This is a genomic window from Ruegeria sp. AL2 (genome assembly GCF_056540845.1).
Genome location: NZ_JBQFXM010000019.1, coordinates 1 through 44,957 on the forward strand (window position 1 = coordinate 1; position 44,957 = coordinate 44,957).

Here is a 44,957-nt window from a genome sequence, read left to right on the forward strand (position 1 = left end):
CCGAGCCAATGATCCCAAACGCATGCTCAATTCCATGCATCTGCAAAACCTTAACAAAGGCCTCTTCCGTCGTCATCTTCATAGGGGTGCTTCCTTATCTTCAGAACGCTAAAGCGTTGGTAAATTACAGTATTTCGTCTCTTAGGTAATAGCCGACATACGCCATGCGCTGACCCAGACGGCGGAAGGGTGTCAGGATGCCGTGACTCGGAAGCGGGGACGTGAAGATCGGCAGGGCAAAGGCCTTGTCTTTCTTGCCCGCGATCAGCTGTGCCATACGACGCCCGGCCTGAGCCGAGTACATCACGCCGTTGCCACCATATCCCATCGCGTAGAACACGCGCTGTTCCGGGTCCGGTTGAAAGATACGCGGCATCATATCGTGGCTGACATCGACCCAGCCCCACCACGAGTAATCGAGGTTGATATCCGTCAGCGCCGGAAACTTTCGGGCGAGGCCCTTTTTCAGAAGCTCCAAATGTTTTTCGTTCTCGGCGTCTCGTCCTGTTACCGCGCTGCGGCTGCCGATCTGCATCCGGTTGTCAGGCAATAAACGATAATAATGGCGCAGGGTGCGCGTGTCCGTCAGGGGCGATTTGGTCTGAATGCCACACTCATCCAGCTCGGCCTGGGTCAGCGGCCGTGTCACCATCGAGTTGGACAGGATAGGCATCAAGCGGTGCTTTGTGCGCGTGTTCAGACCCGGCGGGGTATAGCCCGCGGTTGCCAAGGCCACCGTTTTGGCGCGGACGATGCCGCCCGGTGTGCGCAGGTGATGCACGCCGTTCTTCGTCTGCCATCCCATGACCGGGCTGCCGGTGTGAATTTTCACCCCCAGACGACGCGCCATGTTGACATAACCGAACGCCAGTTTACCCGCATGGATACAGGTCCCGTCAGGTTCCCACATGGCGCCTGCGGCTTCCATATCGCGCACGTGTTTTTCATGCAGTTCTTCCCGGGAGAGGATGCGCGAACCATAGCCGAACACATCGTTGAGCAGCTTGCTCTCTTTCTTGAGGGACGGCATGACCTTGTCGCGATGCGCGATGTAGTAGTGGCCACCCGGCTGGGGGTCGCAATCGATATCGTCGGACGCAATCAGATCGTTGAACAGCTGAAACGCTTCAGTGACCTCGGCATGCATGCGCTTGGCCACGTCCGTTCCCCACCGTTCGATCCATTGCGACCGCTTGAGCCGCCCGGATGAAATCTGGGCCTGCCCGCCATTGCGGGTGGAGCAGCCCCATGAGACGGTATTTGCTTCTAAAACAACGGCTTGAATGCCGTGTTCCTTGGCAAGATGGATGGCGGTGGACAGGCCGGTATACCCCGATCCGATCACCACCACATCTGCATCCATATCGCTGGACACAGGTCCATCATCGGCCGGAGGTGTTCCGGCCGTTCCAATCCAATACGTGGGCGCGTGGTCGCGATTGTGACCCGGACCCGCATCAATGATCGGGTCATATTTGGGGTCATAACTGGCCTTGGGCCAGTGACGCGGGATGCTGTTATCCACCATTCTTGTTTTTCTCCGAGGCTGCGCGCAGGGCGGCGGATCAGGCTTTGAACATCGGGCGAGCTTTGCGAAGCGCCTGTTTTACAATGATTTTACCGTCACGAACGGTGAACAGATCCGCACCTTCGGCTTCGATCCGCATTCCGTTTGCGTCGGTTCCCGAGAAGGTCCACTCGGATACGGCACGATCACCGTGGACAAAGTGGCTGTGATGATCCCAATGGGCGTCTTTCATGCCTGCCCAGACGCCCGAAAACGCGGCGGCGATGGCTTCGGCACCTTCAACCTTGTTGCCGTATTTCTCGTCACCGGCCACGGTGTAGAACACGCAGTCGTCGGCGAAGTGGGTCATCACGCCGTCGATGTCGTGGCGGTTGAACGCGTCGAACGTGTCCGCCAGGTCCTGCGTGGTCAGGGTTTTGTTCATTTTGTACTTCCTTGTCAGTGGGGTTGTTACATTTCGTCCGGGTTCGGAACGATCAGTGTCGGGATCCTGGAGCGCCGCAAAACGCGTTTTGCGACCGTGCCCAGGAAGGTGTGCGAAAAGCCGTGATCATGCGCGCCCAATACGATCAGGTCGCAACCCAGTTCGACCGAGCGGCGCAGGATCACTTCTGCCGGATGGCCGTCAGTCACCTCGACCGAGGTGACCTGATCGCGAATTTTCCCGTCGTCGCCGTCGAACTGCGCCCAGAACTTGGCTTGCCGCTCGGCCAGAACCTTGCGCACCATCTCGTGACGACGCTCAATGGCGGTCTTGCGGGTCTCTTCGTTCATAATGAAGATTTCCATCGTGATCTTGGCGTCGTCCGACAGGGGTTCATTCACGTGCAACACGTGAATCTCCGCCCCGGTGGCCTGCGCGATGCTTGCGGCATGGCGCATGGCGTGACCCGAGTTTTCGGACAGGTCGGTGGCAAACAGGATGTTGGAGACCATCTGTTTCATGTCGTCATCCTTTCAGATCAGTAGCCAAACAGCCGTGGAAGCCACAGCGACAGTTCAGGGAAGAAGGCGATAATGAAGATCGCCACCGTGTTTGCCGCCGCAAAAGGCAGCGCGCGCAACGAGATCTGTTCGATCGAGATGTTCGAGATACCCGATGCGATGAACAGGTTCTCGCCCAGCGGCGGGGTCTGGAACCCGATGCCCAGCGTACAGACCATCACCACGCCAAAGTGGATCGGATCGATACCAACCGAATACGCTACCGGCAGCATTACCGGAACAAGGATCAGGATGGTGGCCAGTGTTTCCATGAACATGCCGACGAACAGCAGGAAGAAGATGATCAGCGCCCAGATCACATAGAGGTTGTCGGTGAAGCTGAGCATCGAATCTGCGATGATCGCCGGGATCTGGTTTTCCACCAAAAGACGTCCGAACACCGTAGCGGTGAACAGGATCAGCAGGACGCGACCGGTCAGCCATGTGGTGGCTTCAAGCGACTGGAACAGCGACTGCCAGGTCAGTTCGCGATAGATGACTACCCCCACGAACAGGGTATAGAAGATCGCGACGATTGCAGCCTCGGTCGGGGTGAAGAAGCCGGTATAGATACCGCCCAGGATCACCAGCGGCGCCATCAAAGACCAGAACCCGCGATACATTTCGCAGCCCACATGGCGGATCGACCAGCCTTCGGCGACGCCTTTGTAGCCGCGCTTTTTCGACATGAAGTAGTTCAGGATCAGAAGGCTGGTGGCGATCAGGAAGGCGGGTACAAACCCGGCAATGAACAGTTTCGAAATCGAAACCGACTGGAAGGTGCCGAATTTCTCGACCGCTTCGGGTGGCGGGGCCATACCGAGCGCGGCAATGCCGAAGATCACCATCGGGATGGAGGGAGGAATGATAATCCCGAGGCCGCCAGAGGACGCAGTGATCGCCGAGGCATAGCCGCGCTCATAGCCGCGGTCGATCATTGCCGGGATCATCAGCATCCCAACAGCCGCGGTTGTTGCCGGGCCCGAGCCCGAAATTGCACCAAAGAACAGACAGGCCATGACCGTTGCGGCCGAAATACCACCGGTGAAAGGACCGGCCAGACTTTCGGCAACGTTGATCAGGCGTTTTGAGATACCGGCAGCCTCCATCAGGGCCCCGGCGAGGATAAAGGCTGGCAGCGCCATCAGCGGGAACGAGCCCACGGATGTAAAGGCGATCTGCACGAATTTGATCGGGTTATCGCCCAGATAGAGAAACGAGATCAGCGACGCGACACCCAGCGCCACCGTGATCGGCGCGCCAATGAGCAGCAAGAACAGAAATGATCCAAACAGGACCGTGACGATTTCGGATTCCATGATTTAACCCCCTGCCCTTAGGATTTCTTTGCTGCTTCGGTCGCAGCTTTGATTTCGTCGAGGTCGATCTGATCGGGATCGTGAATGTCCTCGCCTTTGACAAGGCGGAGGTAATTCACCTGAATGATGCGGACGGTCATCAGCGCAAACGCGATGGGCAGCACCATGTAGATATACTTCATCTCGACACCCAGAGTCTGGGATTTCCAGAACTTGTTCATCTTGTTGAAGACAAAATCTGTCGCCAGATAGAGGAAGTAGACATTGAAGAAGAGCCAGAAGAGATCGGCGAAGGCTTCGATGTACTTGATCGCCCCCTCAGGCAGGAACTTGAACTGGAATGTCACGCGGTTATGCGCCCCTTTCAAGGCGGCGTAACTTGCGCCGAAATAGACGAACCATACGAACATGTAGACCGAGAGTTCTTCGATCCAGCTGACCGAAAAGCCGAAGACTTCGCGCGCGATGATCTGCACGAATAAAAGGCAGACAAAGCCGGATAAGAGTATCCGGCAGATGACACTTTCTATGTTGTCCAGAAATTTCCAGAACATGTGGTTTCACTCCTCCCTGAGATGAGAAGAGCGCCGTGGCGCTCTTCCCGGTATCGCTCTGCGGCGATTATTGCTGCACCGGCTCGCGGCCAATGGCTTCCAGAACGGTGTTCAGTTTTTCGACGCCACCGATGGAGTCGTAGAACTGGGGCCATACGGCACCTGTCGCCAGTTCGATGAACTCGGCTTCGTCGTTTTCGGGATCGATGATCTCCATACCTTTGGCGGTCAGCTCTTCCTTGATGGCGGCTTCGGAATCCCGCAGGAACTGTGCGGATGCCAGGGTGGCTTCCTGTCCCGCTTCAAGGATAATTGCCTGATCTTCTGCGGACAGGTCCTGGAAGACCGCTTCTGAAACGATGAGCGGTTCGATCGAGAAGATGTAACGCAGGTTGGTGACGTGGTCCTGAACCTCGTAGAACTTCATCGCGTTGATGGTCAGGTAAGGGTTGTCCTGCCCGTCGACCACCTTGGTTTGCAGTCCGGTGAAGGTTTCCGACCAGGCCATTGGCGTCGGGTTGATGCCCCACGCTTTGTAGGTTTCGATCATGATCTCGTTCTTGGGAACGCGGATGACCAGATCCTGAAGGTCGGCAACCGATTTGACCGGCTTTTTCGAGTTGGTCAGGCGGCGGAAACCGGTATAGGTCCAGCCGATGATACGCACGCCCGCATCACGGATGGTGTTTTCGACCAGTTCCTGACCGATTGGGCCCTGGGTCAGCTTTTCGGCATCTTCCAGGCTGAGGATCACGTAAGGCAGCGTGAAAACACCGACCGAAGGCGAGAAGGGCGTGATGTTGTTGATTGCCAGCAGCGACATATCCAGCGTGCCGATCGCCGCCTCGTTCACGGTGTCCTGTTCGGACCCCAGCTGACCGTTCAGGAACAGCGTTGCGGTGTGGGCACCGCCCGATTTCTCTTCCAGCGCCTTAACGAAGGCGATGCCCAGAGCTTCCTGTGCGCTTCCTGCGCTATCGCCCACCGCGATCTTGAAGTTCTTCGCATCAGCCGTGCCTGCAACCATCAGTGCAGCAACGGAAACGGCGGCGCTGATGGTGCCAAGCTTTTTGATAAATGACATGGATGTCCTCCCATTTGTCGTGTTTCGAGGTGCGCGATGGCCTGGGGAGAAGGTGGCCAGTCCGATTCTGCCTCGGCCACAAGAGGCTATCTTGCCAACATGGTTTCGTCGTTGTTAATATTTGCGCGAAAGGTTTCACAAATGTCGAACTTTTAATATGAGACAGAACCCACTGACCACCCGCATCGGGGACACGGACATCCGCCTTCTTCGGGTTTTCAAAACCGTTGCGGAAAGCGGAGGGTTTTCAGCGGCGGAAAATGAGCTCAACATCGGGAAATCAACAATCTCGAAACACATATCGGATCTGGAGCTTCGGCTGGATTTGAAGCTGTGCAACCGTGGCCCGGCGGGTTTTTCCCTGACTGAAGACGGCGAGAAAGTGCTGGCCGCGACAGAAGACCTGCTGATTTCGGTTTCGCAGTTCAGAACCGAAGTCAACGAGATCAAGCAGCAACTGGCAGGAAGTATCCGCGTGGCGCTGTTCGATCAATGCACCACGAACCCCGAAGCGCGCCTTGCCCGCGCCATTCACAGGTTCAACGAAGCCGCCCCTGCCATCCAGATCGAGTTGTCGATTGAACCGCCTAACGTCATTGAGACCATGGTTATCAGCGGGCAGCTGGATGTCGGGATCATCGCCCTGCACCGCCCCTCGGCAAGCCTGCATTATGCGCCGCTTTATGGGGAAAACATGTTTCTGTATTGCGGGCAGGCCAATCCGTTGTTCAGCCAGTCCGCTGACACGCTGAGCTTGCGGGACATTCAGGCGTTCAACTATGCGGGTCTGAACGTGAACTCGCCCAACCTGATCTACGGCCAGCAACTGGGGTTTCGACGCGCCGCCAAAGTGCAGAACGAACAAGCCCTTGCAATACTTATTCTGTCGGGCAGCTATCTGGGCTTTCTTCCGGACCATCTGGCGCAGGAATTTGTTGATAAGGGGCTTATGAGGCAGGTGATGCCGCAGGAAATCAAATACAGAACGCGCTTTGCGGCGGTGACGCGGAAACAGCCGGATCCGACACGCGCGGCCAAACTGTTTCTGGAAACCCTGCTGAGCGTCCATTCCGAAGTGCCCTGAGCCCGGCCTCGTCGCCTGTTTGCGCGAGGGCACCCCGTTTATTAACCGAAGACATGCGCCAGCCGGGGGCGCACGGCCGCGCTTGTCGTGTCCACTAGGGCGAAAGGCACGGGGAAAATTGGTCGAAAACGTCTGATTGAAAACAAATTTGACTTGGCAATTCCAGTTTGATTTCAATCGGCGAAGACCATCACCTCTTGCCCCCAGATAACCGGAGAGCTGCATGTCATCCGACCCTGTTGCCGCCTTGCGCAATCAAACTGATCACGAGGCGCAATCATGAGCCGCGATGCCTTGCTGCAACCTTATCAGCTAAAGCACCTGACGCTGAAAAACCGGATCATGACAACCAGTCATGAACCCGCCTATCCCGAAGGTGGGATGCCGACGGAACGCTATCGTGCCTATCACGAGGTGCGGGCCAAAGCGGGGGTTGCGATGACCATGACGGCGGGGTCGGCCGTTGTCAGCCGCGACAGCCCGCCTGCGTTCAACAATATCCTGGCATACAAGGACGAGGTGGTCCGCTGGATGGCGGAGCTGACGGATGCCTGCCATGCCCATGGCTGTGCGGTGATGATCCAGCTGACCCATTTGGGGCGGCGCACGGGCTGGAACAAGGGTGACTGGCTGCCGTCCCTGTCGCCGTCGCACGACCGGGAACCAGCGCACCGGGCCTTTGCCAAGAAGATGGAAGATTTCGACATCGCGCGGATCGTGACCGATTACGCCGATGCCGCCGAACGGATGCAGGCCGCCGGGCTGGATGGAATTGAATTGCAGGCCTACGGTCATCTGATCGATCAGTTCTGGTCGCCGATGACCAATCGGATGGAGGCGCCCTTTGGAGGCAATCTGGACAACCGGATGCGCTTTGGTTTCATGGTTCTGGACGCAATCCGCGACCGCGTCGGGAGCGATTTCATCATAGGGGTCCGTTACACCGCCGATGAGGTGGAAAAGGGCGGCATAACCGAAGCGGAAGGGCTGGAGATTGCCCGAAGGCTGCGCGACAGCGGTCAGGTCGATTTCCTGAACATCATTCGCGGGCGTATTCATACCGACCCGGCCATGACGGACGTGATCCCGGTTCAGGGCATGAAAAGCGCACGCCATCTGGATTTTGCCGGGCGGGTTCGGGCCGAGGTTGGGATGCCGACCTTTCACGCCGCGCGCATTCCCGATGTGGCGACGGCGCGGCATGCGGTGGCCTCGGGCCTGCTGGACATGGTCGGCATGACCCGCGCGCATATGGCAGATCCGATGATCGTTGCCAAAATCCGGGCTGGACGGGAAGAGGACATCCGGCCCTGTGTCGGTGCCACTTACTGTCTTGACCGCATTTATCAGGCGGGTGAGGCGCTGTGTGTCCACAACCCGGCCACCGGGCGCGAATTGTCGATGCCGCATCTGATCCCCGCCGCTGAAACGCGCCGCCGCGCGGTGATTGTGGGCGCAGGCCCCGGCGGGCTTGAGGCGGCGCGGGTCGCGGCCGAGCGCGGGCATGACGTCACCGTTATTGAGGCCGCCCCCGCACCCGGCGGTCAGGTGCGGCTGACCGCGCAGTCCCCGCGCCGGGCCGAGATGATCGGGATCATCGACTGGCGCATGGCCCAATGCGCCGCACGCGACGTGACATTTTGTTTCAACACCTTTGCGGACGCCGATGCTGTAACTGCGCTTGCGCCGGACATGGTGGTGATCGCAACCGGCGGATTGCCCGAGGTGACGGTTCTGGAGGCGGGTAACGATCTGGCGGTTACTGCCTGGGATATCCTGACCGGTGATGTGCGCCCCGGCGACAATGTCCTTATCTATGACGATGCAGGGGATCACCCGGCCCTGATGGCGGCTGAGGCTATCGCGCAAGCGGGGGGGCGGGTAGAAATCATGACCCGAGACCGCAGTTTTGCCCCCGAAATCATGGGGATGAACCTGGTGCCCTACATGCGCGCCCTGCAAAAGACCGGTGCCGAGTTCACAGTCGCCCGGACGCTGAAATCATTGGTGCGATCAGGCAATCAGCTGGAGGCAGCCATTGGTACGGATTACTCGGACCTGATAGAAAAGCGCCTGTATGATCAGGTGGTTGTCAATCAGGGTGTTTTGCCGCTGGATGATCTGTACTTCGATCTGAAACCGCTGTCGCGAAACTTGGGCGCCGTGGATTATGAAGCGCTGGTCGGCGGGTCCGGCCCCGTGTTTCCGCAATCGGTCCCAGAGGCGGGGTTTGATCTGTACCGGATCGGCGATGCCATTTCATCACGCAACACGCATGCCGCCATTTATGATGCGCTGCGCTTGGGGCTTCGATGGTGAGGCCATTGAAAAACCCCCCGGCCAAGCACGCCACAAACAGCTTTTCACCTGACAGTCAGTCAAAGGACCGGACATGAGCAACACAGAGGTCATCGAAACCGTTTGGATTCCCATGCCGGACGGCGCAAAACTTGCGGCACGGCTTTGGCTGCCCGGCTCGGCCCGAGCAACGCCCGTTCCCTGTGTTTTGGAATACATCCCCTATCGCCGCCGGGATCGCACCCGGATGCGGGATGAAAGCATGCATCCGCATTTCGCCGCTGCAGGCTATGCGTCGATCCGGGTGGACATCCGCGGCTATGGCGACAGCGACGGGATCCCCGAGGATGAGTATTCGCATCAGGAGATTCAGGACGGGCACGACATCATCCAGTGGATTGCCGATCAGGACTGGTGCGACGGAAATGTCGGAATGTTTGGCAAAAGCTGGGGGGCGTATAACGCCTTTCAGGTGGCCGCTACCCGCCCGCCTGCGCTGAAGGCGATTGTGCCGGTGATGGGAACGGATGACCGCTGGCGCGAGGATATTCACTTTTACGGCGGCTGTCTGGCCAATGACAATTTCTGGTGGGGCTCGATCATGCAGCTGTACAATGCCATGCCGCCCGACCCCGAGATTGTGGGCAAAGATCGCTGGATCGACATGTGGCGCGCACGGTTGGAGGGGGCTGAATTCTGGCCCTCCATGTGGCTGGAACATCAGACCCATGACGACATATGGCGGCGCGGTTCGATCTGCGAAAACTACGCGGATGTCGATGTGCCGGTGTATTTCTTTGGCGGATGGATGGACCTGTATCGCGACACTCCTTTCCGCATCGCGGAACACCTGAGCGGGCCGGTCAAGATCCTGATGGGCCCCTGGGCGCATCTGTACCCGCAAGAAGGGGTGCCGGGGCCCCGGGTCGATTTCGTCGGCGAGGTGATCCGGTTCTGGGACCATTGGCTGAAGGGGATCGACACGGGCCTGATGGACGAGCCGCCCTTGCGGTTTTTCCTGCAGGACAGTGCCGCCCCGTCCGGAACACATGTGCACCGCGACGGGCGGTGGATCGAGGAGCCAAGCTGGCCATCGCCACATGTCAAGGACCAGCCCTTGTGGGTGAATGACGGAACGCTGGACGCCTCCGCCGGGTCGGGCGGGGAAATGTCGATCTGTTCGCCGCAGAATTTCGGGGCCGCAGCGGGCGACATGTGTTCCTTTGCAATACCAGGAGATATGGCGGCAGATTGCCGGATCGAAGCCGCAGGGGCGCTGCAATTCAAAGCAGAGCCACTTGGAGAGCCGATCGATATTCTGGGCCAGCCCTCGGTAGACCTGACAGTTTCTGCCGATCGGGCGCAGGGTTTTGTTGCGGCCTTGCTGGTGGATGAGGCCCCGGATGGCGCGCAGACATTGATTGCACGCGGGTTCTGCAATCTGACCCACCGGATCAGCGACACTGAACCGACACCGATCACACCCGGCGAAGACATGCACGTGACTGTCCCGCTTTATGGAACCGGTTATCGGGTGTTGGCGGGTCATCGCATCGTTCTGCAAATCGCGTCCGCCTATTGGCCGGTCCTGTGGCCAGCGCCCGAGCCGGTTACGCTGACGATCCAACCCGGCACATCGCGGCTGATCCTGCCCGTGCGCAGCCAGCATGATGACGCGCCAGCCCCACGCCCCTTGCCCGAACCTCGGGGTCCCGACGTCGCCCCGCGGAAGACGAACGTTCGCTCCGGTTCGATGGAGCGTTCGGTCCACACCGATCTGACCAATGGCGAGGTGACACACAGGTATTTCCTTGACGGGGGTGTCTTTGGGCCGGTGGGCGATATTCGCCTCGACGATATCGGCACGGTGCTGAGCGATATGTCGGATCGACGCTATACCATCCAGCCGGATGATCCGTTGTCGGCAGTAGCCACAATGGAGCAAACCGCCGGTTTCGACCGCGAGGGGTGGTCCGCCAAGATCTGGACCTGTTCCGAACAAAGGGCGACTGCGACCGAGTTTCACCTGACCGCTCGCCTAAAGGCGTGGTCGGGTGACGACCTGATCTTTGAGGAAGAACAGTCTTTTGTCATCCCCCGCAACGGGATGTAGGCGCAGAATGGTTTACAGACCTGCCGTCTTGTGGTGCGTGGGTTGGTGGGCTGCTCGCGGGATCGAAATTGTTCAGGGCTCTCATCCGGGGGCAACGTGCATCAATCGGAACCTATCTTTGAGCGGGATTGCAAAACCCTGTAGCAAGGGCGCAAGAAAGCAGGACGAAGGAGAGTTGCCATGACGAGTTTTTCTGAGAACCTGAGCGCCCTGCGGCATGAGTTTCACCGCAACCCCGAGCTTGGCTTTCAGGAGGACTGGACCAAGGCCCGGATCGCCGATCACCTGAGAAGCCTTGGCATCGAAGTGCATGAAGGTGTCGGCGTTGTTGGTGTTCTGCGAGCGGGTCATGGCAACCGGTCCATAGGTCTGCGCGCGGATTTCGACGCCCTGCCCATTACCGAGGCCAACAGCTTTGCCTACAAGTCTCAGAACCCGGGCGTGATGCATGCCTGCGGCCATGACGGCCATACGACGATGCTGTTGGGCGCGGCCGAGCTTTTGGCCAGGGAACAGGGCTTTGACGGCACCGTTGTCTTCCTGTTCCAGCCCAATGAGGAGCACGGGCTGGGTGCGCGGGCGATGATTGAGGAAGGCGTCCTGCGGGATTTTCCGATTGACGAAGTCTATGGCGCGCACAATCTGCCGGGCGAACCCGTTGGGCGGGTTTCAACCCGCGCCGGTGTTGTTTGTTGCAGCGAAAGCCTATTCGAGATCACAATCACTGGTCAGGGCGGCCATGCCTCGATGCCCCATGTCGGGCGCGAGACACTTACGCCCGCAGCAGAGCTTGTTCTGGCCTTGCAAACCATCGTTTCGCGTAAGCTTGCCCCGTCGTCTGGCGCGGTCGTTTCCGTGACCGAGTTCATCACCGATGGGCAGCGCAACGTCCTGCCAAGCCGAACGGTGTTGAAAGGGGACGCACGGGCGATGTCCCCCGACGACCGCGCGCGGATTGAACACCACATGCGGCAGATTACGGCAGGCGTGGCTGAAAGCCACGGTGTCGCGGTGACGGTGGATTTCCTGACTGAATTTATCGAGGCGATCAACGATGCCGACGCCGCAACCCATGTGGTTTCAGCCGCAAAAACGCTGGGTTTGGAGGTTGACGGCGACCGGACCGCCATGTCGTTTTCCGAGGATTTCGCGGAATTTGCGGCAGCGGTTCCGGGGTGTTTTCTGCTGATCGGCAATGGAACCGAGGGGTCGAATGGCCGCCCCCTGCACGCGAATGACTATGATTTCAACGACGCGCTGCTGCCATTGGGAGCAAACCTGTGGGCCGAACTGGTGCGGCAACGCCTGCCTGTGACCACCTGACTGTGCAGGACGATCCATGGATTTTCCGGATCGCCCGCTCAGGTCGTGCTGAAAATTCGCTATCGGATGCCGGTCTTTTCCAGAATGATCAGCGTGCTGCTTCGGTGGGCGCGCATGCCGAACCCGACCATTCAGCGCCGGATGCGCCGGTCAGGAACCCGTCGCTTAGCCTTATACCGGGATCGTCCGCACGCAGCGCGTGTTCCAGATCGCCCCGGTCAAGTTGCCCATCCAGCCGCTGTCGGTAGAGCGCGCAGAGCCTTGGGAACCCCTGAGATTGCGGCGACAGGCGCAGAGCCGAGACGCCAGCACTTTGCAGCAACTCGATCTGATGATCCGTGCAGGCATAGCTGTCTGACAGGGTCTGCACACCGTTCATGGCCATGAACGGCTGTCCATCGCCGGTCAGCACATCCAACCCGTCGGGATCGTTTTCGCAGGCAAACTGGCAATTATCCTTGCTGCGCCCATGCAGACGCGCGTGGTAACACCGGCCGGAGATGGCCAGCGGCAGGCGACCGTGGCCCCAAACCTCGACCGCGACACCCAAACTGGCGGCGGCTTGTGCCAGAACCCTGACCGAGGCGATTGGCAGTTCCGGCGGCAGGCATATGCGACGCGCCCCGCGTGACGCCAGCCATGCCAATGTGCCTTCGTTATAGACATTGATCAGCGGTCCGACATCGAAATCGGTGTTTTCGGGCAGATGCGCTAGCGCAGTCAGATCGTTGATCTCGACCGTGACCCCCAGATCCGCCAGATCGGCGGTCAGCTTGCGTTCACGCTTGAGCGTCACCAGTGCAAGACTGGTCAGCGCAACCTGTTTGCCTGCTTCAACCAACCGGGCAATCGCGTCGGGAATCCGGTCCTGATAAAACGGCAGGCGCTTGGAACAAACCAGCTCGCCCAGCACGATGCGGTCGACGGGGGTTTGGGCCAAATCCTCATAAAAGGATGTCCAGCTATCGGCGGGCCAGAAAAACTGGTTGGGGCCAACGGTCAGCTCCATCGCGCTATCTCCAGGTCTTTTTGTATGCGCCGGTTGTCATGGCCTGCCCTTCGGACAAACGGGCCAGCATCCCCTCGGGCAGGGGGCGTCCGGCCTCAAGCGCGTCGACAGCGGCGCGGAAATTCCGAACCACCTGCGCAACGTAGGATTTCGAGCGCTGGCGCCCTTCGATTTTCAGCGCGGTAACGCCGGCCTTCTGCAATTGCGGGATCAGCCGTTCCGCATTCAGGCTGACGGGGTCTTCGAACAGGTGGCCCGTCTTTTCACCTGCGGAAAAGCACCCTTTGCACAATGTCGGATAGGGTGCCGGCTGATTTCGTTCGACCCGGTGGATCAGGTAACCGCCCAGACGGGTGTTCAACGCGCCCTGATCGTTCTGGTATTCAACATGGCTGGCGGGCGAACAGACGCCATTCATGTTCGGAGACAGCCCGGTGGCATAAGAGGACAGCGAACAGCGACCTTCGGCCATCACGCAGAGCCCGCCGAACACAAAAACCTCGGTCTCGACTTCTGTTTCGGCGTTGATGGCGGCGATTTCGGGAACCGACAGCACGCGCGGCAGGACCACACGTTTGACGCCGAAGGTTTCGGCATAGAAGTTGATCACATCGGCATTCGCCGCCGCGGCCTGCACGGACAGGTGCCTGCGCAGCCCCGGATGGTTGCGCGCGGCATAATCCAGCAGCCCGATATCGGCGAGGATCACGGCATCCGCGCCGCAGGTTTCCGCGTCGGCCACCGCGCGATGCCAGATTGCTTCGCTGCCGGCGCGGGGAAACGTGTTGATCGCAACCAGTACCTTGGCCCCGTGGTCATGGGCAAAGGCAACACCCGCGCGCATTTCGGCCCGGTCGAAGTTCAGGCCCGGAAAGTTGCGCGCGTTGGTTTCGTCATTGAAGCCGCAATAGACTGTATGCGCCCCGGCCTTGACGGCTGCGCGCAAGGCGGCGGGCGTTCCTGCCGGGCAGACGATTTCCATCACCATAGTACAGCATCTTCCGGTCGGGTCAGGTACAGGCCGGTTCGACGTTCCACCAACGCGATCAGCTGCTTCAGCGGGCGCGCAAGCGGGCCGGAGAGGGCTGCGGCCTCGTGCGCGAGGTCCAGTTCCGCGTCGTCTATTGCGTTGCGCAGGGCCAGCGCCGCGGCCGTATCGCCCTCGATCACCAGATCACGTGAGAAGAACAGTGCATCGCCGTCAAATGCACCGTGAACCAGCCCAAGAAGGGCCGCCAGAGGGCCGGAAATACGCGCAACCCCTGACCCGCTGCGCCGGGTCAGTGTCACCTTTGGGGCACCGCCATTCGGATCAAGCAGCAGGACAACAGGCAAATCCGTCGGATCAAGAACGAAAACTGATCTTCCGTATGCGCCAAGCCGTTGAAACATTTCCGGGTTTTTCTTTGCGACCCGGCGCGTGAAGACCGTCAGCGACAGCGACAAGGGGCCAAGCGGCACTATCCGAAGCATGGCCGCCAAAGCCGCCGGGCAGCGCGGTATCGTATTCTGAGGAACCGGCAATGAGACCTCCTGCTGTCTCAACATTATGACCTTGGATGCCTTCCTAGGGCGATCGCGGCTGGGGTGACTTGACGGTTGTCAATTCGACCCCTCGCTTTCGTTGCTAGAGGGTGGAAACCACCGTCGGAGCAGTCCCATTCGCACCCTGCCGCAATATCCCAGCCTTCGGCATTTTCTGAAATGGTGCGAGGACACCGGACAGTTCAGGCGCATCCCTGATCCGGTTTCCGTACGCCATCAGATGACCGCTGTTCACCGCGCCGTGCTTGAGGCGGGCGGCCCGGTTCTGCAATTTGACCACCCGACAGACGTGTCCACTGATCGGTTCGATACCCCCGTCGTCGTCAACCTGTTCGGAACAGCGGAACGGGTTGCTGCCGGGCTGGGTGTCACACCCGCCGGGCTTGACGATCTGGGGGCCTTTCTGGCCGCGCTGCGAGCCCCGACGCCGCCGGACGGAGTGCGGGACGCGCTGGCCAGATGGCCGATGCTGAAGGCGGCCCTGTCGACCCGACCGAAACTGGTCAGAACCGCCCCGGTGCAAAGCCTCTGCCACAGCGGAGCGGATGTGGATCTGACCGCGCTGCCAGTCCAGACCCACTGGCCCGGCGATGCGGGGCCGCTGATCACGTGGCCCGTGGTTCTTACCCGGCCCTACGGCAGCGATGCAAACGCGGCGCAAGGCTATAACGCGGGGGTTTACCGTGTTCAGGTGCTGGACCGGAACCGTGTCATCATGCGCTGGCTGCCTCATCGCGGCGGCGCGGCGCATCACAGGAGCTGGGCGAGGTGCGCCGAAAAGATGCCCGTCGCCATTGTGCTAGGCGCAAACCCCGCGACTTTGTTATCGGCGGCCTTGCCCTTGCCAGAAACGGTATCTGAGCTGACATTTGCCGGTGCCCTGAACCAGAAGCGCCCACATCTGATCCCGGCCAGAACCATCCCCATGTTGGTCCCTGCTGACGCCGAGATTGTTCTGGAAGGTTGGGTTGCACCAAGCGAGACCGCCCCCGAGGGGCCTTTTGGGGATCACACCGGCTATTACAACCCGGCTGAACCCTTTCCGGTGATGCAGGTCAGCGCTGTCACCCATCGGGACGCGCCGCTGTATCTTTCGACCTATACCGGGCGGCCACCGGACGAACCGTCAATCATTGGCGAGGTGTTCAACCGCCTGGCCCTGCCGACCATCCGCGCGCAGATCCCCGAAATCCACGATCTTTGGCTGCCGCCCGCCGCCTGTTCCTATCGAATGGCAATCGTTGCCATCGACAAACGGTATCCGGGGCAGGCCCGGCGCGTGATGATGGCCCTGTGGGGAATACTGCCGCAATTCAGCTATACGAAAATGATCATCGCGGTCGATGCCGATATCGATCCCCGAAACTGGGAGGATATTGCTTGGGCGCTTGCCACTCGCATGGACCCGGGCCGGGACGTGATGGTTCTGGACAGGACACCTATGGATTATCTGGATTTTGCATCACCCGAACCCGGTCTGGCCGGAAAAATCGGCATCGACGCCACGACGAAACTGGGCAGTGAAACGCTGCGGGAATGGGGGACGGTGATGCACACCGCGGATGGAGATCACGCCTTTGCGGAAGACCTTGTAAACCGATTGATGCCGGAGCTGAGAGCATGACAAACGCCCGTGTTGTTTTGGGGGTATCCGGTGCGTCAGGCGCGGTGTTGAGCCTTGCAGTGGCCCGGTGCCTGGCGTCATCGGATATCGAGGCCGATCTTGTGGTCAGCGCAGCCGGGATGCGGACACTTGCGCAGGAATGCGGCCCGGACGCTTTGCAAAACCTGCGGCAACTGGTGACGCGGCATCACCCGAGCGCCGATATCGGTGCCGGCATTGCGTCCGGGTCGGTTCCGGTATCCGGCATGATCGTTGCGCCCTGTTCCATGCGAACACTTGCCGCTATTGCACATGGGCTGGACGATAACCTGCTGACGCGCGCCGCCAGTGTTCAGCTCAAGGAACGCAGGCCGTTGGTTTTACTGACACGCGAAGCGCCGCTGACCCTGGCCCATTTGCGCAACATGACGGCGGCGGCAGAAATGGGGGCCATCATCCTGCCCCCGGTTCCTGCGTTTTATCTGAAGCCCGACACCCTGATGGATATCGTGTCCCAGATCGCTGCGCGCGCAGTGGACTGCCTGCGCATTTGTGACCCGGTGGCGCAGCAATGGCGCCCGCAATGCGCTGGTGGGTGAGTTCGGGCGCCTCCGGCGGGAGTATTTGGAAAAAGATGAAGTCGCCTGAAGTGCCGAGACGAGACATCTTTTGGAGCGTCTTAGTGGCCTTGCCTGCCTGTAAACGGGTTTTGAGCGTTAACACCGCAGTCTGGCGCCTGTCGGGTCAAACGGTGCCTCGGCCAGTACGCGCGCCTTGTGCGGTTTGCCGATGACCTGAATGACCACCTCATCGCCCGGCTGTGCCGTGTTTGGGTTGCGGAACCCCAGCGCCAGCGATTTCCCGACCGAATAGCCGTATGCCCCTGAAGTGACACGGCCCAGGGGCGTGCCATCGGGGGTAAAGATCGGCTCACCCCCGGTTGCGTCGGCATCTTCGGTCACATCCAGCTCGAAGACGGACAGCACCTCGCGCGCGGGGTTGTCCTTGACGGACAGATAGGCGTCTTTGTGCAGGAAATCCTTGTCCAGTTTGATCAGACCCGCCAGCCCGACCTCTTGCGGCCAGTATTCCTGAGAATACTCGCGCCCCCACGAGCCATAGCCCTTTTCGATCCGCAGCGCCCCCAGCGCGCGCGCGCCCACCGGACCGCCACCACAGTCTTTGGCGGCCTCAAGCAGGGCGGTGTAGAGCGCCACCTGATCCCCCTCGGCGCAGTGCAGTTCCCAGCCCAGATCGCCGGTAAAGCTGACCCGGATGGCCACGCATTCGACGCCAGCGACCGTGATTTTCTGCGACCGCATGAAGCGGAACGCCTCGTTCGACAGATCGGCATTGGTCAGGCGTGCCAACGCTTCGCGTGACCTGGGGCCTGCGATGTTGAACCCTGCGATGCGGTCGGTGGCGACCTCAAGCGTGGTGCCTTTGGGCATATCGACCATGTTGAAGAAGCGCTGATGATAGCGTTCGGCCATGCCGGACCCGATCATCATGTATTCATCCTTGGCCAGCTTGGTGATGGTGAAATCGCCCGCCACGCCACCGCGAACCGAGATCAGCGGCGTCAGGCAGCTGCGCCCCACTTCGGTGGGCACCCGATTGGCCACCAGACGGTCCAGCCAGTCATGGGCACCGGGGCCCTTGATCACGTAATTGGCGAAGTTCGAAATATCGATCACGCCCACGGTTTCGCGCAGCATCTGCACCTCACGGCCCACGGGCACCCACCAGTTCTGGCGGGTAAAGCCGGTGGTCTCTTCCACCTCGGGTTCATCGGCGAACCAGAGCGGATGTTCCCAGCCGCAATTGAGGCCAAAGACGCACCCCATCTGTTTCTGCATCTCATAGGCGGGGCGCGCACGGGCTGGGCGGCCCGCGCTGCGTTCCTCGTTGGGGAAATGGATCTTGAAGCGGTGGGTGTAGGCATCCTGAACGCGGGCCTTGGTGAATTTCTTGTCGGCCCAGTCGCCAAAGCGGGCCAGATCCCAGGCAAACATGTCATATTGCGGCTCGCCCTCGATCATCCATTGCGCCGCCAGCAGACCCAACCCACCGGATTGCGAGAAACCGGGGATCAAACCACCGCAGAGGAAATAGTTCTTCAGCTCGGGCACCGGCCCCCAGAGCATGTTGGCGTCGGGCGACCAGATCATCGGCCCGTTGATCACGCGTTTCACCCCGGCTGTGGCCGCGACCGGCACGCGTTCGGTGGCGCGGATCACGTTTTCCATGATCCGGTCCAGATCGTCGGGGAACAGATCATGGGCAAAATCCAGCGGCGTGCCGTCTTCGGCCCAGAATTTCATGTCTTTCTCATAAGCCCCGATCAGCAGGCCGTTGCCTTCCTGCCGGAAGTAGTATTCGCCGTCGCGGTCAGCGATCGAGGGCAGACGGCGCCCCAGGCTGGCGACCTCGTCGATGCTTTCGGTCACGAAATACTGATGCTCGGTCGGTTGCAGCGGCAGGGTCAGACCCGCCAGCGCCGCCACCTCGCGCCCCCAGAGACCGGCGGCGTTGACAACCCACTGGGTGTGAATATCGCCTTTGGGCGTGCGCACGATCCAGCTTCCGTCGGGCTGTTGTTCGGTTCCTGTCACCGGGCAGAACCGTTCGATGGTGGCCCCCCTGGCGCGGGCCCCGGCGGCATAGGCGTGCGGCACGCCCGACGGGTCGACATTGCCGCCATCGGGTTCGTACATGATGCAGCGGATGTCATCGAACTGCGCCAGCGGATGCAGTTCCTTGGCTTCTTCACGGCTGACTTCGTAGAAGTTCAGACCATAGAACCGGGCCTTGGCCTCTTGCAGGCGCAACTGTTGCTCACGCTCTTCGGTCTGGGCCAGATAGAGCGAGCCGGGCTGGAATACGCCGCAGCTTTGGCCGGTTTCCTGTTCCAGCTGTTTATACAGATTCATCGTATAGTGCTGGATGCGGGTGATGTTGTTGTTATCGTGCAGCCCGTGAATATTCGCCGCTGCGTGCCAGGTCGAACCGGAGGTCAACTCGTTCCGTTCCAGCAGGACAACGTCGGTCCAGCCAAGTTTGGCTAGATGGTACAGGATCGAACAGCCGGCAAGGCCCCCTCCGATCACGACAGCTTGTGCATGGGTTTTCATGAGTGCTTGTCCCTTGGTCCGCCGCAGCTCAGGCGGCGATTTCTTTCATGACAGCCAGAAATTTGGCGACTTCGCCGATTGAGTTGTAGTGGCACATCGAGACCCGGACGCAGGCGTCATAACCCAGCGGCGTCAATATGTTGCCAGAATAGTGGTCGGCCTTGCGCAAATGGGTGCGAATACCTTCATCGTTCAGCCGTTTGACGACATCCGCCGAGGCCACGCCCTGTACGCGCAGCGACACCAGCCCTTCGCGTGCGGGGTTGTCGGCACCGCCCAGAATGGTGACCTTCTCCATCTCGGCCAGACCGCTCAGGTTGCCGGTGCCGTGGATCATCGCGTCGGTCAGTGCCTTTTCCTGCGCGTGAATGGCGTCACCCGCTGCCAGAAATCTGGCACGCCGGTCGGTGGCGTCGCTGACCTGACTGCCAAGCCATTCGAAATAAGACACAACGTCGGACATGGTCGCATAAGCCCCGGTGTCGCGCGTGCCCATTTCCCAGTTATCTGCCGGGCCGTCCAACAGGGCATTGTGTTCAAGCCGCGTCAGCCGGTCGGAAATCCACGCCACGCCGTAGCCATGGCGCGAAAACACCTTGTAGGGCGAGATCACGTAGCCGTCGACGTCATACGCGCTGAGATCGATCCGGCCATGGGCGGCGTGCTGGATGCCATCGACAATTATGAAACAATCTGGCGCCACGGCGCGGATCGCTTGTGAAACTGCGGCCACATCAACGCCCATGCCCGTCACGGGTGAGGTGTGCAGGATTGTCGCCACTTTGGTGTCGGGTGTAACAGCTGCGGCATAGGCCCCGGCTGTCACGGTGCCGGTGTTGTCATCGTGGGGCACCAGCACATGGGTCTGCCCGGCAATACGGGCCCAGCGATCACAGGCTGAGCGTGTGGCGGGGTGTTCTAGTGTCGACCCCAGAACTTTCCCCGGACCGGTTCCGAGACAGGCGTTCATGATCAGCCGGAACAGAAGTTCTGTGCCGCTTTCACCCACAAAGAACTGACCACCGGGTGCATTCATGAAATCCCGCATATCGGCCTTGGCCGCGTTGATCGTTGCAACCAGAGCTTGAGACCCCGGATTGTCACGCCCCTGATTGTCGGGGATTGCGGCGTGACGCGCCGAGCTGTCCAGCACGGATTTCAGTGTCAAAGCCCCACCGGCGTTTTCGAAAAATATCCGCTCGCCCTGTTCGGGGCAGTGATCGATCTGGGCAAAACGGTTGCGGATCTGGTTCAGCAGGTTTTCCGAAATTTGACTCATGAAAAGCGGCACCTTTGTGTTTTGTGAACGTATGATGTTTCAGACAAGCCCAAGATGGTTTCCCCACAGGGCTGGCCAAATCTCCCGTAACCGTGCGGATGGTTCAACATGTGCTTCATTCCCGAGCGGCCCTTATTCCGACTATGGCGTCGAGGGCGCGGTATCTTGTTCTTTTGCGACGTAAATACAGTCACATCTGCGACACGGCGCGTTGAGTGGGCCAGAATACCCGCCCCATGTGTCGGGGCGAACCTGCCTTTGAGGCAGGCAGCCATCCGACGTGGGTTCCATGCTTTTGCCTGATCCGCGGCTATAGCAGATCAAACAACCGCCCCGGAACATTTCTGTGCCTTGGCAGGTCAAGCGCCTGCATTAGGGCAAACATCATGGCCTGATTGGACGTCACAACAGGTTTATCAAGGGCCGCTTCGATCCGGTCTATGGCCTCGACCGCGCGCATGTCGGTGCAGCTGAGTATGATGGCCTCGGCCTTTGGGTGGTCGGCCTGCATGGCAAGGTCGAAAACCTCGTCCGGGGTCAGTTCTCCCTGCCCGTAATTGCCCAGCTCGCGGCCGATATCGGCGCATTTCACCGTTGTGATCTGGTTTTGCGTCAGAAAATCCATGGCCTGCGTGTTGATCTCGCCCAGATAGGGTGAAGAAAAACCGACGCTGGACACGCCGAGCGCATGGATCGCACCAACCAGCGCCCCTGCGGCGGTAATACACACGGCGCCCGACGCAGCCCTGATGTCCTGCGCCAGCTGGTGATCAAAGGACGGGCCATGGGTCAGCGTGGCCGAGGTACAGCCATAGAGCACCACATCGGGCCGAACGCCCGAGATCATCTTGAGGTCATGGCTGATATCCGAGGCCCCCAGACCCGCCATCTGATCCGAGCCGGGGATCTCATCCACGTCATAGCCACCCATTCGCTGAAAATGCACCGTCGTGTCCGGGCAGCGCATCAGCATCATGTCAGCTTCGAGATTGGTGTTGGTAAAGGGCACCAGCACCCCGATTTTGGCCCGTGTCCGGGTTTCAAAGGTCATGACGTCACCTCTTTCAGAACAGTCAGGCAGCGCTCCATCACTGCCGTGTCACAGATCGTGGCGCGCAGGCAATCCGCGAGGCAATAGCCGCCCATTCCGCGCATGAGCAAACCCGCTTTGCGCAACGCTGCATCCGCTTTTTGCGCGGTGGCGGCATCGGCAAATCGGATCAGGACAAAATTGGTGTGGCTGTGCGGAACAGATAATCCCAGCGCCCGGCACCCGTCGGCAAAGCGATCCCGGATGGCGGCGGTTCTGGCAACCGTGTTGCGCATGTGGGGCTGATCTTGCACCGCTGCCGTTGCCATGGCCTGAGAGGGGGTCGATACGTTGTTGGGGTTGAGCAGTTTTCGCAGCTCAATCGCGACCTCAGACGGGAACAGACCCCAACCCACGCGCGCGCCCGCCAGACCGTAAGCCTTTGAGAAGGTGCGTATGACCACAGTATCCCCACGTGCGACGAGGGCAAAGATTTCAGCCGGGTCGTGGTCGCGATCAGCGAATTCTGCATAGGCCTGATCGACCACCAGCAGCACGTCCTCGGGCAATGTGTCGCGCAGGCGGATGATCTCGGCATTCGGGATCAGGGTGCCGGTCGGGTTGCCGGGGTTGCAGACAAAGACGATCCGGGTATCTGGCGTAACAGCCGCCAGAATGTCGTCGACCGAGACGGTCAGATCAACCTCGCGCGCTTTCACATAGTCTGCACGCACCTGCGCCGTCGCTGATGCCACATAGGCATAGCCGTAATCCGTGCCCAATACATGGTCGCCCGGCCCTGAATAGGCGCGGATAAGGCAGCCGATCAACTCCATCGATCCGGCACCGCACAGGATGTTGTCGGCTGGCACCCCGTGCACCTGAGCGATGGCGGCGCGTAGGTCCGACCAGTCGGGATCGGGATAAAGCGGCATCCGGTGCAATGCCACCTTCCCCGCCGCAATTGCGGCAGGGCTGACCGGGAAAGCGCTTTCATTCTGGGCTAGAGATACAGTGTCCGGCCCGCCCAGATCGGCCAGCGCATAGGCCGCCATGGCACGAATGTGATCAACCGCGCGGATCATGAGGCACTCCCATAGGCTTTGGCCCCTTCTTCCGTGACCAGACCGCGCCTGAGGTCCAGCGCCAGCGCCTCTGGGTCGCGCGCGGCCGGATCGCCAAAGCCGCCGCCACCGGGCGTGTCGAAGATCAGGTAATCGCCGCTTTCCACGCGTAGCTCACCCTTGCCCGGAATGTCGCCGCCGCCATCGCGGAACCGGATACGTCCCGGCGCGCCGGGCAGGCCGCCCATGCGGCCCAGAGCGGGGAATTTCAGACGTTCGACCGACAGAAAGACGATGAAGGGGGCATCGTTGGCGGACGTCATCTCGATCCGCTGACCCAATCCGCCCCTGAACTGGCCTGCGCCGCCCGAGTCGGGCAACAATTCGCGTCGCCACATGATCACCGGTGCGACACTTTCGGTTATTTCGACCTGCGAGCCGAACACCCCCGAAGGGTAGGCTGTCGCAGACAGGCCATCCGCAAGGGGTCGCGCCCCGGTGCCGCCGTTGTGAACGGGTTCGATGGCAAATTCACGCCCGCCATTCGCCGCCACTTCGGGCGCGTGGCGCATTGGCAGATCGAACATGCACGAGGCCCCTTCGGCGGGCACCTGATCGGGCAGCGCCTGATGCAGGCAGCCCAAAACCAGATCCGGTGTAACCTGCCCCAGCGTATGCCGCATGGCCACAGGCACCGGATGCTGGGCGTTCAGAATGCAACCTTTGGGGCCGTCCACCGTGAAAGGTTCCAGCGAGCCCGCGTTGTTCGGGATATCCGGCCCGACGATGCAACGCAGGGCAAAGACCGTATAGGCGGTCGCATAGTTCAAAGGCACGTTGATGCCCTTCTTCGAACACCCTGACGTGCCCGTGAAATCGACATGCATCCCGTCTTTGGTCACAGTGAGCGTTGCGTGCAGCTCCAGCTCTGCCTCATAACCGTCCATGCGCAGCACGTTCTTGTAAACGCCCTCGGGCACCTCGGCGATGGCCTGCAACGCACCTTTACGCGAGGTGTCGATGATATAGGTGCCAAGCCTGTCCAGATCATCGATCCCGAACTCCTCCATCATCGCAACAAGGCGGTTCACCCCGGCCTCGCAACAGGCGATCAGGGCGTAGATGTCGCCCTCATTCGCCACAGGCTCGCGCGAGTTGGCGCGGATGATTTCCATCAGCAGCGCATTGGGCGTTCCGGCCTCGACCAGTTTGCAAGGCGGGATCAGCAGGCCTTCGTCATAGATGTCCGAGCCTTCAGGCCCCATGCCAAGACCACCCAAATCCACCAGATGCGAGGTGCAGGAGGTAAAGCCCACCACCCTGCCGTCCTTGAACGCGGGCATCATCAGCAGGAAGTCGTTCAGATGCCCCGAGGCCAGCCATGGGTCGTTCGTCATGTAGATGTCGCCGGGGCGCATGTCCTGTACCGCGAAACGGGCGCGCAGGTGCAGCACGGCCTCGGCCATGGTGTTGATATGGCCCGGTGTTCCGGTCACGGCCTGCGCCAGCATCCGGCCATTCACGTCGAATATCCCCGCGGAAATGTCGCCGCATTCGCGCACGATGGGCGAGAAAGCCGCGCGGATCAGGGTCTGGCCCTGTTCTTCGACCACAGCCAGCAAGCGGTTCCACATCACTTGCAGGCGGGCGGGGGACAGATCAGCGGTCATCATGCGCCTCCTTTCTGGTCCTGTATCAGGACAAGGTTGCCGATTGCATCCATCTGGGCCGAGAAATCGGCGGAAACGAGTGTGGTTGTTTGCGGTTCATGGATCAGCGCGGGGCCTGCCACATGGTCACCGGGGCGCATATCGGCGCGGGCGAGAAAGGCGGCCTGTTTTACCGTGCCATCCAGATCACAGGTGATGGGGCGTGTTTGCGTGACCTGAAATGCGGTTTTGCCCGGCGTTTCTGACACCGTGGGCACCGCTTTGTCCGGGGTGGCAACGCGAACGGCCCAATTGAGGATCTCGATCTTCATCCCCGGAACAGGGCGTGAGAATTGTTTGCGGTATTCCTCTTCGAATGCGGCTGTCAGCGGGGCGATATCCTGGCGCGTCAGGGCGCGGTCCGGCAAGGTAATCTCGATCTCATGCCCTTGCCCGCTATAGCGCATGAAGGCGGTGCGCAGGGTTTCGGTGGGTGCATCCCCTGCCCCTTGGGCGACGACCTCTTTTGCTTCGGCAATCATCGTATCGAACAGGGCGTTCACCCCGTCCATGTCCATGCTGTCGAGCAGGGAATAGCGCGAGCGGACGATTTCGAAGGACACCGGTGCAAACAGGAACCCAACCGCCGAACCGACGCCGGGATTGGGCGGGATCACGATATGCGAAACACCGGCGGACCGGGCGACGCGGGTGGCATGCAGCGGCCCGTTGCCACCAAAGGCAATCATGGTACGCGGGCCAAGGTCCTTGCCGCTTTCGACCGCGTGCATCCGCCCGGCGCTGGCCATGCTTTCGACAACGATGCGGCTGACCCCATCTGCCGCACCTGTCGCATCCAGCCCCAGTTTTTCCCCGATCACACGTCTCAGGGCGGCCTTGGCGCCAGCAGGGTCCAGCTGGATATGCCCCTCGGCAAAGGTGTCGGGCACGATATAGCCCAGAGTGATGTCACTGTCGGTCACGGTCGGATCGATGCCGCCGCGCATGAAGGCGACCGGTCCGGGTTCCGAGCCTGCCGACTTCGGCCCGACTGTCAGACGCCCGAGACGGTCAACACCCGCGATCGAACCACCACCAGCACCAATTTCTATCATCTCGATCACCGGAATGCGCACCGGCATTCCCGACCCCTTGATAAACCGTGCCGCGCGGGCGATTTCGAAAGAGCGGGATGTCTGAGGGCGCGCCTTGTCGATCAGGCAGAGCTTGGCCGTGGTGCCACCGACGTCAAATGACAGGACCTGATCCAACCCGGCACGCGCGGCGATGCGGGCGGACAGAATAGCCCCACCGGCAGGGCCGGATTCCACCAGACGAATGGGGAAACGCGTGGCGGTGTCGATCGTGCACATACCACCGCCTGCCGTCATCATCAGGATCGGACAGGTTACGCCCTCGGCCGTGAACTGATCCACAAACCGGGTCAGATAGCTATCCATCAGCGGTTGAATATAGGCGTTGGCTACAGTGGTGCAGAGCCGGTCAAACTCACGCGCTTCGGGGCTGACATCGGACGAGATCGAGACGGTCAAACCGGGGCGGTGTCGCGCCAGAAGATCGCGCAAACGCCATTCGTGGGTCGGGTTGGCGTAAGAGTGCATCAGGCAGATGGCCACCGCCTCGGCCCCGCTGGCGTCAATCTCGGCCAGCAACCGGTCTACTTGCCCTTCATCCAGTTCAATCAGCACCTCGCCTTCTGCCGACATGCGTTCGCGTATGGTCAACGAGCGTTCGCGCGGCACCAGCATGTCCGGCTTTTCAAGATTGATGTCGTATTGGGAATACCGACGTTCGTACCCGATATCGAGAATATCGCGGAATCCTTCGGTGCAGACCGTGGTCACGACTGCCCCGCGCCGTTCGATCAGCGCGTTGGTTGCCAGAGTTGTTCCGTGAATGAATCCGGTGACATCTTTCAGCGACCGGCCAGTCTGCGCCATGACTCGCCGCGCGCCTTCCAGTGCGCCTTCTGCCGGGTTCTGGTGGGTGGTCAGGGTTTTGGTGGAGGCCAGTATCGTCTCATCACCCGAGACCAGGACCGTATCGGTAAAAGTGCCGCCAATATCGATGGCGAGGCGCAGAGCGGTTGTCATGAGGTATTCCGTTGTCGTCTGAAAGCAGGCAGGCAGAACGGCCCCGAAGGGCGGTTACCGGCGCGTCGCGACCAGATCACAGCCGGTCGCACGGCGATCAAGACGGGTGGGGATACACTGACAGGTCATACAGTTTTGTCCCCTACTGCGCCCCGCTTCACTAGCAGATTTACGACAGATTGGCCCGCAAGCGACACATTTGTCGCCGCAGAGGGTTCTGCCCTGAACCTGCCTGGTGTCAGTCTAAGGGTGCTTAAGGTGAACCGTTTCGCCGGTTTGCAGGGCCTGCTGCGCCGCCAATCCCATTCGCACCGCCCACAAACCGTCATGCACTGTCACATCCGGTTCGGCCTTGTGCCCGCGCACCAGATCCAGAAACCCCTTGTGCTGATAATAGGTCGAGCCGTTGTGATCTCCGGCAGCCAGCAAACGGGGATCGACAGGGATATCCTGCGACATTGGCCCCTTGGGGTCCCGCGGGCTGACGATGACCTGCGGCACTGGCGGCGTTCCCAGATGGTCGGGCCAGAACCGCCCCGGCCCCGGCACCAGAGCCTCGACCTTGGCTTTGGGTCCGATGGCCGAAATCTCCTCCTGATAGCGGGCGCCTTCGGCGAACATGCACAGCTCGAGCATCGCGCGCGCGCCATTGGCGAAATCGACCAGAACATAGCCATGATCCAGTATATCGGGTGTTTCACCCCCGTAGGTTTCGTCCAGATGATTCACCGCCTGCCCGCCGCTTGCGGTGATCCGCACAGGGTCGGATTGCAGGATCAGCCGCATCAGATCGAAGAAGTGGCAGCATTTCTCGACAAAGGTGCCGCCGGTGTTGCGGTTGAACCGGTTCCAGTCGCCGACTTTCCGCAGAAACGGAAAGCGATGTTCCCGGATCGACAGCATCCTGACCCCGCCTGTGTCCCCGATCTTGTCGATCAGGGTCGCGATGGGCGGCATATAACGGTATTCCATCGCAACCCAGATCGGGTGTGGATAGTCACGCTGTACCTTCGCTAGCCTTGCGGCGTCCTGGGGGTTGGTGAACAGGGGCTTTTCCACCAATAGCGGCAAGGGGCGCGTTTGCGCGATTTCACAGATCTGGTCGACATGCACGTGATTTGGGCTGGCTATGACAAGGCAGTCCAGGTCTTCGATATCCAACACCTCTTGCACCGAGCGTGCCATAACCGCCCCCGGCGCAATCGCCTGCGCGGCTTTTGCCATCCCGGGATCGGGTTCGAATATCGCCGCAACACGCGTGCCGTCCAGCAGGGCGATGTTGTGCAGGTGTTCCTGCCCCATCATGCCACATCCGATCAGCCCGTAATTGATGGTCTGGGTCATGCGCGTTTCCTTTTACTTCAGACGTTGGACATAGGTGGCCCGGTCCGGGTCGAACCAGGTCTTTGAAAATTCGACAGGTTCGGCCTTGTCCGACCAGCTGAACCGTTCGATATAGCCCACCGTTTCACCGGCGGCTTTGGTGAACGCCGCGGGCGTCCAATCGGGCAGCTGGCCAATCGATACGCGATCTTCGGCCCGTGATATCCAGAAACCCAGCTGGTGCTGATAATAGCGGTAGAGCGAGTCCGACAGCAGGCTTCGCTTGATCAGGCCGGCTGATTCGTCCAGCCAGATTTCCTCGACCGCGATGATTGTGTCATTCAGATAGCGCATCCGACGTACGCGCGATCCGGTGTCTGAAGTGCCAAAATCCGGCAGATCGGAAGGTTTCTTCAGATGATCGACGGACAGGATATCCGCACGCGGCAACCCGCCCCCTTGGGGCAATTCCAGCCGGAACATCGCGTAGACGCTGTTCTGAGTTCCGGTCTCGCGGATGTAATTTCCTGACCCCTGAATACGCTCCAACATGCCTTTTTTCTCAAGCTCGGCGAGCGATTTTCGCAGCGTGCCGACCGACACGTTCAGCTCGGCCGCCATGTCGCGTTCCGGGGGCAGACGCTCACCATCGATCAAACGGCCTGCAGCGATATCGCGGATCAGCAGCTCGGCAATCTGAACATAGATAGGCAGGGCATTGGGGTTTCGGGTGTTGGGGGGCATTTCAGGCGCTTCATTCGGTCGCAGGAAAAATTGATACACTATTGATCTACATCAATGTGCTTGCTACGCAAGAGGAAAGTAAAAGATGCACGGAGCGTGAATCAAATGACCATCGTCCCCATCACATCCCCTGATCTGGATGCGGCCGAGGTTTCGTGGTTCGCCGCCTTATGTTCGGACGATTATCAGTTCCTGGGTGTGCCTGATGGTGATCTGCGGTCCAGCTGGGAGCATTGCTCGGCCATCGTGAAGGAGGCCGAGGCACAGGGGTTCCGCAACATCCTGTGCCCGTCATCGTATCAGGTTGGGCAGGACACGCTGAGCTTTGTCGCCGGGTGTGCGCCGATCACGCAGAAGATCAACCTTTTGGCCGCCGTGCGCTGCGGCGAGATGCAGCCGATCATGCTGGCCCGCACGATCGCGACTTTGGATCACATGTTGAAGGGGCGGCTGACCGTCAACATCATTTCATCCGATTTTCCCGGCGAAAAGGCCGACAGTGCCTATCGTTATCAACGGTCGCGCGAAGTGGTCGAGATCCTGAAACAGGCCTGGACGCAGGAGGAAATCAACCATGCGGGCGAGGTCTACAACTTTACAGGTCTGACAACGGACCCGGCGCGGCCCTATCAGACTGGCGGGCCGCTGCTGTATTTCGGCGGTTATTCGCCCTCGGCGCTGGAGCTGTGCGGCGAGCATTGCGATGTGTACCTGATGTGGCCGGAAACCAAGGATCAACTGGCCGAGCGGATGAAAGCTGTTCATGCAGTGGCCGAAAATTATGACCGTACGCTCGACTATGGCTTGCGGGTTCACATGATCGTTCGCGATACCGAAGCCGAGGCGCAGGAATACGCGGATTACATCGTTTCAAAACTGGATGACGACTATGGCCGCGCGATCCGCGAACGGGCGTTGGATGCAACGTCGCTTGGCGTAGCGCATCAGGCCAGGAATCGTGATCTGGCGGATGAATATGGCTATGTGGAACCCGGTTTGTGGACCGGCGTCGGCCGCGCCCGCTCGGGCTGTGGTGCGGCACTGGTTGGATCAACCGATCAGGTCATGTCAAAGATCGAAGATTACCGGAAGATGGGCATTCGCGCGTTCATCTTCTCAGGCTATCCGCACATGGATGAGGTCAAGCATTTCGGTGCTCGTGTGATGCCGCATCTGAAAACCTGCTCGCTTCCCGAAGCCTACGGGCGTGTGCCCAAGACACCCCCGGCCACACCGCTGGGCAACGGAGTGCGCCGCTGATGCAACGTGTGAAACTATCCGACACACTGGAAATGAGCCGCCTTGTCTATGGCATGTGGCGGCTGGGTGACGATAGCGACACCTCGGCAGGGCATGTCGAGGCCAAAATTCAGGCCTGTCTTGATCAGGGCATCACCACCTTCGATCAGGCCGATATTTATGGTGGTTACGCGGCCGAAGCCGTTCTGGGCAACGCCTTGCGCGCCAATCCCGGCCTGCGCCAGAACATGGAGATCGTCACCAAATGTGACATCGTCGCGCCTGTGGGGCGGCATTCCGATGCGAAGGTCAAATACTATGACACCTCGCGCGCGCATATCCTGAAATCCATCGACATGTCCCTGTCGGAAATGGCCATCGACCACATCGATCTGCTGCTGATCCACCGTCCTGATCCGTTCATGGACCACCACGAAACCGGGGCTGCGCTGGATGAGGCTGTCGCCAGTGGCAAGGTGGGCGCGGTTGGTGTTTCGAACTTCCGCCCGTGGGACTGGACCCTGCTGCAATCGGCGATGAAAACCCGGCTGGTCACCAACCAGATCGAGATCTCACTGGGCGCGATCGCCCCTTTCACCAATGGCGATCTGGCGTTTCACCAGCAGCATGGGCACCACCTTATGGCGTGGTCGCCGCTGGGGGGTGGGCTGCTGATGGCCGGAAACCCGCCCGTCGGGGTTGTCGCTGATGAAATCGCGGAGGAGTTCGGTGTAGACCGGGCCGCTGTGGCCGTCGCCTTCCTGCTGGCTCATCCGGCGGGCATTCTGCCGGTTCTGGGCACCAACAACCTGAACCGTATCAAACGCATCTCAAACGCGTTGAACGTCACCATAGATCGCGAAACCTGGTTCCGCCTGTACGAGGCGGCGCTGGGGCATGAGGTAGCATGATGAACGCAATCTCAAGGAACATGACCCACACCTTTGTGCCACATAAGGACGACACCCGGACCCTGCGGGATGCTTTTGGTCGGTTTGCAACCGGCGTTACCATCGTGACATGCGACAGCGGTGATGGCCCTATCTGCATCACGGCCAACAGCTTTTCGTCACTGTCGCTGGACCCGCCACTGATCATGTGGGCCGGCGACCGCAACTCGCGCCGGTTCCCTTATTTTCGCGCGGCACGGCATTTCACGGTGCATGTGTTATCGTCGGCGCAGGCCGAGCTGTGTTTTGGATGCTCGAAAGATGCCCATGCCCTGCGCGACATCCGGCATGAGCGCTGTGCAAACGGCACCCCGCTGCTGTCGGATTGTCTGGCACGTTTCGAATGCGAACAACATGCCTATCACGACGCGGGCGATCACGTGATCGTGGTGGGCAAAGTCCTGAAGGCCAGCATGAGCGACGGCGACGCGCTGACGTTCTACGCCGGGAAAATGGGCCAATTCGCGCAGCACTAAGCGCGATCTGACGACCGCGGGACACACCTGCGGCTGAACAAGGGAGGATCCGCATGGGCGGACTGGCATCGGTGCTTGCGCCGATTGCATTCGTGAACGAAACCGCGCTGCGTCTGGGCCGCGCGGTTGGCGTCGTTGCGATTGCTTTCATGGTCATCGCAATCCTGATTCAGGTGTTCTTCCGATACGTTCTGGGCAACGCCCTGCCCTGGCCGGATGAGGCCGCGCGGTTCTGCATGTTGTGGATGACCGGGTTGATGGCACCGACGGCCTTTCGGCGCGGCGGTTTTGTAGCTATCGACATGCTGCAACGGTTTCTGCCGCGTATGCTCGGCCTGTCACTCAATCTGTTCCTCCTACTGATCTCGCTGGCCGTGCTTTTGGTTGCGGTCAAAATCGGCTGGTCCGAGGTCACGGGCTTTGGCGGCAGGTTTGCAACCGCCGCCCTGTACCTGCCGACATCGCTTGGGTTTGACGAGTGGTACCGCATTCCGCGCAGCTGGATGATGGCCTCGCTGCTGGTGGGGATCATTCTGCTGATCTCGGTCAATATCGAGCTTATCCTGCGTTCCGTGGTCACCCTGCTTGGCGGCGCGCATCTGTTGCCGGACATTCCCGACGCAGCCGTGGGGGCCGAATAGATGCTGATCTGGTTCCTGCCTACGTTCCTGATTTTCCTGCTGATTGGCCTGCCGGTCTTTTTCGCGCTTCTGGCGGCACCCGGCATCTTGCTGTGGCTGAACGGACAGACGAACGACATCACCCTGCTTTATCGTAATGTCTACAACGGCATGGACAGTTTCCCGCTGATGGCCATCCCGTTCTTCATGCTGGCCGGTGAAATGATGAACCGCGGCGGCATCACCATCCGCCTTGTCGAATTCAGCCAGGCGCTGATGGGCCATCTGCGCGGCGGGCTGGCGCATGTAAACGTTCTGAGCTCGATCCTGTTCGCGGGCCTTTCGGGATCAGCGGTGGCTGATACATCCGCCCTGGGTTCGATGCTGATCCCGGCGATGGAAAAACAGGGATACACCCGAAAATTCGCCGCCGCCATTACGGCCGCGAGTTCGGTCATCGGGCCAATCATCCCGCCCTCGGGCATCATGATCATCTATGCCTATGTCATGGGTGAAAGCGTGGCCGCCTTGTTCCTTGCGGGGATCGTGCCCGGAATCATGGTGGGTGTCGGCCTGATGGTGATGATCAAGTTCATGGCCGACAAGTACGATTTTCCCGTCGCCAGCCGGAAATACACATGGGATGAGCGGCGCAAAGCCAGCCTCAAGGCGTTCTTCCCGCTGATGACGCCCGTGATCATTCTGGGCGGCATTCTGGGGGGCATCTTTACTCCGACCGAGGCCGCCGCTGTTGCTGTGGGCTACGCCTTTATCATCGGATTTTTCGTTCTGCGTACACTGACCCTGAGGGAAATTCCGGATGTTCTGAGCAATGCAGGTATGACGTCGGCTGTGGTGCTGCTGCTGGTTGGCGCAGCAATGGCGTTCAAGACCGTAGTCAGCCTGAGCCATGCCCCGGAACAATTGGCCTCGTTGATCCTCAGCCTGTCGGAAAATCCGCTGATCCTGTTGTTTCTGATCAACCTGTTGTTGTTTATCGTCGGTATGTTTCTGGACGCAGGCCCCGCGATCATCATCCTTGGCCCGATCCTTGGTCCCATTTTCACTGGCCTCGGCGTAGACCCGATCCATTTCGCCATCATCATGAGCGTCAATCTGACCGTCGGCCTTGCAACGCCCCCCATGGGGTTGGTGCTGTTCGTGGCCGCCGCCGTGTCGCGGGAGCGGGTCGAGACGATCGCCAAGGCGATCCTGCCGTTTCTGGCTGTCGAAATCATCGTGATCTTTCTGATCACCTACATCCCCGCACTATCCATGACGATCCCGAGGATAACGGGATTTGCAAACTGACTGAGTATCACAGGGAGGAAACGCATGCTCGGAAACTTCATCAAAACAGCGGCGATTGCCACATCGCTTGTGGCCGCGTCTGCGGTCGCTGCGGTGGCTGCGGACTATACGCTGCGCGCCACTGCCAATTCGAACGAAAATGACGAGGATTACGACGGTCTGATCGTTTTCAAGAACTATGTCGAGGCGGCGTCGAACGGCGCCATCGAGGTTGAGCTGTTCATCGGCACCCAGCTGTGTTCGAACGGTGCAGAATGCCTGCAAGGCGTGGCGGATGGCACCATCGATATCTATATCTCTACCTCGGGCGGGGCCTCGGGCATCTTCCCCTATGTGCAGGTTCTGGACCTGCCCTATCTGATGGCCGATGACCGGATCGCCGAGCATGTTCTGTCGGGCGATTTCACCCGTAAGATGCGCGACATGGCGCTGGAGGATTCAGGTGGCGCGATCCGCCTGATGACCATCGGCAACACCGGCGGCTGGCGCAACTTCGCCAACACAAAGCACCGCGTCGCCGAGCCTGCCGACATGGAAGGTCTGAAAATCCGTACCGTCGTCGCCGACCTGCCACAGGAACTGGTCAAGGCACTGGGCGCGTCACCTACACCGATCCCGTGGCCGGAACTTTTCACCAGCTTCCAGACCGGCGTCGTCGAGGGGTCCAAGAACGGCATCACCGACATCATGGGCATGAAGTTCCCGGATGCCGGCCTGCAATATGTCACGCTGGACGGGCACGCCTATATGGGTGCGCTGTGGTGGATGAACAACGCCAAGTTCCAGGCGATGCCCGAAGATATGCGCCGGGTCGTTGTCGATGGGTTCTACGCCCTGCAACAGGCCACTTTTGCCTCGCCCAAGCGCAAATCGATTCAGGCCTATGAGGACTTCGTCGCAGGTGGCGGTGACCTGTATGTCCCGACACCCGAGCAGAAGGCTGCGTTCAAAGCCGCGGCTTCACCTGTCTATGACTGGTTCCAGACCAATGTTGCCCGTGGTGATGAGATCTTTGCCGCGCTGACCGATGCGGTCACGGCGGCTGAGGCGGACGTGAACGCCTCGCGCAATGCAGACCTGAACTAAACGGACGGGTCGGGCCTTGTGGCCCGGCCCTTATCGAAACGGGTACATCCACCCTTTGTAGTCGTTGACCAGAACATGCGCCTTCTCGATCTGCTCCGGCGACATTTTCTTGATCACTTCCTCAAGGCTGATCGCCGCATCGGGATCGCCGCCAATGGCGCTGAGCGTGTACCACATATAAGCCCGCACCAGATCGGGGGCGGGCAATCCCAGACCCAGTTCGTAGTACCAGCCGACCCCCGACTGCGCCCCCGGATGCCCCTTCATCGAGGCACGCAGATACCATTCAAACGCCCTTTCGTGGTCCTGCTCGACCCCAAGACCCAGCCCGTACATCACACCAATCAGTTCCTCGGCCTCGGCATTGCCCGACCGGGCGGCGGGCAGCAGTTCTGCGCGCGCGGCTTCAAACTCTCCGACCTCCATCAAGTCACGGGCCTGTTCCAGCTCAGCCAGAGCCGGGGTCGCAAGAAAACAAAGGGTAAAGAGAAACTGGCGCATTGGGCGATTGTCCTCGTTTGGGCGGGGGCCGCGGTGGCGCAGGACCTGCCACGCCCGCTGACAGATGATGACTTTATCCCATTTGATATGGAACAGGCCACTATCGGTCATCAACTGTTTTACGATCCGATCCTGTCAGGCAATCTGAACATTTCGTGCGCCCATTGCCATCACCCCGATTTCGGCACTTCTGACGGGTTGTCCCTGGGGATCGGTGAAGGCGGACAGGGTCTTGGCCCGGACCGCACGCCGGGTACCGGCGCGGACAAGATCCGCAAACGCATTCCCCGAAATGCGCCGGGGTTGTGGAACCTCGGGGCCAAGGACATCCATACCGTTTTCCACGATGGCCGCCTGAGCATCTCGGACATCTATGGCAACGGGTTCAATTCGCCTGCGCAGGAATGGCTGCCCGGGGGATTGAACTCGCTTCTGGCGGCGCAGGCCTTGTTCCCGCTGACCGCGCAATTCGAGATGGCCGGTAATGTCGCTGAAAATCAGGTGACCGGCGCGGTTCACGACAGGATCGACAAGGGCTGGCCGATCCTTGCCAAGCGCGTGCGGACCGATCCGCGCTATGGCCCCGCCATAGTCGCGGCTTTTGACAACATCGAGACCACCGAAGACATCACGATCACCCAGATCGCAAACGCGCTGGCGGCCTTCATGGCCATCGAGTGGCGCAGCACCGACAGCCCATTCGACCAGTACTTGGCCGGGGACAAGGATGCGCTGTCAGGCGTCCAGAAAGACGGGATGAACCTGTTTTATGGCAAAGCGCGATGTGCGACCTGCCATGCGGGTCCGTTGATGTCGGACCAAGAGTTTCACGCGCTAGGTTTGCCCCCTTTCGGGCCGGGCCGGACCCGGCAATGGGACCCATATGCGCGGGACGTTGGACGGATGGCGGAAAGCAACCGTCTGGAAGACGCCTATCGCTTTCGCACGCCGATGCTGCGCAATGTCGCCCTGACTGCGCCCTACGGGCATAACGGTGCTTTTGCGGACCTCGAAAGCATGATCCGTCACCATCTTGACCCCCAGACCAGCCTTGCCAAATGGAAACCCGACATGGCTGCGTTGCCCAAGGTTCCCTGGCTGCAAAAAGCGGATTTCGTGGTGTGGGAAGACCGGTACGAAATGGAACGCCAGCGCAGCAGGATCGACATTGTGCCAGTGACACTTTCGGATGCGGAAATCACCGCCCTTGTCGCATTTCTGCATTCCCTGACGGGCACTGGCGTTGGCTCTCCTCCTTTCGGGGTGCCTGCCGATTTCAACCCTTGAAGGTGGTTGCGCCATAATGCCAATTGATCCGACATAATGTCGGCATATCCGATCACTTCGTCAAATTGCGGCCTATGAAATGTCTGGCCAGCCCTGCACCATAATATCAGGAACAGAAATTTACGGAGACGTTGATGTCCTGGAATATTTGCGTAATCGGGGCAGGCAAGATCGGTCAGATGATCGCGACGCTGCTGAGGGCCTCGCCAAACTATAAAGTGACCGTGGCCGACCATGACCTGAAAGCACTGGGTGAAATCACAAGGCTTGGGATTGGTACAAAGCAGATTGATGCCCGGGATGCGGACAGTCTGGCAAAGGAACTGACCGGGTTTAACGCCGTGGTTTCAGCGGCACCGTTCTTTTTGACCCCGAACATTGCCAAGGCCGCCAAAGAGGCGGGCGCGCATTATTTCGACCTGACCGAAGACGTTGCGGCCACCGAGGCCGTACGCCAACTGGCCGAAGGCAGTGAGACAGCTTTCATGCCGCAATGTGGTCTGGCACCTGGTTTTGTGGGTATCTCCGGAGCCGCGCTTGCAGCGGAGTTCGATGAGCTGGACAGCCTGCATATGCGGGTGGGGGCACTGCCGCTTTATCCGACCAATGCGCTGAAGTACAATCTGACCTGGTCGACCGATGGGTTGATCAACGAGTACTGCAATCCTTGCGACGCCATTGTGAACGGCAAACTGGTCAAGACAGCACCACTGGAAGATTACGAGATTCTGGGTCACGATGGTGTGGAATACGAGTGTTTCAACACCTCGGGCGGGTTGGGCACGCTGCCGGAAACGCTGGAAGGCAAGGCGCGGGCCGTGTCTTATCGCACGATCCGGTATCCCGGCCATTGTGAAATCCTGAAACTGCTGCTGCACGATCTGGGGCTGGAACGCCGCCGCGATCTGCTGAAAGAGATCTTCGAGACCGCCCTGCCCCGCACCGATCAGGACGTGGTGCTGGTCTATTGTACGGCCAAGGGTATGATCAATGGCGTTCTGCGCGAGAAATCCCTGATCAACAAAAGCTTTGCCCGCACCATCAACGGACAGGTCTGGAGTGCCATTCAGGTCACCACAGCTGCGGGTATTCTGGGCGTCGTTGACCTGATGCGTACCGGCACGCTGCCTTCGAAAGGGTTTGTCCGGCAGGAACAGGTCAAACTGAACGACTTCCTGAAAACAGAATTTGGCCAGCTGTATCGTGCTGGTGACGTGACCCGGCAAAACAAGGCGGCCTGAGATATGAAAGACATCGTAATGACAGCCCAAACCACGCTTGCAAATCTGGATCTGACGGGTGCCGCATTGAAGGGCGGCACCCTGAAAGTGACGTCGCCGATTGACGGCAGCCTGCTGGCCGACGTGCATGAAACTCCGGCCACCGAAATGGACGCGATCATTGCCCGCGCCAAAACCGCGTTCAAGGCGTGGCGCGTTGTGCCGGCCCCGCGTCGGGGCGAGCTGATCCGCCTGTTGGGCGAAGAGCTGCGCGCCGCCAAGGACGATCTGGGCGCGCTTGTCAGCTGGGAGGCCGGCAAGATCACGTCCGAAGGTCTGGGCGAAGTGCAGGAGATGATCGACATCTGCGACTTTGCCGTTGGTCTGTCGCGTCAGCTTTACGGTCTGACCATCGCATCGGAACGTCCGGGGCACCGGATGATGGAAACCTGGCATCCGGCGGGCCCAGTCGGGGTGATCTCGGCCTTCAATTTCCCGGTTGCCGTCTGGTCGTGGAACGCCGCTTTGGCACTGGTTTGTGGCGATCCGGTGGTCTGGAAACCGTCCGAGAAGACCCCGCTGACAGCGATGGCCTGCCAGAAGATCTTTGAACGCGCGCTGGTGCGGTTTGGCGATGCCCCCGAAGGGTTACTTCAGGTCCTGATCGGTGGCGCGGAGTTGGGCGAGGCGCTGGTGGCCAGCGAAAATGTTCCGATCATCTCGGCCACGGGTTCGACACGTATGGGTCGTGCAGTTGCGCCCATTGTAGCGGCACGCTTTGGCAAGTGCATTCTGGAACTGGGTGGCAACAACGCGATGATCGTTGGCCCTTCGGCGGATCTGGAAATGGCCGTGCGCGCCATTGTCTTCTCGGCCGTTGGGACCGCCGGTCAGCGCTGTACCACGCTGCGCCGTCTGATCGTGCACAACTCGATCCGCGAGGAACTGGTGGGCCGCCTGAAAAAGGCTTATGCCGGTTTGCCCATCGGCAATCCGCTGTCTGAGGGCACGTTGATCGGGCCACTGGTAGATGAGGCATCGGGTGCCGCCATGACAGCCGCACTGGAAGCCGCAAGGGCCGAAGGCGGCACCGTGTTTGGCGGCGCGCGCGTGACCGCAGGGCTTCCTGCGGGTGTCTATATGCAGCCCGCAATCGTCGAAATGCCCGGCCAAAGTGCGGTCGTGAAAACCGAGACATTCGCACCGATCCTTTATGTCATGGGCTATGACGATTTTGACGATGCGATCCAGATTCAAAACGATGTGCCGCAAGGGCTGTCATCCTGTGTGTTCACGCTGAACATGCGCGAGGCCGAGCAATTCCTGACTGCGGCGGGGTCGGATTGCGGTATTGCCAACGTCAACATCGGCCCCTCGGGCGCCGAGATCGGTGGCGCATTCGGAGGCGAGAAAGAAACCGGTGGCGGACGCGAAAGCGGCTCGGACGCGTGGAAGGCCTATATGCGCCGCCAGACCAACACCGTGAACTACTCGGCAGAGCTCCCGCTGGCGCAGGGTGTCAAATTCGACATCTGAACCAGCGCGCAAACTGACGGACATTCTGATCCCCCCGGAGCTTTGATGTTTCGGGGGGATTGCTTTTGTCGCGCAGGGTTTGGCACTGGCAGGCTGAAGCAGGCACAAAACCTGTGGTTCTTGACGAAATCCCTGCCGTGCGGCATGTGATGTCGCTGGGGGGAACGGCATGTCCGATAAGGTCAGATGGCCCGACACGGCATGTATGAACAGATTAAGCGTCCGAGTGGCCCCGATGGCTGGCTGCTTTTATACCGGAAGGTAAGTAAGATATGTGCCCTGCACCCGTTGATGCAGAGACCCCGCGCGGGTTCATCATCCCGATCGGCGGCGGCGAAGACCGCGTCAAGGAAATGCAGATCCACCGTAAGTTCGTAGAGCTTTCAGGTGGTGAGAATGCCGATATTGTCGTGATCCCGACAGCCTCGATGCTGGAAGAGACCGGACCGGATTACAATCGCATCTTTTCCGAACTGGGTGCGGGCAAGGTCGAATTTCTGCCCATCTCACGTCGTGCCGATTGCGATAATCCCGATTATGCCGAGATGCTAGACCGCGCCACAGGGGTTTTCATGACCGGTGGCAATCAGCTGCGACTGTCGGCGATTCTGGGTGGCACGCTTGTTGCGCAGAAAATTCGCCGTCGGAATGCGGCCGGTGTGCCGGTTGCCGGCACTTCAGCCGGGGCATCAATCATGTCCGAACACATGGTGGCCGGGGGCAGCAGCAACTCGGCCCCGGCTGAGGGCAATATCACGCTGGCTCCGGGCATGGGCTTGACCAACGCCGTCATCATCGACCAGCATTTCACACAGCGCAATCGGCTGGGACGTTTGTTAACTGCTTCATCTTTCAACCCTTTTTTGATCGGACTGGGTATCGACGAAGACACGGCAGCCTTCATCGGACCCGATAATGTCCTTGAAGTCGTGGGCAGTGGATCGGTTACCGTCGTTGACGCCAGTCATCTGACTCATTCATCGATGTGGGACGCGCGCCGCGGTGAAGCACTGAGCCTGCTTGGACTTCGGCTTGACGTTCTGGGCGAAGGGTGCCGTTATGATCTGACGGCTCGCCAGGCTTTTCCGCCGGATGAGCATATGGCGTTCTGCACATTGCCGGACATGTCCGGTCAAGAGGCCGCCAGCGGGGGGAATAATAGCTAACCAACGGGGAGCCTCATGAAAATAATCTCGACCAATGTCTTTGTCGGCCCAAATGTCTGGGCAAGTTTTCCGGTCATTCGCCATGTCATCGATCTGGGTGTTCTGGAAGAGTGGCCCTCGGCAAAAATTGGTTCCGAGTTTATTGACGCCTTGATCAAGGCGCTTCCCGGTCTGGCGGAACATGGCTGCTCCTATCGCGAACCCGGCGGCTTCATCCGCCGCCTGCGCGAGGATGAAGGCACCTGGTTGGGGCATGTGCTGGAACATTGCGCCATCGAAGTGCAGAACGTGGCCGGGTCCGACGTGACCTTTGGCCGTACGCGCGGCACAGGTGAGCCGGGCCAGTACAATATGGTCTATGAATACCGCCAGCGTGACGTCGGTCTGGATGCGGGCAATTTGGCGATGCGGTTGCTGATGCACCTGCTGCCGCAATCCCTGAAAGATCAGGTGGATTACGAATTCGACCCGGACTTCAACTGGGATGAAGAACTGCGCAGCTTTGTGCTGAGGGCGCAACGCAAGGAATTTGGCCCGTCGACCGGATCGCTGGTCAAGGCGGCGCAGGAACGCGACATTCCGTGGATCAGGCTGAATTCCGGCTCGCTTGTGCAATTTGGGCACGGCAAGTTTCAGAAACGCATTCAGGCGACAATTACGTCCGAGACCAAGCATATCTCGGTCGAGATTTCCTGCGACAAGGAAGACACCCATAATTTGCTGAACGATCTTGGCCTGCCGGTACCGCAGCAACGCATGGTCTATTCGGCCCGCGAGGCCGTGCGTGCGGCAGCGCGGATCGGGTTTCCGGTGGTGGTCAAACCGTTGGACGCCAACCATGGACGCGGCGTTTCGATCAATCTGAATTCCGATGCCGAGGTCGAGGCGGGCTTTGCCGAGGCCAAGGAGCATTCACGCAGCCGCGCCATTCTGGTTGAAAGCTTCATCACCGGCTTTGATCACCGGATGCTTGTCGTGAACGACAAACTGGTTGCGGTGGCCAAACGCGTCCCCGGCCATGTAATAGGCGACGGCACCCATACGATTGCCGAATTGGTCGACATCGTGAACCAAGACCCGCGTCGGGGCATCGGGCATGAAAAAGTGCTGACCAGGCTCGAGCTGGACAATCAGGCTAACCGCCTGATGGAGAATGCGGGCGTGACGGAAGACACTGTCTTGCCCGAGGGCGAGGTTTTCTATCTGCGCTCGACCGCGAACCTGTCAACGGGTGGCACCGCCATCGACCTGACCGACGTGGTGCATCCCGACAACCGCGACATGGCCGAACGCGCCATCATGGCCGTCGGGCTGGATGTGGGCGGTGTCGATTTCCTGATCGACGATATCACTAAATCCTACAAGGATATCGGTGGCGCGATTGTCGAAGTAAACGCCGCCCCCGGTTTCCGGATGCATGTGGCCCCGTCCGAAGGTCAGCCGCGCGATGTGGCAGGCAAGGTCATCGACATGCTGTTCCCCCCCAATGAACAGACCCGCATCCCGATTGCGGCCATAACCGGCACCAACGGCAAGACGACCACGTCGCGGATGCTGGGTCATATCATGAAAACCAGCGGCAAAATCGTTGGCATGACCTCGACCGACGGCGTCTATGTGGATGGCAAGCTGAGCGTCAAGGGGGACATGACCGGCCCGAAATCGGCACAGATCGTCCTGCGTGATCCGATGGTCGATTTTGCGGTGATGGAAACCGCGCGGGGCGGGCTGGTGCGCTCGGGTCTGGGCTATCAACGCTCGAACGTGGCGGCCTGTCTGAACGTCTCGGCAGATCATCTGGGTCTGGGCGGGATCAACACGGTAGAGGAGCTGGCCGTCGTCAAACGGGTGGTGGTGGAAAGCGCGACCGATACGGCCGTGCTGAACGCCGACGACATCAATTGTCTGAAAATGGCCGATTATGCCGGGGCGGATCAGATCTTCTATGTCACGACCAACCCCGGTCACAGTCTGGTCAAGGAACATATCAAGACAGGGGGCAAAGCCATCGTGCTGGAAAAAGGCATGAATGGCGACATGCTGACCATCTATGACAAAGGGCTTCACATCCCGGTTCTGTGGTCGCATCTGATCCCCGCCACCCTTGAGGGCAAGGCGATCTTCAACGTGCAAAACGCCATGGTCGCGGCGGCAATGGCCTATAGTTTTGGGGTCGATCTGGACAATATCCGGCATGGTCTGCGCACTTTCGACACCAGTTATTTCCAAGCGCCGGGGCGGATGAACGTCTATGATGAACATCCCTTCAAAGTGATTCTTGATTACGGCCACAACCCAGCCGCGCTGAAAGCGATGGCCGCATTGGCCGATCAGTTGGACGTCAAGGGCCGCAGGCTGTGCGTTGTTGCGATGCCCGGCGACCGCCGCGATGAAGACATCGTTGATGGAGCCGCAGCGCTCGCCGGGCATTTTGATCATTTCATCTGCAAGGCCGATGACCGCCGCCGGGGTCGCGGGCATGACGAAGTGCCGCAAATGATGCGGCAGGCCCTGATCGATTGCGGGACGCCAGATGAGGCGATCACGATCATCCCGGATGAGGTTGAGGCCGTGACCGCCGCGCTGGAAATGGCGGCACCGGGCGATCTGCTGGTGATCTTTGGCGATGACACCACACGGTGCTGGAAACAGATCATCTACTTCAATTCCGATGGCGAAACCTCTGAAACCGAGGCGGCATCCAGGACCAGCCCCGCCGACACCACGTTCGAGGACATGTTAGACAGCGACCAGAACCTGATCCGGGACGAACGCGGCGTAAGACTGGCGCGTGAAGTCAGCGAAGACGCGGATTGAGCGAGGGCACCGGAATGGACCGGATCGAAGAGCTTGAAACCGCGCTGACCATCGAATGCGCGACCGCTGATCATATTCAGGTGGATGACGCGCGGCGTCTGACCGGCCCCGGCCTGTTATGGGATCACCCCGGCGCGGTGATGGATGTGTTTTTCACGGATATCGACCCCGCGCAGGTCATTGCACTGTGGGAAAAACATGCCCGGCGCGTTCTTGATGCGCTTGGCTGGCAGGATCAGGCACTGACCCACCGTACCTTCACCGGTGGTGTCAATCTGGCAATCTCGGCACCGATGGATCAGCTTTATTCCGCGATCTTTGCAGCGCAGACCGCCTGGCATTTCTGTGCGGCAGAGTTGTTGGCGACGACGCCGGGCGATTTTGATCAGATGATCCGGGACGTCAAAGGCGTCATGGCGAAGGAGGCCAATCCTGCGCTGATCGCCCTGATCACGGCAGCCGAGGCGCATGGCGTGGATATCCTGTGCGACGATGACGAAATTTCCATCGGGCATGGCACCGGCAGTCAAACCTGGCCTGTCGACGCATTGCCCGCCCCGGATGACGTGGACTGGCCCGCCCTTCACAACATCCCCGTCGCCTTCATCACCGGAACAAATGGCAAGACCACGACGACCCGGTTGCTGGAGGCCATCGCCCGCGCCTCGGGCAAGGTCGCGGGACTGACCTCGACCGAGTTTGTGCGGGTGGGTGATGATATTCTGGATCGCGGCGATTATTCCGGCCCCGGCGGAGGGCGGATGCTGCTACGCGACAAGCGGCTTGAAATCGGCTGCCTCGAAGTGGCCCGTGGGGGTATCCTGCGCCGCGGCCTGCCGACACGTGCCGCCATGGCCGCCACTGTCACCAACGTGGCGAACGATCATCTGGGGCAATACGGCGTCAACACGGTGCCCGAGCTGGCTCAGGCGAAATTCGCCGTGCACCGGACACTGACCAAGGGCGGCGTTCTGGCCCTGAATGCCGATGATCCTTTTGTCCGTGCCGAGGCCGAAAACACTACGGCAAATATCTGGTGGTTTTCTCTGGATGCCGGGAGTGATCTGATCCGTCGGGCGCGGGACGCGGGAACATGCTGCGCTTATGTTTCGCAGGGCAATATCGTCTTTTTCGACGGCCGGTCCGAGCAGGTGGTCATAGCTGTGTCCGACGTGCCCCTGACCATGGGCGGGGCCGCGAAATACAACATCCTGAACGCTCTGGCGGCTATGTGCCTTGCGCTGGCTTTGAAGCTGACGCTTGAGGCGGTGCGGCATGGGTTGGCCGGGTTCAAACCGGATGCCAGGGACAATCCGGGTCGCTGTAACGAATTCCTATACAACGGCGCTCAGGTTTTCGTGGATTTCGCGCATAACCCGCATTCGATTTCTGCCGTGTGCGATGCGCTGTCGGCCCTGCCAGCAAAACGGCGGTTCATCATGCTCAGCCATGCCGGAGATCGCTCGGATCAGGACATTCGGGACGTCACTGCAACCGCGTTGAATTTCCAACCCGACGTGGTCGTTGCTGCTGAACTGGAAGGGTATCTACGGGGCCGCTCATTGGGAGAGATACCGGACCTGATCGAAAAGTCTGCCCTGGAACAGGGATATGACAAGACCCAGATCCAAAGGGCCGCATCCCCGTCGGAGGCCGCCGCGATGATCCTGAAACAGATGGAACCGGGCGATCTAGCCTTGCTGCTGGTTCTGTCGGAACGCGACGCCGTGCTTGAGATGCTGAACCAGCAGGCGACCTAGCGGTTTGAGGGATCAGTAAAGCAACGAACCGCCATTTCCGTCTGCGATCATCTGAGCAGCAATTCGCGCATCACCCTTGCATTGACACCCAGCCTGACAATACTCGCCTAACACAGGCAACAGACGGTTGAGGTTAGGTGTTATGGAGATTGAGCGGACGGGGTTGTCGGGTGTGTTGGTTATTCGCCCGCAGCGGCATGGGGATTT

General features: G+C 60.0%; 36 protein-coding genes. 18 read left to right on the forward strand and 18 right to left on the reverse strand.

All coding sequences use genetic code 11. The features are described 5' to 3' along the window. Nucleotides 1-124: 124 nt before the first annotated feature. The 6 genes from ACR0ID_RS17150 to ACR0ID_RS17175 form a co-directional block, all read right to left on the reverse strand. The gene (locus ACR0ID_RS17150) at nucleotides 125-1,528 is read right to left on the reverse strand and encodes an NAD(P)/FAD-dependent oxidoreductase (RefSeq protein ID WP_480521058.1); all 1,404 of its coding nucleotides are present in this window, start codon (nucleotides 1,526-1,528) and stop codon (nucleotides 125-127) included. A gap of 37 nt (nucleotides 1,529-1,565) precedes the next feature. Further along, nucleotides 1,566-1,952: a nuclear transport factor 2 family protein gene (locus ACR0ID_RS17155; protein WP_480521060.1), complete on the reverse strand. Its 387-nt coding sequence runs from the start codon at nucleotides 1,950-1,952 to the stop codon at nucleotides 1,566-1,568. Nucleotides 1,953-1,978: 26 nt separating this feature from the next. After that, nucleotides 1,979-2,473 carry a universal stress protein gene (locus ACR0ID_RS17160; RefSeq protein WP_480496051.1) on the reverse strand — a complete coding sequence of 165 codons (495 nt, stop codon included), beginning with the start codon at nucleotides 2,471-2,473 and terminating at the stop codon, nucleotides 1,979-1,981. A gap of 17 nt (nucleotides 2,474-2,490) precedes the next feature. Then, on the reverse strand, nucleotides 2,491-3,831 hold the full coding sequence (locus tag ACR0ID_RS17165; protein ID WP_480496053.1) for a TRAP transporter large permease: 1,341 nt from the start codon (nucleotides 3,829-3,831) through the stop codon (nucleotides 2,491-2,493). 17 nt (nucleotides 3,832-3,848) lie between these two features. Continuing rightward, on the reverse strand, nucleotides 3,849-4,385 hold the full coding sequence (locus ACR0ID_RS17170) for a TRAP transporter small permease (RefSeq protein WP_480496055.1): 537 nt from the start codon (nucleotides 4,383-4,385) through the stop codon (nucleotides 3,849-3,851). A gap of 67 nt (nucleotides 4,386-4,452) precedes the next feature. Then, nucleotides 4,453-5,469 carry a TRAP transporter substrate-binding protein gene (locus tag ACR0ID_RS17175; protein WP_480496057.1) on the reverse strand — a complete coding sequence of 339 codons (1,017 nt, stop codon included), beginning with the start codon at nucleotides 5,467-5,469 and terminating at the stop codon, nucleotides 4,453-4,455. A gap of 157 nt (nucleotides 5,470-5,626) precedes the next feature. Between ACR0ID_RS17175 and ACR0ID_RS17180 the strand changes: the two genes are divergently transcribed. The 4 genes from ACR0ID_RS17180 to ACR0ID_RS17195 all read left to right on the forward strand — a co-directional run bounded on the left by ACR0ID_RS17180 (nucleotide 5,627) and on the right by ACR0ID_RS17195 (nucleotide 12,287). Next, nucleotides 5,627-6,553 carry a LysR family transcriptional regulator gene (locus ACR0ID_RS17180; RefSeq protein WP_480607321.1) on the forward strand — a complete coding sequence of 309 codons (927 nt, stop codon included), beginning with the start codon at nucleotides 5,627-5,629 and terminating at the stop codon, nucleotides 6,551-6,553. Between the two features lie 279 nt (nucleotides 6,554-6,832). Beyond that, nucleotides 6,833-8,872 carry an oxidoreductase gene (locus tag ACR0ID_RS17185; RefSeq protein WP_480607324.1) on the forward strand — a complete coding sequence of 680 codons (2,040 nt, stop codon included), beginning with the start codon at nucleotides 6,833-6,835 and terminating at the stop codon, nucleotides 8,870-8,872. Between the two features lie 73 nt (nucleotides 8,873-8,945). Beyond that, nucleotides 8,946-10,964, forward strand: coding sequence for a CocE/NonD family hydrolase (locus ACR0ID_RS17190; RefSeq protein ID WP_480607326.1), 2,019 nt, complete (start codon nucleotides 8,946-8,948; stop codon nucleotides 10,962-10,964). 180 nt (nucleotides 10,965-11,144) lie between these two features. Further along, nucleotides 11,145-12,287, forward strand: coding sequence for an amidohydrolase (locus tag ACR0ID_RS17195; protein WP_480607328.1), 1,143 nt, complete (start codon nucleotides 11,145-11,147; stop codon nucleotides 12,285-12,287). An 88-nt stretch (nucleotides 12,288-12,375) separates the two neighbouring features. Here the strand turns inward: ACR0ID_RS17195 and ubiV are convergent, their stop codons facing one another. Genes ubiV through ubiT form a run of 3 tightly spaced genes read right to left on the reverse strand, consistent with a single transcriptional unit; the run spans nucleotide 12,376 to nucleotide 14,820 of the window. Beyond that, entirely contained in the window at nucleotides 12,376-13,296 is a 921-nt protein-coding gene (gene ubiV, locus ACR0ID_RS17200; RefSeq protein WP_480547520.1) for a ubiquinone anaerobic biosynthesis protein UbiV, read from the reverse strand. 4 nt (nucleotides 13,297-13,300) lie between these two features. Then, nucleotides 13,301-14,278 carry a ubiquinone anaerobic biosynthesis protein UbiU gene (gene ubiU, locus ACR0ID_RS17205; RefSeq protein WP_480496099.1) on the reverse strand — a complete coding sequence of 326 codons (978 nt, stop codon included), beginning with the start codon at nucleotides 14,276-14,278 and terminating at the stop codon, nucleotides 13,301-13,303. Next, nucleotides 14,278-14,820: a ubiquinone anaerobic biosynthesis accessory factor UbiT gene (ubiT, locus tag ACR0ID_RS17210; protein WP_480547522.1), complete on the reverse strand. Its 543-nt coding sequence runs from the start codon at nucleotides 14,818-14,820 to the stop codon at nucleotides 14,278-14,280. Before ubiT ends, ubiU begins: the two co-directional genes overlap by 1 nt. Nucleotides 14,821-14,956: 136 nt before the next feature. Here ubiT and ACR0ID_RS17215 point away from each other — a divergent pair, with 136 nt between their 5' ends. Together ACR0ID_RS17215 and ACR0ID_RS17220 are read left to right on the forward strand one after the other, a co-directional pair. Next, on the forward strand, nucleotides 14,957-16,465 hold the full coding sequence (locus ACR0ID_RS17215) for a UbiD family decarboxylase (protein WP_480547550.1): 1,509 nt from the start codon (nucleotides 14,957-14,959) through the stop codon (nucleotides 16,463-16,465). Further along, the gene (locus tag ACR0ID_RS17220; protein WP_480607331.1) at nucleotides 16,462-17,043 is read left to right on the forward strand and encodes a UbiX family flavin prenyltransferase; all 582 of its coding nucleotides are present in this window, start codon (nucleotides 16,462-16,464) and stop codon (nucleotides 17,041-17,043) included. The genes ACR0ID_RS17215 and ACR0ID_RS17220 overlap by 4 nt, the downstream gene beginning before the upstream one ends. Before the next feature lie 117 nt (nucleotides 17,044-17,160). Here the strand turns inward: ACR0ID_RS17220 and ACR0ID_RS17225 are convergent, their stop codons facing one another. The 8 genes from ACR0ID_RS17225 to ACR0ID_RS17260 all read right to left on the reverse strand — a co-directional run bounded on the left by ACR0ID_RS17225 (nucleotide 17,161) and on the right by ACR0ID_RS17260 (nucleotide 28,781). After that, nucleotides 17,161-19,578: a GcvT family protein gene (locus ACR0ID_RS17225; protein WP_480607334.1), complete on the reverse strand. Its 2,418-nt coding sequence runs from the start codon at nucleotides 19,576-19,578 to the stop codon at nucleotides 17,161-17,163. Between the two features lie 28 nt (nucleotides 19,579-19,606). After that, nucleotides 19,607-20,857, reverse strand: coding sequence for an aminotransferase class V-fold PLP-dependent enzyme (locus ACR0ID_RS17230; RefSeq protein ID WP_480607337.1), 1,251 nt, complete (start codon nucleotides 20,855-20,857; stop codon nucleotides 19,607-19,609). A 310-nt stretch (nucleotides 20,858-21,167) separates the two neighbouring features. Then, entirely contained in the window at nucleotides 21,168-21,908 is a 741-nt protein-coding gene (locus ACR0ID_RS17235; protein ID WP_480607339.1) for a maleate cis-trans isomerase family protein, read from the reverse strand. Continuing rightward, on the reverse strand, nucleotides 21,905-22,972 hold the full coding sequence (locus ACR0ID_RS17240; RefSeq protein ID WP_480477527.1) for a pyridoxal phosphate-dependent aminotransferase: 1,068 nt from the start codon (nucleotides 22,970-22,972) through the stop codon (nucleotides 21,905-21,907). Before ACR0ID_RS17240 ends, ACR0ID_RS17235 begins: the two co-directional genes overlap by 4 nt. Continuing rightward, nucleotides 22,969-24,621, reverse strand: coding sequence for a hydantoinase B/oxoprolinase family protein (locus ACR0ID_RS17245; RefSeq protein ID WP_480607342.1), 1,653 nt, complete (start codon nucleotides 24,619-24,621; stop codon nucleotides 22,969-22,971). Before ACR0ID_RS17245 ends, ACR0ID_RS17240 begins: the two co-directional genes overlap by 4 nt. Continuing rightward, the gene (locus ACR0ID_RS17250; RefSeq protein WP_480607345.1) at nucleotides 24,621-26,714 is read right to left on the reverse strand and encodes a hydantoinase/oxoprolinase family protein; all 2,094 of its coding nucleotides are present in this window, start codon (nucleotides 26,712-26,714) and stop codon (nucleotides 24,621-24,623) included. Before ACR0ID_RS17250 ends, ACR0ID_RS17245 begins: the two co-directional genes overlap by 1 nt. Before the next feature lie 243 nt (nucleotides 26,715-26,957). Continuing rightward, entirely contained in the window at nucleotides 26,958-28,058 is a 1,101-nt protein-coding gene (locus tag ACR0ID_RS17255; protein ID WP_480607347.1) for a Gfo/Idh/MocA family protein, read from the reverse strand. Nucleotides 28,059-28,070: 12 nt separating this feature from the next. After that, complete coding sequence (locus ACR0ID_RS17260) at nucleotides 28,071-28,781, reverse strand: GntR family transcriptional regulator (protein ID WP_480607350.1); 711 nt, start codon at nucleotides 28,779-28,781, stop codon at nucleotides 28,071-28,073. A 105-nt stretch (nucleotides 28,782-28,886) separates the two neighbouring features. On the opposite strand from ACR0ID_RS17260, the gene ACR0ID_RS17265 reads away from it, so the two are divergent. From ACR0ID_RS17265 to ACR0ID_RS17290, 6 genes are read left to right on the forward strand one after another with little or no spacing between them, the layout of a single operon-like run. Beyond that, the gene (locus ACR0ID_RS17265; RefSeq protein ID WP_480607353.1) at nucleotides 28,887-30,041 is read left to right on the forward strand and encodes an LLM class flavin-dependent oxidoreductase; all 1,155 of its coding nucleotides are present in this window, start codon (nucleotides 28,887-28,889) and stop codon (nucleotides 30,039-30,041) included. Further along, nucleotides 30,041-30,931, forward strand: coding sequence for an aldo/keto reductase (locus ACR0ID_RS17270; RefSeq protein WP_480477539.1), 891 nt, complete (start codon nucleotides 30,041-30,043; stop codon nucleotides 30,929-30,931). The genes ACR0ID_RS17265 and ACR0ID_RS17270 overlap by 1 nt, the downstream gene beginning before the upstream one ends. Further along, nucleotides 30,931-31,446, forward strand: a complete 516-nt coding sequence (locus ACR0ID_RS17275; RefSeq protein WP_480477541.1) for a flavin reductase family protein — start codon at nucleotides 30,931-30,933, stop codon at nucleotides 31,444-31,446. The genes ACR0ID_RS17270 and ACR0ID_RS17275 overlap by 1 nt, the downstream gene beginning before the upstream one ends. 53 nt (nucleotides 31,447-31,499) lie before the next feature. Then, nucleotides 31,500-32,087 carry a TRAP transporter small permease gene (locus ACR0ID_RS17280; RefSeq protein WP_480477543.1) on the forward strand — a complete coding sequence of 196 codons (588 nt, stop codon included), beginning with the start codon at nucleotides 31,500-31,502 and terminating at the stop codon, nucleotides 32,085-32,087. Next, complete coding sequence (locus ACR0ID_RS17285) at nucleotides 32,088-33,377, forward strand: TRAP transporter large permease (RefSeq protein ID WP_480477545.1); 1,290 nt, start codon at nucleotides 32,088-32,090, stop codon at nucleotides 33,375-33,377. It begins immediately after the preceding gene. A gap of 24 nt (nucleotides 33,378-33,401) precedes the next feature. After that, nucleotides 33,402-34,463: a TRAP transporter substrate-binding protein gene (locus tag ACR0ID_RS17290; protein WP_480555887.1), complete on the forward strand. Its 1,062-nt coding sequence runs from the start codon at nucleotides 33,402-33,404 to the stop codon at nucleotides 34,461-34,463. Between the two features lie 30 nt (nucleotides 34,464-34,493). Here ACR0ID_RS17290 and ACR0ID_RS17295 read toward each other — a convergent pair whose 3' ends face one another. Beyond that, a complete protein-coding gene (locus tag ACR0ID_RS17295) occupies nucleotides 34,494-34,964 on the reverse strand; it encodes a tetratricopeptide repeat protein (RefSeq protein ID WP_480607358.1) in 471 nt (156 codons plus the stop codon). Between the two features lie 33 nt (nucleotides 34,965-34,997). Here ACR0ID_RS17295 and ACR0ID_RS17300 point away from each other — a divergent pair, with 33 nt between their 5' ends. From ACR0ID_RS17300 to ACR0ID_RS17325, 6 genes are all read left to right on the forward strand, one after another. Next, nucleotides 34,998-36,251, forward strand: a complete 1,254-nt coding sequence (locus ACR0ID_RS17300; protein ID WP_480607361.1) for a cytochrome-c peroxidase — start codon at nucleotides 34,998-35,000, stop codon at nucleotides 36,249-36,251. Nucleotides 36,252-36,385: 134 nt separating this feature from the next. After that, nucleotides 36,386-37,492, forward strand: coding sequence for a saccharopine dehydrogenase family protein (locus tag ACR0ID_RS17305; RefSeq protein ID WP_480607364.1), 1,107 nt, complete (start codon nucleotides 36,386-36,388; stop codon nucleotides 37,490-37,492). Between the two features lie 3 nt (nucleotides 37,493-37,495). After that, nucleotides 37,496-39,007 carry an L-piperidine-6-carboxylate dehydrogenase gene (amaB, locus tag ACR0ID_RS17310; RefSeq protein ID WP_480607367.1) on the forward strand — a complete coding sequence of 504 codons (1,512 nt, stop codon included), beginning with the start codon at nucleotides 37,496-37,498 and terminating at the stop codon, nucleotides 39,005-39,007. A 272-nt stretch (nucleotides 39,008-39,279) separates the two neighbouring features. After that, entirely contained in the window at nucleotides 39,280-40,173 is an 894-nt protein-coding gene (locus ACR0ID_RS17315) for a cyanophycinase (RefSeq protein ID WP_480477557.1), read from the forward strand. 15 nt (nucleotides 40,174-40,188) lie between these two features. Next, the gene (gene cphA, locus ACR0ID_RS17320) at nucleotides 40,189-42,990 is read left to right on the forward strand and encodes a cyanophycin synthetase (protein ID WP_480607371.1); all 2,802 of its coding nucleotides are present in this window, start codon (nucleotides 40,189-40,191) and stop codon (nucleotides 42,988-42,990) included. Further along, nucleotides 42,987-44,750, forward strand: a complete 1,764-nt coding sequence (locus ACR0ID_RS17325; protein ID WP_480555890.1) for a Mur ligase family protein — start codon at nucleotides 42,987-42,989, stop codon at nucleotides 44,748-44,750. The genes cphA and ACR0ID_RS17325 overlap by 4 nt, the downstream gene beginning before the upstream one ends. The last annotated feature ends 207 nt before the right edge of the window (nucleotides 44,751-44,957 follow it).

Bases quoted from the DNA above. Each gene is read 5' to 3' on its own strand.
- ACR0ID_RS17295 (WP_480607358.1), bottom strand. From the start codon at position 34,964: ATGCGCCAGTTTCTCTTTACCCTTTGTTTTCTTGCGACCCCGGCTCTG.
- ACR0ID_RS17250 (WP_480607345.1), bottom strand. From the start codon at position 26,714: ATGACAACCGCTCTGCGCCTCGCCATCGATATTGGCGGCACTTTTACC.
- ACR0ID_RS17305 (WP_480607364.1), top strand. From the start codon at position 36,386: ATGTCCTGGAATATTTGCGTAATCGGGGCAGGCAAGATCGGTCAGATG.
- ACR0ID_RS17195 (WP_480607328.1), top strand. From the start codon at position 11,145: ATGACGAGTTTTTCTGAGAACCTGAGCGCCCTGCGGCATGAGTTTCAC.
- ACR0ID_RS17170 (WP_480496055.1), bottom strand. From the start codon at position 4,385: ATGTTCTGGAAATTTCTGGACAACATAGAAAGTGTCATCTGCCGGATA.
- ACR0ID_RS17290 (WP_480555887.1), top strand. From the start codon at position 33,402: ATGCTCGGAAACTTCATCAAAACAGCGGCGATTGCCACATCGCTTGTG.
- ACR0ID_RS17270 (WP_480477539.1), top strand. From the start codon at position 30,041: ATGCAACGTGTGAAACTATCCGACACACTGGAAATGAGCCGCCTTGTC.
- ACR0ID_RS17190 (WP_480607326.1), top strand. From the start codon at position 8,946: ATGAGCAACACAGAGGTCATCGAAACCGTTTGGATTCCCATGCCGGAC.
- cphA (WP_480607371.1), top strand. From the start codon at position 40,189: ATGAAAATAATCTCGACCAATGTCTTTGTCGGCCCAAATGTCTGGGCA.
- ACR0ID_RS17220 (WP_480607331.1), top strand. From the start codon at position 16,462: ATGACAAACGCCCGTGTTGTTTTGGGGGTATCCGGTGCGTCAGGCGCG.
- ACR0ID_RS17230 (WP_480607337.1), bottom strand. From the start codon at position 20,857: ATGAGTCAAATTTCGGAAAACCTGCTGAACCAGATCCGCAACCGTTTT.
- ACR0ID_RS17240 (WP_480477527.1), bottom strand. From the start codon at position 22,972: ATGATCCGCGCGGTTGATCACATTCGTGCCATGGCGGCCTATGCGCTG.
- ACR0ID_RS17275 (WP_480477541.1), top strand. From the start codon at position 30,931: ATGAACGCAATCTCAAGGAACATGACCCACACCTTTGTGCCACATAAG.
- ACR0ID_RS17265 (WP_480607353.1), top strand. From the start codon at position 28,887: ATGACCATCGTCCCCATCACATCCCCTGATCTGGATGCGGCCGAGGTT.
- ubiU (WP_480496099.1), bottom strand. From the start codon at position 14,278: ATGGAAATCGTCTGCCCGGCAGGAACGCCCGCCGCCTTGCGCGCAGCC.
- ACR0ID_RS17165 (WP_480496053.1), bottom strand. From the start codon at position 3,831: ATGGAATCCGAAATCGTCACGGTCCTGTTTGGATCATTTCTGTTCTTG.
- ACR0ID_RS17315 (WP_480477557.1), top strand. From the start codon at position 39,280: ATGTGCCCTGCACCCGTTGATGCAGAGACCCCGCGCGGGTTCATCATC.
- ACR0ID_RS17150 (WP_480521058.1), bottom strand. From the start codon at position 1,528: ATGGTGGATAACAGCATCCCGCGTCACTGGCCCAAGGCCAGTTATGAC.
- ACR0ID_RS17260 (WP_480607350.1), bottom strand. From the start codon at position 28,781: ATGCCCCCCAACACCCGAAACCCCAATGCCCTGCCTATCTATGTTCAG.
- ACR0ID_RS17185 (WP_480607324.1), top strand. From the start codon at position 6,833: ATGAGCCGCGATGCCTTGCTGCAACCTTATCAGCTAAAGCACCTGACG.
- ACR0ID_RS17155 (WP_480521060.1), bottom strand. From the start codon at position 1,952: ATGAACAAAACCCTGACCACGCAGGACCTGGCGGACACGTTCGACGCG.
- ACR0ID_RS17280 (WP_480477543.1), top strand. From the start codon at position 31,500: ATGGGCGGACTGGCATCGGTGCTTGCGCCGATTGCATTCGTGAACGAA.
- ACR0ID_RS17160 (WP_480496051.1), bottom strand. From the start codon at position 2,473: ATGAAACAGATGGTCTCCAACATCCTGTTTGCCACCGACCTGTCCGAA.
- ACR0ID_RS17255 (WP_480607347.1), bottom strand. From the start codon at position 28,058: ATGACCCAGACCATCAATTACGGGCTGATCGGATGTGGCATGATGGGG.
- ACR0ID_RS17225 (WP_480607334.1), bottom strand. From the start codon at position 19,578: ATGAAAACCCATGCACAAGCTGTCGTGATCGGAGGGGGCCTTGCCGGC.
- ACR0ID_RS17235 (WP_480607339.1), bottom strand. From the start codon at position 21,908: ATGACCTTTGAAACCCGGACACGGGCCAAAATCGGGGTGCTGGTGCCC.
- amaB (WP_480607367.1), top strand. From the start codon at position 37,496: ATGAAAGACATCGTAATGACAGCCCAAACCACGCTTGCAAATCTGGAT.
- ACR0ID_RS17285 (WP_480477545.1), top strand. From the start codon at position 32,088: ATGCTGATCTGGTTCCTGCCTACGTTCCTGATTTTCCTGCTGATTGGC.
- ACR0ID_RS17175 (WP_480496057.1), bottom strand. From the start codon at position 5,469: ATGTCATTTATCAAAAAGCTTGGCACCATCAGCGCCGCCGTTTCCGTT.
- ACR0ID_RS17245 (WP_480607342.1), bottom strand. From the start codon at position 24,621: ATGACCGCTGATCTGTCCCCCGCCCGCCTGCAAGTGATGTGGAACCGC.
- ACR0ID_RS17180 (WP_480607321.1), top strand. From the start codon at position 5,627: ATGAGACAGAACCCACTGACCACCCGCATCGGGGACACGGACATCCGC.
- ubiV (WP_480547520.1), bottom strand. From the start codon at position 13,296: ATGGAGCTGACCGTTGGCCCCAACCAGTTTTTCTGGCCCGCCGATAGC.